This is a genomic window from Variovorax sp. 22077 (genome assembly GCF_052044195.1).
GTDB lineage: Bacteria > Pseudomonadota > Gammaproteobacteria > Burkholderiales > Burkholderiaceae_C > Variovorax > Variovorax atrisoli.
Map to the genome: position 1 here is coordinate 1 of NZ_JBQEQC010000014.1, position 54,746 is coordinate 54,746.

The 54,746-nt window shown below is 67.9% G+C and carries 53 protein-coding genes (1 of these 53 running past the window's edge); 18 read left to right on the forward strand and 35 right to left on the reverse strand.

All coding sequences use genetic code 11. From position 1 onward, the window contains the following. The 3 genes from ACTJLF_RS20300 to ACTJLF_RS20310 all read left to right on the forward strand — a co-directional run. Window positions 1-302 (forward strand): hypothetical protein (locus ACTJLF_RS20300; RefSeq protein ID WP_440883800.1); only part of this gene is annotated, 302 nt, incomplete at its 5' end. 443 nt (window positions 303-745) lie between these two features. After that, a complete protein-coding gene (locus tag ACTJLF_RS20305) occupies window positions 746-4,255 on the forward strand; it encodes a DUF4020 domain-containing protein (RefSeq protein ID WP_440883801.1) in 3,510 nt (1,169 codons plus the stop codon). A gap of 240 nt (window positions 4,256-4,495) precedes the next feature. Further along, window positions 4,496-5,206, forward strand: a complete 711-nt coding sequence (locus ACTJLF_RS20310) for a phytanoyl-CoA dioxygenase family protein (RefSeq protein WP_440883802.1) — start codon at window positions 4,496-4,498, stop codon at window positions 5,204-5,206. A 64-nt stretch (window positions 5,207-5,270) separates the two neighbouring features. Here the strand turns inward: ACTJLF_RS20310 and ACTJLF_RS20315 are convergent, their stop codons facing one another. The 5 genes from ACTJLF_RS20315 to ACTJLF_RS20335 are packed head-to-tail and all read right to left on the reverse strand — an operon-like array spanning window position 5,271 to window position 9,484. Further along, window positions 5,271-6,224, reverse strand: a complete 954-nt coding sequence (locus ACTJLF_RS20315; RefSeq protein WP_440883803.1) for a 2-hydroxyacid dehydrogenase — start codon at window positions 6,222-6,224, stop codon at window positions 5,271-5,273. 2 nt (window positions 6,225-6,226) lie between these two features. Further along, the gene (locus ACTJLF_RS20320) at window positions 6,227-6,715 is read right to left on the reverse strand and encodes a type II 3-dehydroquinate dehydratase (protein ID WP_019656923.1); all 489 of its coding nucleotides are present in this window, start codon (window positions 6,713-6,715) and stop codon (window positions 6,227-6,229) included. Window positions 6,716-6,726: 11 nt separating this feature from the next. Next, window positions 6,727-7,341 (reverse strand): glutathione S-transferase, encoded by a 615-nt coding sequence (locus tag ACTJLF_RS20325; RefSeq protein ID WP_440883804.1) that lies wholly within the window; start codon window positions 7,339-7,341, stop codon window positions 6,727-6,729. A gap of 5 nt (window positions 7,342-7,346) precedes the next feature. After that, complete coding sequence (locus ACTJLF_RS20330) at window positions 7,347-8,357, reverse strand: NAD(P)H-quinone oxidoreductase (RefSeq protein WP_440883805.1); 1,011 nt, start codon at window positions 8,355-8,357, stop codon at window positions 7,347-7,349. Next, the gene (locus ACTJLF_RS20335; protein ID WP_019656926.1) at window positions 8,354-9,484 is read right to left on the reverse strand and encodes an ABC transporter ATP-binding protein; all 1,131 of its coding nucleotides are present in this window, start codon (window positions 9,482-9,484) and stop codon (window positions 8,354-8,356) included. Before ACTJLF_RS20335 ends, ACTJLF_RS20330 begins: the two co-directional genes overlap by 4 nt. Window positions 9,485-9,751: 267 nt before the next feature. Between ACTJLF_RS20335 and ACTJLF_RS20340 the strand changes: the two genes are divergently transcribed. After that, window positions 9,752-11,002: a flavin-containing monooxygenase gene (locus ACTJLF_RS20340; RefSeq protein WP_440883806.1), complete on the forward strand. Its 1,251-nt coding sequence runs from the start codon at window positions 9,752-9,754 to the stop codon at window positions 11,000-11,002. Window positions 11,003-11,121: 119 nt separating this feature from the next. On the opposite strand, the gene argE is transcribed toward ACTJLF_RS20340, so the two are convergent. The 4 genes from argE to ACTJLF_RS20360 form a co-directional block, all read right to left on the reverse strand. Beyond that, window positions 11,122-12,303: an acetylornithine deacetylase gene (gene argE / locus ACTJLF_RS20345; protein ID WP_440883807.1), complete on the reverse strand. Its 1,182-nt coding sequence runs from the start codon at window positions 12,301-12,303 to the stop codon at window positions 11,122-11,124. Continuing rightward, entirely contained in the window at window positions 12,300-13,310 is a 1,011-nt protein-coding gene (locus ACTJLF_RS20350) for a LysR substrate-binding domain-containing protein (protein WP_440883808.1), read from the reverse strand. The genes argE and ACTJLF_RS20350 overlap by 4 nt, the downstream gene beginning before the upstream one ends. 67 nt (window positions 13,311-13,377) lie before the next feature. Then, the gene (locus ACTJLF_RS20355) at window positions 13,378-14,052 is read right to left on the reverse strand and encodes a DUF1028 domain-containing protein (protein WP_354412676.1); all 675 of its coding nucleotides are present in this window, start codon (window positions 14,050-14,052) and stop codon (window positions 13,378-13,380) included. Between the two features lie 5 nt (window positions 14,053-14,057). Further along, window positions 14,058-14,471 (reverse strand): RidA family protein, encoded by a 414-nt coding sequence (locus tag ACTJLF_RS20360; RefSeq protein WP_019656931.1) that lies wholly within the window; start codon window positions 14,469-14,471, stop codon window positions 14,058-14,060. Between the two features lie 306 nt (window positions 14,472-14,777). Here ACTJLF_RS20360 and ACTJLF_RS20365 point away from each other — a divergent pair, with 306 nt between their 5' ends. The 4 genes from ACTJLF_RS20365 to ACTJLF_RS20380 all read left to right on the forward strand — a co-directional run bounded on the left by ACTJLF_RS20365 (window position 14,778) and on the right by ACTJLF_RS20380 (window position 18,641). After that, window positions 14,778-15,806: an ABC transporter substrate-binding protein gene (locus tag ACTJLF_RS20365; protein WP_019656932.1), complete on the forward strand. Its 1,029-nt coding sequence runs from the start codon at window positions 14,778-14,780 to the stop codon at window positions 15,804-15,806. A 109-nt stretch (window positions 15,807-15,915) separates the two neighbouring features. Further along, a complete protein-coding gene (locus ACTJLF_RS20370) occupies window positions 15,916-16,764 on the forward strand; it encodes an ABC transporter permease (RefSeq protein WP_184606314.1) in 849 nt (282 codons plus the stop codon). 4 nt (window positions 16,765-16,768) lie between these two features. Next, entirely contained in the window at window positions 16,769-17,587 is an 819-nt protein-coding gene (locus ACTJLF_RS20375) for an ABC transporter permease (protein ID WP_440883809.1), read from the forward strand. Between the two features lie 238 nt (window positions 17,588-17,825). Continuing rightward, window positions 17,826-18,641 carry a class I SAM-dependent methyltransferase gene (locus ACTJLF_RS20380; protein WP_440883810.1) on the forward strand — a complete coding sequence of 272 codons (816 nt, stop codon included), beginning with the start codon at window positions 17,826-17,828 and terminating at the stop codon, window positions 18,639-18,641. 54 nt (window positions 18,642-18,695) lie between these two features. On the opposite strand, the gene map is transcribed toward ACTJLF_RS20380, so the two are convergent. After that, entirely contained in the window at window positions 18,696-19,442 is a 747-nt protein-coding gene (gene map / locus ACTJLF_RS20385) for a type I methionyl aminopeptidase (protein ID WP_019656936.1), read from the reverse strand. A 208-nt stretch (window positions 19,443-19,650) separates the two neighbouring features. Here map and ACTJLF_RS20390 point away from each other — a divergent pair, with 208 nt between their 5' ends. The 4 genes from ACTJLF_RS20390 to ACTJLF_RS20405 all read left to right on the forward strand — a co-directional run bounded on the left by ACTJLF_RS20390 (window position 19,651) and on the right by ACTJLF_RS20405 (window position 21,782). Beyond that, window positions 19,651-20,277: a DUF938 domain-containing protein gene (locus ACTJLF_RS20390; RefSeq protein ID WP_440883811.1), complete on the forward strand. Its 627-nt coding sequence runs from the start codon at window positions 19,651-19,653 to the stop codon at window positions 20,275-20,277. 84 nt (window positions 20,278-20,361) lie between these two features. Beyond that, a complete protein-coding gene (locus ACTJLF_RS20395) occupies window positions 20,362-20,562 on the forward strand; it encodes a hypothetical protein (protein ID WP_440883812.1) in 201 nt (66 codons plus the stop codon). Between the two features lie 216 nt (window positions 20,563-20,778). Continuing rightward, complete coding sequence (locus ACTJLF_RS20400) at window positions 20,779-21,066, forward strand: HU family DNA-binding protein (protein ID WP_019656939.1); 288 nt, start codon at window positions 20,779-20,781, stop codon at window positions 21,064-21,066. 173 nt (window positions 21,067-21,239) lie between these two features. Next, window positions 21,240-21,782 (forward strand): C40 family peptidase, encoded by a 543-nt coding sequence (locus ACTJLF_RS20405; RefSeq protein ID WP_132754848.1) that lies wholly within the window; start codon window positions 21,240-21,242, stop codon window positions 21,780-21,782. Between the two features lie 16 nt (window positions 21,783-21,798). Here ACTJLF_RS20405 and ACTJLF_RS20410 read toward each other — a convergent pair whose 3' ends face one another. The 13 genes from ACTJLF_RS20410 to ACTJLF_RS20470 all read right to left on the reverse strand — a co-directional run bounded on the left by ACTJLF_RS20410 (window position 21,799) and on the right by ACTJLF_RS20470 (window position 36,467). Continuing rightward, complete coding sequence (locus ACTJLF_RS20410; RefSeq protein WP_440883813.1) at window positions 21,799-22,491, reverse strand: DUF2894 domain-containing protein; 693 nt, start codon at window positions 22,489-22,491, stop codon at window positions 21,799-21,801. Further along, complete coding sequence (locus ACTJLF_RS20415) at window positions 22,484-23,155, reverse strand: OmpA family protein (protein ID WP_184606398.1); 672 nt, start codon at window positions 23,153-23,155, stop codon at window positions 22,484-22,486. The genes ACTJLF_RS20410 and ACTJLF_RS20415 overlap by 8 nt, the downstream gene beginning before the upstream one ends. After that, a complete protein-coding gene (locus tag ACTJLF_RS20420) occupies window positions 23,155-25,524 on the reverse strand; it encodes a DUF802 domain-containing protein (RefSeq protein WP_440883814.1) in 2,370 nt (789 codons plus the stop codon). Before ACTJLF_RS20420 ends, ACTJLF_RS20415 begins: the two co-directional genes overlap by 1 nt. After that, entirely contained in the window at window positions 25,521-26,237 is a 717-nt protein-coding gene (locus ACTJLF_RS20425) for a DUF3348 domain-containing protein (protein ID WP_019656944.1), read from the reverse strand. The genes ACTJLF_RS20420 and ACTJLF_RS20425 overlap by 4 nt, the downstream gene beginning before the upstream one ends. A gap of 147 nt (window positions 26,238-26,384) precedes the next feature. After that, window positions 26,385-27,665 (reverse strand): FAD-dependent oxidoreductase, encoded by a 1,281-nt coding sequence (locus ACTJLF_RS20430; RefSeq protein WP_440883815.1) that lies wholly within the window; start codon window positions 27,663-27,665, stop codon window positions 26,385-26,387. Window positions 27,666-27,753: 88 nt separating this feature from the next. After that, complete coding sequence (locus ACTJLF_RS20435; protein WP_440883816.1) at window positions 27,754-29,169, reverse strand: DUF5666 domain-containing protein; 1,416 nt, start codon at window positions 29,167-29,169, stop codon at window positions 27,754-27,756. Then, window positions 29,166-29,990, reverse strand: coding sequence for a DUF6502 family protein (locus ACTJLF_RS20440; RefSeq protein ID WP_019656947.1), 825 nt, complete (start codon window positions 29,988-29,990; stop codon window positions 29,166-29,168). The genes ACTJLF_RS20435 and ACTJLF_RS20440 overlap by 4 nt, the downstream gene beginning before the upstream one ends. A 156-nt stretch (window positions 29,991-30,146) precedes the next feature. After that, window positions 30,147-30,680, reverse strand: coding sequence for a GspH/FimT family pseudopilin (locus tag ACTJLF_RS20445; protein WP_440883817.1), 534 nt, complete (start codon window positions 30,678-30,680; stop codon window positions 30,147-30,149). A gap of 2 nt (window positions 30,681-30,682) precedes the next feature. Further along, on the reverse strand, window positions 30,683-33,763 hold the full coding sequence (locus ACTJLF_RS20450) for a pilus assembly protein (RefSeq protein ID WP_440883818.1): 3,081 nt from the start codon (window positions 33,761-33,763) through the stop codon (window positions 30,683-30,685). 43 nt (window positions 33,764-33,806) lie between these two features. Further along, window positions 33,807-34,379 carry a hypothetical protein gene (locus tag ACTJLF_RS20455; RefSeq protein WP_145761934.1) on the reverse strand — a complete coding sequence of 191 codons (573 nt, stop codon included), beginning with the start codon at window positions 34,377-34,379 and terminating at the stop codon, window positions 33,807-33,809. Continuing rightward, window positions 34,376-35,512: a PilW family protein gene (locus ACTJLF_RS20460; RefSeq protein WP_184606323.1), complete on the reverse strand. Its 1,137-nt coding sequence runs from the start codon at window positions 35,510-35,512 to the stop codon at window positions 34,376-34,378. The genes ACTJLF_RS20455 and ACTJLF_RS20460 overlap by 4 nt, the downstream gene beginning before the upstream one ends. Beyond that, on the reverse strand, window positions 35,509-36,066 hold the full coding sequence (gene pilV, locus ACTJLF_RS20465) for a type IV pilus modification protein PilV (RefSeq protein ID WP_354327939.1): 558 nt from the start codon (window positions 36,064-36,066) through the stop codon (window positions 35,509-35,511). Before pilV ends, ACTJLF_RS20460 begins: the two co-directional genes overlap by 4 nt. Beyond that, window positions 36,060-36,467, reverse strand: coding sequence for a type IV pilin protein (locus ACTJLF_RS20470; protein ID WP_354327938.1), 408 nt, complete (start codon window positions 36,465-36,467; stop codon window positions 36,060-36,062). Before ACTJLF_RS20470 ends, pilV begins: the two co-directional genes overlap by 7 nt. Before the next feature lie 217 nt (window positions 36,468-36,684). Between ACTJLF_RS20470 and ACTJLF_RS20475 the strand changes: the two genes are divergently transcribed. The 5 genes from ACTJLF_RS20475 to ACTJLF_RS20495 all read left to right on the forward strand — a co-directional run bounded on the left by ACTJLF_RS20475 (window position 36,685) and on the right by ACTJLF_RS20495 (window position 41,131). Then, window positions 36,685-38,760, forward strand: a complete 2,076-nt coding sequence (locus ACTJLF_RS20475) for a carbon starvation CstA family protein (protein ID WP_354422492.1) — start codon at window positions 36,685-36,687, stop codon at window positions 38,758-38,760. Window positions 38,761-38,764: 4 nt separating this feature from the next. Continuing rightward, a complete protein-coding gene (locus ACTJLF_RS20480) occupies window positions 38,765-38,971 on the forward strand; it encodes a YbdD/YjiX family protein (protein WP_019656955.1) in 207 nt (68 codons plus the stop codon). A gap of 125 nt (window positions 38,972-39,096) precedes the next feature. Next, a complete protein-coding gene (locus ACTJLF_RS20485) occupies window positions 39,097-39,900 on the forward strand; it encodes a class I SAM-dependent methyltransferase (protein ID WP_132801006.1) in 804 nt (267 codons plus the stop codon). Between the two features lie 150 nt (window positions 39,901-40,050). Beyond that, complete coding sequence (locus tag ACTJLF_RS20490) at window positions 40,051-40,449, forward strand: hypothetical protein (protein ID WP_019656957.1); 399 nt, start codon at window positions 40,051-40,053, stop codon at window positions 40,447-40,449. A gap of 97 nt (window positions 40,450-40,546) precedes the next feature. Next, window positions 40,547-41,131: a lipocalin family protein gene (locus ACTJLF_RS20495; RefSeq protein ID WP_051127647.1), complete on the forward strand. Its 585-nt coding sequence runs from the start codon at window positions 40,547-40,549 to the stop codon at window positions 41,129-41,131. Window positions 41,132-41,146: 15 nt separating this feature from the next. On the opposite strand, the gene metC is transcribed toward ACTJLF_RS20495, so the two are convergent. From metC to ACTJLF_RS20515, 4 genes are all read right to left on the reverse strand, one after another. Next, on the reverse strand, window positions 41,147-42,349 hold the full coding sequence (metC, locus tag ACTJLF_RS20500; protein ID WP_440883819.1) for a cystathionine beta-lyase: 1,203 nt from the start codon (window positions 42,347-42,349) through the stop codon (window positions 41,147-41,149). Window positions 42,350-42,396: 47 nt separating this feature from the next. Next, window positions 42,397-43,416, reverse strand: a complete 1,020-nt coding sequence (locus ACTJLF_RS20505) for a Bug family tripartite tricarboxylate transporter substrate binding protein (RefSeq protein WP_019656960.1) — start codon at window positions 43,414-43,416, stop codon at window positions 42,397-42,399. Window positions 43,417-43,481: 65 nt separating this feature from the next. Beyond that, complete coding sequence (locus ACTJLF_RS20510) at window positions 43,482-45,059, reverse strand: rhodanese-like domain-containing protein (protein ID WP_440883820.1); 1,578 nt, start codon at window positions 45,057-45,059, stop codon at window positions 43,482-43,484. An 87-nt stretch (window positions 45,060-45,146) separates the two neighbouring features. Further along, window positions 45,147-45,740: a cysteine dioxygenase family protein gene (locus ACTJLF_RS20515; RefSeq protein WP_132754869.1), complete on the reverse strand. Its 594-nt coding sequence runs from the start codon at window positions 45,738-45,740 to the stop codon at window positions 45,147-45,149. Window positions 45,741-45,848: 108 nt separating this feature from the next. Here ACTJLF_RS20515 and ACTJLF_RS20520 point away from each other — a divergent pair, with 108 nt between their 5' ends. Continuing rightward, on the forward strand, window positions 45,849-46,727 hold the full coding sequence (locus ACTJLF_RS20520; RefSeq protein ID WP_019656963.1) for a LysR substrate-binding domain-containing protein: 879 nt from the start codon (window positions 45,849-45,851) through the stop codon (window positions 46,725-46,727). Here the strand turns inward: ACTJLF_RS20520 and ACTJLF_RS20525 are convergent. The 8 genes from ACTJLF_RS20525 to ACTJLF_RS20560 form a co-directional block, all read right to left on the reverse strand. Then, a complete protein-coding gene (locus ACTJLF_RS20525; protein ID WP_440883821.1) occupies window positions 46,724-48,283 on the reverse strand; it encodes a diguanylate cyclase domain-containing protein in 1,560 nt (519 codons plus the stop codon). The two genes, ACTJLF_RS20520 and ACTJLF_RS20525, sit on opposite strands and share 4 nt — an antisense overlap. A 149-nt stretch (window positions 48,284-48,432) precedes the next feature. Then, window positions 48,433-49,275 carry a GNAT family N-acetyltransferase gene (locus tag ACTJLF_RS20530; protein WP_440883822.1) on the reverse strand — a complete coding sequence of 281 codons (843 nt, stop codon included), beginning with the start codon at window positions 49,273-49,275 and terminating at the stop codon, window positions 48,433-48,435. Window positions 49,276-49,289: 14 nt separating this feature from the next. Beyond that, a complete protein-coding gene (locus ACTJLF_RS20535) occupies window positions 49,290-50,387 on the reverse strand; it encodes a hypothetical protein (protein WP_440883823.1) in 1,098 nt (365 codons plus the stop codon). After that, the gene (locus ACTJLF_RS20540) at window positions 50,387-51,334 is read right to left on the reverse strand and encodes a methyltransferase (RefSeq protein WP_132801025.1); all 948 of its coding nucleotides are present in this window, start codon (window positions 51,332-51,334) and stop codon (window positions 50,387-50,389) included. The genes ACTJLF_RS20535 and ACTJLF_RS20540 overlap by 1 nt, the downstream gene beginning before the upstream one ends. Next, window positions 51,331-52,245, reverse strand: coding sequence for an iron-containing redox enzyme family protein (locus ACTJLF_RS20545; RefSeq protein ID WP_440883824.1), 915 nt, complete (start codon window positions 52,243-52,245; stop codon window positions 51,331-51,333). Before ACTJLF_RS20545 ends, ACTJLF_RS20540 begins: the two co-directional genes overlap by 4 nt. Window positions 52,246-52,362: 117 nt before the next feature. After that, a complete protein-coding gene (locus ACTJLF_RS20550; RefSeq protein WP_440883825.1) occupies window positions 52,363-53,193 on the reverse strand; it encodes an urease accessory protein UreD in 831 nt (276 codons plus the stop codon). A 122-nt stretch (window positions 53,194-53,315) separates the two neighbouring features. Beyond that, entirely contained in the window at window positions 53,316-53,843 is a 528-nt protein-coding gene (locus ACTJLF_RS20555) for a nucleoside deaminase (RefSeq protein ID WP_126183267.1), read from the reverse strand. Continuing rightward, on the reverse strand, window positions 53,840-54,746 hold the 3' portion of the coding sequence (locus ACTJLF_RS20560) for an ABC transporter substrate-binding protein (RefSeq protein WP_126183268.1). It continues 134 nt past the right edge of the window; only the last 907 of its 1,041 coding nucleotides appear in the window; its start codon lies off the right edge, out of view — the gene reads right to left on this strand; its stop codon occupies window positions 53,840-53,842. The genes ACTJLF_RS20555 and ACTJLF_RS20560 overlap by 4 nt, the downstream gene beginning before the upstream one ends.

Below are 54,746 nucleotides of genomic sequence, written 5' to 3' on the forward strand. Positions count from 1 at the left end.
AACCTACGTCAGCGGAGACCGGCCGCTTCGCAAGCAGCGCGACCATGATGTCTAAACGAATTATGGCCGGCGCAGCAAAGCCGGCATCTGCGGACGCAACGACCACCACAACACGGGACCCGGCAGGTCTTCTGGAGAACAAGCTGGAACAGTTGAACTCGCTGCTCTGGTGCTTCTACGGCGCCGGCGACGGATGGTTCCAGGATGCGGGGGAGGCGCATCGGGAGAATCTGCTTTGGATTGCTTCGGATTTGGCGCGGGAGGCTGTGGCGCTTTATCAGGAGATTAGTCCGGCTGGGTGACCGGGCTTGGGGCGCCGAGTCTCTGAAGATGGCTTGGCGCTCGATGTGATTCTTCGTTTTCTTTGCACGCTTCCGCTTTGCAGCGGTTGCTGTCGTTGGGTCCGGAGCTTGCGACACCTAGATTGAAGCAGCTATTCGACACTACTTCGGGTAGTAGGTTGGCGCACTACTGACCTCAAGGATGCAGTAGAAATAAGCCGCCCCTCCAAGGGCGTCTCCCTCTTTGTTCGCCTGAATCGGTAGGTTTGGCTGTCGCGACGGGCACAGAGGCACTACTATTTTGACGCCCATCCTCTATCGGGGTGAATTCTCATCTGGTTCGACAGCCCCTTGCCGAAGGTGAAAAAAGATGCGGCGAAAGATCCCAAGTGACCTGATTCAGTAAGCTTCGGACCCGGATATCGACGTACACCAATAAAGTTTAAAACGAGGAGAGTGAGCGGATGGCCAAGCTGGGAAGTATCGACTTTGATGAACGCATCCTCGATGCGCTACGCGACAACAATCTGGTTATTTTTGCTGGAGCAGGTGTGTCAATGGGCCCACCATCAAATTTGGCAAGCTTCTGGCGGCTTGCAGAGCAAATTGCTGAAGGAACCGGACTCGAAGTCGAACAACCTCTTGATAGGTTTCTTGGTCGGCTTCAGCACAAACAGGTGCATGTTCATATGCGTGCGGCAGATCGTCTTTCGCCTCCAGGCAGTGCACCGAATGCCCTTCATCGAAATCTTCTACGCCTCTTTGGAACGGGTGAAAAAGTCAGGCTTGTCACTACCAACTTCGATCAGCACTTCACGACGGCCTATGTCGAGCAATTCGGCAAGCAGCCAACCATCTATAGCGCTCCAGCACTCCCGCTTGGACATTCATTTGCGGGAATTGTGCATGTGCACGGAGCATTGAGCCGACCCGAGGAGATGGTCCTCACTGACGCTGATTTTGGTCGTGGATATTTGACTGAGGGCTGGGCCCGGAGGTTTCTCGTAGATGTCTTTCGCCGATTCACGGTCCTCTTCGTGGGTTACAGCCACGACGACGTTGTCATGACGTATCTAGCACGCTCGCTGCCCGTGGATGCTCTCGCTGGGAGATTTGCGCTAACTGAAAATGGCGAGAAATGGGACCTGCTCGGAATTACGCCTGTCCTATTTAAAAAAGGCCATGGAGAATTGGCGTATTCGGATCTGTACGACGGGCTCGATCGCCTCGCCAACCGCGCTGTTCGTGGTGCGCTTGACTGGCAGGCTCGTCTGGTGGAGATAGCTGGGCGAAATCCCCCCGTTGATGACGAAACAGTTGGGGAGGTCGAACAGGCTCTTCGCGAGGTTCACTTATTGCGCCTCTTTTTGCAGGTCTGCAAATCTACGGATTGGCTCAGATGGTTAGGGGCTCGCAAGTACCTTGCGTCGCTCTTTCGCCCTGGAGAACTGGACGAATGCGGAGAACTCCTTGCTACTTGGCTCGCGCAGAATTTTGCTAATGGGCACCCAGAAGTAGTGTTCGAGGTTTTCTCTGCCAACGGCCAAGCTCTTCACCCAAGTTTGTGGTGGAGCTTGATGCGAGAGATTGGTCTGAGCAAGGAGACGACGCTGGAGCTACCCTTGCTGCGGCGCTGGACAGGCATTCTTCTGGCGTGCGCTCCTAGTCGCCTGGATCCACATGCAATGTCTTGGCTGGCGGGCCGGTGTGCAGCAACCGGCGATGCACAGCTTGCGTTGCGAGTTTTCATCTCCATGAGCAGGCACCGTCTGCTTCTAAAGTCTCGCTTCTCTTGGAGTCAAGAAGACGACGGTACCCAAAATAATGCTCTATCGGCGGAGCATGTGTTTGACAGCAATCACTGGAGCCTCAATGAGGTCTGGATCAAGTACATAAAGCCTCATCTTGCTCAAGTGACCTCCCAACTTCTGGCTGAAGTGTCACGTCAATTTCTCGTGATCAGAGCGGATTTGCTGGCGTGGGATGCCGCTTCCGATACGTGGGATCCGGTAAGCTTTCGCCGATCAGCGATAGAGCCGCATGAACAAGACAGGTTTCCCGAGCCTGTCGATGTCTTGATTGACGCCGCGCGTGACGCCATCGAGTTCCTAGCGACCGATGATCCAGATGCGGCGAGCAACTGGATCGAGACCTTTTTAATGTATGACGTGCCTGTCTTGCGCCGCCTAGCGATTCATGCCATCTCCATACACCCTGGGATGTCCGCCGAGATGCGGCTGGAATGGCTTGTAGATCGCATTGGCCTATACGGTTTGAACGAGCACCATGAGGTCTATCAGCTTGTAGGGAAAAACTACGCTCTTGCAGTCGACGCAACGCGCAAGAAGGTTGTCGATGCCGTGATGTCACATCAGAGTTCAGCTCTCGGAGAGCAGTCCAGTGCCATCCGTACGGAACGAGCGCACTTTGACTGGCTGTCATGGCTTAGCAGAGCGAAGGCGGATTGTTCTTTGGCGCGGATCGAGTTGGACAAGATTCGAGCGGTTCATGTTGAGTGGAGGGCTTCGGATCATCCAGACCTCACACATTGGTCCGGCCCCGCTGGATGGGTGGGGCCGCAAAGCCCTTGGTCAATCGACGAACTTCTCGCCTCTCCGGCTGCGGACCAGCTTGATGCACTGTTGACCTTTGAAGGGGAGACTTTTCTTGGCCCTGATCGGCCAGGGCTGATTGAAGCCGTTCGCGAAGCGACAAAAACCAACGGAGCTTGGGGATTGGCTCTAGCAGCTGCTCTTGAATCTCGCTCCCTCTGTAGTTCTGACCTATGGCCCGCCATCATGCGAGGCTGGTCCGAGGCTGATCTGGATGTTGAGACTTGGCGCGAACTCTTGTCTATCGTGTCAAAGATGAAGCTTTACGCTTTTCACATACACGACAGTGCTAACCTGCTTTTCGCAATTGTGAAGAACCAAGGAAAACCGTTCGCGACGGAAATCCTTAGAGAAGCCGATGCCGTTGCACTTGAAACATGGAGATCACTCGGCGATACAGATGCGGATGAAGTGATCGATGACTGGCTTCAAATCGCCATTAATCGTCCTGCGGGCGTCCTCGCAGAATTTTGGATAAATGCTCTATCGCTTCTATTAAGCGGTGCCGTTGGTGCAGAACGAGTACTGCCCGATTCATATCGGGCCAGGTTCAATATGATGATTGAAGACAGAACCGTAAATGGTGGTCTTGCTCGGTCGGTGCTTGCAGGGCAAACGGGATTTCTGTTCGGGGTGGACGAAGAGTGGGTTCAGGAGCACCTGTTTCCCTTGTTCTCGGATGAGGATTCGGCACGCTTCCGACAGGCGTGGGACGGTTTTCTAGTATGGGGGCGTATGTATCCGGATCTCGCGGAGGCATTGTTGCCGGCCTGTTTGACCGCCATGGAGCGGCTTCACAAAGATCTCGCTCCCCGACGCCAAAATTTCATAAAACTTCTTGCGACTCTTTCAGTTTTTCATGCCCCAGATCCAACGAAGGATCTGATACCGACTCTTTTCAAGTATGGCGACGGCTCGGATCATGTCGCTTTTTCTTCTTACGTTGGCTATCTGCTCAAGCATCTGGCCGTAGAGGCAAAGCAGCAGTTGTGGAAAGGCTGGCTTAGGCAGTACTGGTCTCAGCGCAGTGAAGCAGTTCCTGCGCCGCTCAGCAATGATGAGAGGGCGCAGATGCTTGACTGGCTTCTTGACCTTGATGAGGCGTATCCAGCCGGTGTGAAGTTGGCGACTGTCGGACCCCCTGTGAATCTCGAGCACAGTAGTCTGCTCTTCCAACTAAGGGAAACTGACCTACCTGTTCGGTTCTCTAGCGAGACCGCAAGTCTGCTTGTGTTCTTGTCTAGCTGCGAACTTGGCTATCAAACTGCATATCTGAAAGAAATTGCCACTCGGCTGGTTGGATTGACGGACGATCAAAAAAGATCACTGGCCGAAGCCCTGGTTCGTGCTGGAGCGGTGTGAGTAAAGGAAATCATCTCCTGCCTAAAGAGGGGATGACCGCAAATAGCTGATTCGGGCGATAGCAGTCGTTCCGCACTCTTCATTAAAGGCTGCAAGCAGTCTGAAGCCGACATGCGGAAAAGCGGGCCCGGTGACTGCTGCTTGACCGCAAATGCAGGCCTCGTCACTGTGCGCGGCAGCGCAGTACGCTTGACTCTGCGGCGTCACGTCCACTCTCCGCCTGCTGCTGCAGAAATAGCTATGAACCAATCTCAGAAAAGTTTTTTCATTGACAGCGGACACCAGCGACTGGAAGGCTTCCATTCAAAGAAGGCGGTTGCCGGCATCAGGGGAAAGTTGCTCGATGAGTTCAAGCGGCTGAGCTCACAGCGAGGAGGACAAGGTTCGGCGAGCTCTCTGCAAAAGCTCCCTGTCTTTCAACAGATCGGAAAGCTGTCCGCGCTTGTCAAGGTTCCGGGCTTGCATGAAACGCTGGCCAATGCCGAACTGATCGACTACATCGCTCGTCTAGGTGGCCGTGCCCCATCCAGCATTCAAGAGACACAACTACTCCTGTCCCCGCCCAACCAAGGCGCCTCGACACTCGAAAACCTGAGCTGGCACGTCGACATCTCCGCAAACCCCAAAGGCCCGTTACCCGGAATCCAGGCCTTCTTCCTCATCGACGACGTAGCCCCAGGAGGCGGCGCAACGCTGGCACTGGCCGGCTCGCATCGCGTCAACACGCAGGGCATGCCCACGTCCTCACAACTGCGCGAAGTACTGAAGACCCCCGGCGACCTGAGGGGCAACCTGCATCGGCTAGGCATCGAGATCATCGAAATGTCCGGCCGCGCAGGCGACGTGTTCCTGATGGACTTGCGCGTGCTGCACACGCCATCGGTCAACTCGACGAAGAACGTGCGGATGATGGCCACGACGCGCTTTTTCTTCGACGGGCCTTCGCGCTAGGCCCTTCCGCATCACGACGTTGAACAGGGCACGCCCGCTCTGGCGGCCCTCTCAACCCAAACCCTCAATACCCCCGCCCCGGATCAACCACATCCGTCGGCTCCTCCCCCTCCGCCACACGCTGGATATTCGCCGCAATCTGCCGCGCAGACGAAGAGGGAATCGCAACCGAAGCCAGATGCGGCGTGATCAGCACCTGAGGCATTCCCCACAGCGGATCACCGGCCGGCAGCGGCTCCCGCTCGAACACATCCAGCGTCGCGCTGCCGATATGCCCGCTCTGCAGCAGCGCAGTCAGCGCAGCCTGATCGACCAGCGCCCCGCGGGCCACGTTCACGAAGGCGGCGCCGGGTCGCAGGCGCTCCAGCCGTGCGTGGTCGAAAAGGCCTTTGGTCTGCGGCGTGAGCGGCAGCATCAGCACGACGATGTCGGCCTGGCCGAGCACGGTGTCCAGCGTCTCGATGCCACAGAAGCATTCCACGCCTTCGATCAGCCGCTGGCTGCGCGACCAGCCCAGCGTTCTGAAGCCCTGGCGCTGCACTTCGGTTGCGGCCATGGCGCCGAGGTGGCCCAGGCCGAGCACTGCCACCGTGATTTCCTCTGGCGAGCGCGGGTGGCGGTAGGCCCATTCGCCGCGCCGTTGGGCCTGCTCGAAGTGGGGAATGTCGCGCGCATGGCGCAGCACGGCGAACAGCACGTAGCCGGCCATCATGCGAGACATGTTCGGATCGGTGATGCGCGTGATGGGGATGCCTGCCGGCAGGTCGCTGCGCGAGACCAGGGCGTCGACGCCGGCGCCCAGGTTGACGATGAGCCGCAGGTTCGGCATCTGCTGGAAGAAGCCCTCTGGCGGCTTCCACACCATGGCGTAGTGCACGTCCTCGGGCCGCTCGAGGGCGCTGGAGTGGACCACCTGCAGGTCGGGCAGTTGCGCCTGCAGTGCCTTCTGCCAGGCGCCGAAGTCGTCGAAGTCGCTGTAGAAGACCAGGGTGCCGAGGCGCTGCTGCTGCTGTGCCATCTTCAGGCGCTCTTCTGCTGCTGTTCGCTGGCACTGCGAACCAGCCGTGCCACGGCCTCGATCGCGAACTCGTAGCCGTCGCCGCCCAGGCCTGCGATCACGCCATGGGCCGCCTTGGAGATGAAGGAGTGGTGGCGGAAGGGCTCGCGCTTCCAGATGTTGCTCATGTGGGCCTCGATGATCTTGCCGGGGAAGGCCAGCAGTGCGTCGAGTATGGCGATCGATGTGTAGGTGAGGCCGGCCGCGTTGATGACGATGCCGTCGGCCACGCCGCGTGCCTCCTGGATCCAGTCGATCAGCTGGCCTTCGTGGTTGCTTTGCAGAAAGCGCAGGTCCACGCCCAGCGAGGCGGCCTTCTGCTCGCAGCGCGACTGCAGCACCGGAAAGCTGTCGCTGCCGTAGGTCTTGTTGGCATCCAGGCCATAGAGGTTGGCGTTGGGCCCGTTGAGAAACCAGACCGTGAGGGGAGGAAGCGTGGTGGTGTTGCTCATCGTGGGTGCTCTCAGGCTTCGTGGGGAAGGGTGGCCTGCATGGCGGGCAGTTGCGCGAACCCGGCATACCAGCGCGTTGCGGCGGGATGGCTGGCGCGCCAGTCCAGTTCTGGAAAGCGGAAGTCGAGGTAGCCCAGGCCGCAGCCGATGGCGACTTCGCCAATGGTGGGGCCAGCCGTTGCCAGCTCCGGCGCGATGGCCTCGATGGCGCCCAGGCAGGCCGTGACCTTGGTCAGCAGCGCCTGGCGCCAGACGGGCCACTGCATTTCAGTGGGCCGCGCCGTGAGTTCGTAGCGCGCAAGCAAAGCGGCGTCGAGCAGGCCGTCGCCCATCGACTGGCGCGTGAGCGCCTTCCAGCGCGCGGGGCCGGCCGGTGGAAAGATGCCGGCGCTGCCCAGGCTGTCGATGTATTCGCAGATCACGCGGCTGTCGTAGAGCGACTCGCCGTCGTCCAGGATCAGCGTGGGCACTTTCGCCAGCGGGTTGTGCGCCGCGATGCGGTTGTCGCGGCGCACCGGATGAGCGGCGCTGTCGAGCCACTCGATGCGTTCGGCCTGGCCGCTCAGGTGGGCGCAGACCATGACCTTGCGCACGAAGGGCGAGGTGGGGGCGTACAGCAGTCGCATGATGCTCAAGGCTCCAGGACGAGTTTGCCGAACACCTGGCCGCTCTCCAGCAGCGCATGGGCCTGTGCGGCCTGGGCCAGCGGCAGCCGCGCGTGCAGGCGCGGCGCGATGCGTCCGCTGGCGAGCAGCGGCAGCACGTGGCGCGAGATGGCCTGCGCCATGCGCGCCTTCTCGGCATGCGTCTGCGGGCGCATGGTGGACGAATGCAGGCTCAGCTGTCGCTGCATCAGCGTGAGCAGTTCGACCGTGACGGCGGAGCCCTGCATGAAAGACAGGCTCACGTGCCGGCCGCCGAAGGCCATGGCCTGCAGGTTGCGGCGCACATAGTCGCCGCCGACGATGTCCAGCACCACGTCCACGCCGCGCCCGCCGGTGAAGTCGAGGCAGGCCTGCACGAAGTCGGTGGCGGGCCAGCAGATTGCGAGGTCTGCGCCCATGGCTTTCAGATCGGCAAAGCGGGCCTCGTCGCTTGCGGTCGCGATGACGGTGCAGCCGGCCGCATGCGCCATCTGCACCGCGAGCGAGCCGATGCCGCCCGTGGCGCCGTGGATCAGCACGGTCTCGCCCATGGCCAGCCGGCCCAGCTCGAAGAGGTTGTGCCAGACGGTGAACAGTCCTTCCGGCAGGGCCGCGGCCTCTGCGTCGGACAGGCGGGCCGGCACTGCGAACGAATGGTCCACCGCGGCCACGCACCAGGGCGCATAACCGCCGCCGGGCACGAGCGCCATGCGCCGCGTGCCGCGCAGCGCAGGGTCGACGCCCGGTCCGCAGGCGACGACCTCGCCGCAGACTTCGAGCCCCAGCACGTCGGTGACGCCGGGCGCGGGCTTGGCGATGCCTTGTCGCTGCATGATGTCGGGTCGGTTGATGCCGCCGGCCAGCACGCGCAGCAGTACCTCGCCGGGGCGGGGTTGCGGCACGGGCCGCTCGGCCAGCACGAGCACGCTGGCATCGCCCGGTTCGCGGGCCACGATGGCCTGCATGGTGGAGGGCAGCGCTTCGGTCATGGCGTTCATGGCTGGGGGCTGAAGACGCTCACGCCTTCAGGTGCGAGCGCCAGTCCCGCCACCGAGCCGACCGGCCACTGGCGCATGGCCGTGAGGCCCGGGCTGCGCACGGTGACGATCTGGCGTGCCGTCATCGGCAGGTCGACGTCGACGAAGGTGTTGATGTGGTCGCCCTGGAACACGTGGTTGACCACTGTGCCGCTGAGCACCGAGGCCGGGTGCAGGTTTTCCAGCCGCAGGTGCTCGGGCCGCACGTAGACGTCGAGCCGCTCGCCTTCATGCGAGGCGTGCACGAGCCGGTCCTGCGACAGGCTGATGAGGCCCGAGCCCAGGCGCAGCTGCACGTCGCCCGCGCCCTTGCCGTGGTAGTAGGCCGGCAGGATGTTCACGTCGCCCAGGAAGGACGCGACGAAGGGGTCCTGCGGGCTCTGGTAGAGCTCGGCCGGCGGCGCGATCTGGCGGATCACGCCCGCCGACATCACCGCGATGCGGTCGGACATGGCCAGCGCCTCGCCCTGGTCGTGCGTGACGAACACGGTGGTCAGGCCCAGGCGGCGCTGGATCTCGCGGATCTCCACCTGCATGGAGCCGCGCAGGCTCTTGTCGAGGGCCGAGAAGGGTTCGTCGAGCAGCAGCACCTTGGGCTGGATGACGAGCGCGCGCGCCAGTGCCACGCGTTGCTGCTGGCCGCCCGAGAGTTCGCGCGGCTTGCGGTGGCCGAGGCCGTCGAGCTTGACCATGGCCATGGCATCGCGAATGCGCCTGGCCGCTTCGTCCGTGGGCACGCCCTGCATGCGCAGGCCGTAGCCGATGTTGCGCTCCACCGTCATGTGCGGGAACAGCGCGTAGTTCTGGAACACGAGGCCGATCTTGCGCAGGTGCGGCGGGTCGCTGGTGACGGGGCGGCCGTCGATGAAGACCTCGCCGCTGTCGGCCTCGGCGAAGCCTGCGATCAGGTTCAGCAGCGTGGTCTTGCCGCAGCCCGAAGGCCCCAGCAGTGTGAGGAACTCGCCGCGCCGGATCTTCAGCGAGACCTCGCGCAGCACGGTCTGGTCGTGGTACTTCTTGACCACGCCTTCGATGCTGACGGCCACATCGGCCGCATTGGGGCCGAGCTCGGGAGGGACAGGATTCATGGCCGAAACGATAAGTCAATCGGCTGCCATCGGGCATTTGCAGATATTGAGCCGGCCCCTCGGAAAAAACGAAACAGGCGCTTTCTCCAGCGTTGCGCAACGTCTTGCGGGCGTGGCGGCCGCGCTTCGCTTTTTCCTAAGCCTTGCGTCTGAAAAACATGATTTTCAAACGCCATGCCCTTCATCAGACTCGGCCCCCAATCGGTGTGTGGCAGCGCCGGCCTGCCTGGCCGAAACAGCCCCGTCGATCATCCTGAGGAACATCAAATGTCTGTGGAGAAAATCAATACCCTGGTGGTCGGTGCAGGCCAGGCCGGTATCGCGATGAGCGAGCATCTGGCGGCCATGGGTGTCTCGCACCTCGTGCTGGAACGCAATCGCATCGCGGAGCGCTGGCGTTCGGAGCGCTGGGATTCGCTGGTCGCCAACGGCCCGGCCTGGCACGACCGCTTTCCGGGGCTGAAGTTCGAGGGCATCTCGCCCGAGGCCTTTCCGCCCAAGGAACGCATGGCGCAGTACTTCGAGGACTACGCAGCCATGCTGAAGGCCCCCGTTCGCACCGGTGTGGAGGTGCAGCGCGTCGAGCGCCATGTCGGCCGACCGGGCTTCAAGGTGAGCACTTCGCAAGGCGTGATCGAGGCGATGAACGTGGTCGCGGCCACCGGCCCGTTCCAGATCCCGGCCTATCCCGCCATCGTGCCGGCCGATGCGCCGGTCGCGCAGCTGCATTCATCGGCCTACAAGAACCCGGGCCAGCTGGCCGACGGCGCGGTGCTGGTGGTCGGGGCGGGCGCTTCGGGCTCGCAGATCGCCGAAGAGCTGCGCCAGGCCGGCCGCAAGGTGTACCTGTCGGTGGGCGAGCATTACCGTCCGCCGCGCTCATACCGCGGCCGCGACTATTGCTGGTGGCTTGGCGCGCTCGGCCTGTGGGACGAAGTCCGCATCAAGCCGAAGAAGAAGCACGTGGCCTTTGCCGTGAGCGGCTATGAGGGCGGTCGCACGGTGGACTTCCGGCGCCTGGCGCATGCGGGCATCGAACTGGTGGGCCTGACCGAGTCCTACGAGGGCGGCGTGATGCGCTTCGCCGAAGGCCTGGCCCGCAACGTGGCCGAGGGTGACCAGGCCTACTTCGACGTGCTGCGCGAAGCCGATGCGTACATCGAGCAGAACGGCCTGCCGTTCCCGCCCGAGCCCGAGGCCTGGGAGCTTCTGCCCGACCCCGCATGCCTGACCGAGCCCACGCTGAGCCTGAACCTGCGCGAGGCCGGCATCACGACCGTGTTGTGGGCCACGGGCTTCAAGTTCGACTACAGCTGGCTGCAGGTCAATGCCTTCCACGAGAACGGCGAGCCGTACCACAAGCGCGGCATCTCGGCCGAAAGCGGCATCTACTTCCTGGGGCTGCCGAACCTGGTGAACCGTGCCTCGTCGTTCATCTACGGCGTGTGGCACGACGCCAAGTACATCGCCGACCACATCCTTTTGCAGCGGGGCTACATGTCCTACGAAAAGAGCTGATCGCGCACGGTGCGTGATTGAGAAGGCCGCCGGATCCTGCGATCCGGCGGCCTTCGTCATTCGATGCGCGCCGTGGGCCGCGGCATCGTGCGACCCGGCTGATCTATCGATCTATCCGATCAGCGGCAGAGGAAGTCGACGAGCCCGGCCAGCATGCGGTCGCAGGCCTGCAGCTGCGACAGCTCCACGTATTCGTCGGCCTTGTGCGCCACGGTGATGCTGCCGGGGCCGCACACCAGCACGGGCGTCTGCTGCCAGCTCTGCTGGAACAGGCCGCCCTCGCTGCCGTAGTCGACCTTGGTGGTGGGCGTGCCCTCGGGCAGCAGCCCGCGCAGCAGGCCGACGGCCGGCGCGTCTTCCGGTGTCGACAGGCTGGGGTAGCTGTTCTGCAGCGTGACCTCGGGCAGCGGTGCGTCGGCGTGCTGGGCCTCGCGCTTCACGCGCGCGGCCAGGTTCTGCAGGATGCGTTCGAGGATCCGCGCCGGCTCGTCCTGCGAGACGTTGCGGATCTCGAAGTTCAGCGTGCATTCGCTGGGCACGATGTTGAGTGCGCGGCCGCCCTGGATGGTGCCGACGTGCACGGTGGAGTAGGGCACGCCGTAGCCTTCTTCGCGCGGGCCGCTTTCGGCCAGCTCGCGCTGCACTTCGCGCGCCGAGGCCACGAGGTCGCTGGCCATGTGGATGGCATTGACGAACTGCGGCGCGAGGCCCGAATGACCGGCCTCGCCGCAGCAGACCGCGCGGTAGGCGGCCTTGCCCTTGTGGCCGGTGCCGATGCGCATCAGCGTGGGCTCGCCGACGATGCACAGGTACGGCGCCGGCAGATGGCCTTCGAGCCGGCGCAGCAGATGGCGCACGCCGACGCAGCCGATCTCCTCGTCGAAAGACAGCGCCAGCTGCAGCGGCCTTTTCAGCGGCCGTCCGGCGGCAGCCACCATGGCGGTGACTGCGCAGGCGACGAAGCCCTTCATGTCGGCCGCACCGCGTCCGTAGATGCGGCCGTCCTTGTGGGTGGCCTCGAAAGGCGGCGATGTCCAGGGCTGCCCTTCAACGGGCACCACGTCGGTGTGGCCGGAGAGCAGCACGCCGGGCACGCCCTCGGGGCCGACCGAGGCGAACAGGTTGGTGCGGCGCGGGTCCTCGGGGTCCGGCGCGCGCGTGGAGGCGATGCCGGCGGCCGAGAGGATGTCTTGCACCGCGGCGATGAGCCCGTGGTTGGGTTGCAGCGAGACGGAGGGAAAGGCGATCAGCGTCTCCAGCAGGGAGACGCTGGAGACGCTGGTGGAGCGTTCAGTGGTCATGGTTTTTGCGAAGGCGGCGCGTTTCGCGAGACTGGCGTTTCTTGCGTCTCGGGCGCCACGGGATGGGGATCGAAGAAGCTCGCCGCGCTCATGCCCGGGATGTACTGGTCGGAGATGTAGGCGCGGCAGCGGTCCATGAAGGCCTGGGTCAGTCGCGACTGCTTCATCGGCTTGTAGGTGGCCAGCCCCAGGAGCATGGGGCGGTGCTTGCCGGCCAGGCGCACGCGCACCATGCGCTTGCCGTCCAGCGACAGGTTGGACTTGGGCCGAACGTTGAAGAGCGCATAGCCGATGCCGTTGGCGGCCATGGAGCGCACCACCTCTTCCGAACGCGAACGCGCCACGATGTTGGGTGTCAGCCCGACGCTGGCGAACAGCGAGGTGAAGTAGTCGCGGCTCATGGGCAAATCGAGCAGCACGAAGGGCTGCGGGGCGAGCTCCTCGAAGGTGACGGCCTTCTGCTGCGCCAGCGGATGCAGTTCGCTCACCAGCACGTAGGGCGGCAGCGTGGCCAGGCTCTCGAACTCGATGTCGTCGTCCAGGCGCAGGTCATACGTCAGGGCCACGTCGATCTCGAGCGACCGCAGCTTGTTCATGAGCACTTCCTGGTCGCCCTCCACCATCTGCATCTCGACCCGCTCGAAGGCGCGCGCGAAGCGGAAGATCACCTCGGGCGCGATCATGGCCGTCAGCGACTGGAAGCTGCCCACGCGCAGCGGGCCCTGCATCACGTCGCCGGAGTCGGAAGCGATCTCGTAGAGGCGCGAGGAGCGTTCGAGCACGTCCTGGCACTGGTTCAGCACCAGCGTGCCGATGGCGGTGAGCCCCAGTCCCTTGGAGGGATGGCGCACGAACAGCTGGACGTTGAGTTCGCTCTCGATGTGCGCGATGGCCGCGGAGATCGAAGGGGAGGAGATGTGGATCTGCGCGGAGGCCGCGGCGATGCTGCCGTACTTGGCCGTCGCGACGAAGTACTCCATCTGGCGCAGGGAGACGCGGTTGAGCATATCGGAACAGGAAGGCGCGCCACGCGCGGCGCGGAAGCGACCGCGCCAGTGTAGCGACACCCCTGCGTCAGGGATTGCCCGGCACACCGAAGCTGGGTGCCGCGCGCGGGTCGATCGCCCGCGTGACGTAGGCCTCCTGCTGCGGCGCATAGACCTGCCAGGTGGCGTACAGCGCCTGCACCGGGTCGGCTTCCACCCAGTCCAGCCGCAGGTCGACCACGGGCCAGTTCTGCGTGCCGTAGACCAGCAATCCCGCTGAATGCACGGGGCCTTCCTCGCCGCCGGCCGCCTGGCCGGCGAGCATGGCCTGCATCAGGCGCTCGGCGAGCGCGCCCTCGGCCTTCTCGAAGGCCGCCAGCATGGCCGCCGGCACCTCGCGGTTGCGCAGCATGTTGCCGGCGCAGGCCGCGTGCGTGCCCACCACGCTCGCCAGGGTACCCAGCGCGTTGGCCCCGGTGAACACCACAGGCGGGTTGTGCGCGTCGATGGCCATGAGCTGGCGGTAGTCGATGAAGGGGCGCTGCTGCTGCAGCTGCGCCACGGCCTGCGCGGGCGTGTTGCCGGCGGCCATCAGGTCGAGCAGCATCGGTCCCAGGTCGGGGTCGGTGATGTTCTGGCTGGCGGCGGCGCCCACGCCACGACGGCCGCGCACGCAGCGCGACGCCACGGCGGGCGACGAGGAGGCCACGGCCGCGCCGAACTGGCCGGTGGCGGGACAGCGCGCAACGATGGAGAAGGTCATGGCGTTCAGTCGGGGATGACGGCGGTGGCGTCGATCTCCACCAGCCATTCGGGGCGGGCCAGGGCCGAGACCACGATGCCGGTGGACACCGGGAACACGCCCTTGAGCCAGCGGCCGACCACGAGGTAGACGGCCTCGCGGTAGCGCGGGTCGATGATGTAGATGGTGATCTTGCAGATGTCCTGCAGTTCGCCGCCGGCTTCCTCCAGCAGCATGGCGATGTTGGACATGGCCTGTTCGGCCTGCCCGGCGACGTCGCCGATGCATACGCTCTCGGAGGTTTCCAGGTTCTGGCCGATCTGCCCGCGCAGGAACACGGTGCGGCCGCGGGCGACGACGGCCTGGCAGAGGTCGTTGTCCAGCTTCTGTTCCGGGTAGGTGACCTTGGTGTTGAAAGGACGGATGCGGGTGTGCTTCATGGTCGCTGCAGGGGAGGCTGGGGGCATGAGACGCCGATGGCGCCGGGACCGGCATGGTCGTCGGCGCCGGCCGTTGGCGCCATTTGTTTTTTCCGTGCGACCGTTTAGGAATTTCCGAGCGGCGCGCGCGCCGGGGCCCTCGGAAAATTTGAGCCACCTGTACGTAAAAGGCGATTAGGCCGCGACGTAAGCCATTCCTATGATCCGGCCCCGTGATGCAGGTGCTGCACGTGCCGAAGGTTTTGCAGGGCGCCCCGCAATCGCAGTACCGGCAGATGTTCAACTTTTACGATCGAGGTTCAATCAATGATTCGCAAGCTTCTGACTTTGTGCGCGCTCTCCGTCACGCTGGGCGGCACCACCGCCTGGGCACAGGACAACGCGCTCGTGGTGAGCACCTGGGGCGGCAGCTTCCGTGACCTCATCGACGACAACATCGGCAAGGAATTCACCCGCCAGACCGGCGTGCCCGTGAAGTACGTGACCGGCGGCACCATCGATCGCCTGAACAAGGCCAAGCTGGCTTCCAAGCCCGAGAGCGACATCACCTTCACGACCTCGCACGTGGGTTGGCTGTATGTGAACAGCAACCTGTTCGAGCAGATCGACACGGCCAAGATCCCGAACTACGCCAACCTGGTGGACCGGGCCAAGATCAGCCCGTACCACATCGGCAGCTGGGCGTACGTCTACTCCATCGGCTACCGCCCCGACCTGGTGCCCGCCAGCATCAAGCTCGAAAGCTGGAACGACCTGTGGAACCCGGCGCTCAAGGGCAAGCTCAGCGCGCCCGACTTCGACCCCAGCCACATCATCGCGGTGTCGGCCATGCTCTCGGGCGGCGACGCTGCCACCTGGGAGAAGGGCCAGGAAAAGCTCAAGGCGCTCAAGCCCAACTTCAAGGCCTTCTACACCAACGACGCCAACGCCCAGCAGCTGATCGCCACCGGCGAGACGCCCGTGGAGGTGATCCTGTCGATGAACGCGTACCACATGGCCAGCCAGGGCGTGCCGATCAAGGTCGTGATGCCCAAGGAAGGCGCCGTGCTCGGCGTGGACACGATGGCCATCATGAAGGGCACGACCAAGGCCGACCTGGCCTACAAGTTCCTGAACATCGCGCTGTCGGCCGACGTGCAGTCGAAGATCGTCGCCTCCAAGAAGGCCAGCCCGGTGGTCACCAACGCGAAGGTCTCGGCCGAGGACGCCAAGCTGCCCGGCGTGTTCACCACCAAGGAGCAGTGGGACACCCAGGCCATCGTGATCGACAACAAGCTGCGCGCCGAGAAGACCGCCGAATGGCGCAAGTGGTTCACCGAGAACATCATGAACTGATCCCGCGCTGGAGCATGCAAGCCGGGGAGAACGGCGCGGCCCTCGCCGCGCCGGTCTCCCCGCGACGATCGAGCATCTGAAGAAGTTGTTGTTGTTGGGAAGGGCAGGAATGCGTTCCGATCTACGGGCCTGGCTGGTGTCCCCGGCCGTCATTGTTGCGGCGGGCATCGCCGTGTCGCTGCTGGCCGTGCTGCAGTTCAGCTTCCGCGCCTTCGTGCCCGGCTCGCTGGACGTGGGCGGCCTCACGCTGGAGAACTTCAGCGGACTGACCAAGTCGATCTATCTCGCCGCTTTCGCCAACACCCTGCTGCTGAGCGTGGAGACGACGGTGTTCTCGCTGCTCGTCGCCTATCCGCTGGCCTATGCGCTGGTGCGCGTGCGCAACCGTGCGCTCAAGTCGTTCATCCTCGTGGTGTCGATCACGCCGCTGTTCCTGGGCGAGATCGTGCGCACCTACTCGTGGATCGCGGTGCTGGGCAGCAACGGCTTCATCAACGGCGTGCTGCGCCATCTCGGCCTCATCGAATGGCCGCTGGAGCTCATGTTCACCCACCTGGGCGTGCTCGTGGCGCTGGTGCACGTGACCATTCCGGTGGTGGTGCTGATGCTGGCCACCGCCATCTCCCACATCGACCGCGACTACGAGAAGGCCGCGCAAAGCCTGGGCGCGGGTCCGGTCAAGACCTTCCTCACGGTCACGCTGCCGCTGTCCATGCCCGGCATCCTGGCCAGCATCACCACGGCCTTCGCCTGGACCTTCAGCGCCTTCGCCACGCCGCAGATGATCGGCGGCGGCCGCGTGCCGACGGTGTCCACGCTGGTCTACCAGCTCGGCTTCTCGTCGATGAATTTCCCGCTGGCCGCGAGCCTGAGCGTGGTCGGCCTGCTGCTGACCGCTGCCGCGCTGCTCGCCCTGGGCCAGTTGACCAGGCGGCTGAAGGCCATTGGAGGCCACTGACACCATGAAGATCAAGAGCGCCCTGCCGCTTCCGCTGCGCATCGCGGGCCCCCTGCTGATCGCCATCCTGCTGGGCTTCGTGCTGCTGCCGGTGGTGGTGGTCACCATCGCCGCGTTCAACGAGAAGGCCATCCTCACCTTCCCGCCCGAGTCGTACTCGCTCCAATGGTTCGCGCGGGTGTTCAGCTACCCCGACTTCCAGCATGGCTTCAAGGCCAGCCTGGTCATCACCGGCTGGTCGTCGTTTCTGGCGCTGGTGATCGGCACCTGCCTGGCCATCGCAGCGAAGCGGATGGAATTCAAGGGCAAGCAGACCCTGCTGACCATCCTGCATTCGCCGCTGGTGGTGCCGCACTTCACGCTGGGGCTGGGCCTGCTGATCCTGGTGTCGCAGGCCTCGGTGCAGCGCGGCTGGGGCATCGCCATCCTGTGCCATGTGATGCTGGTGCTGCCCTTCGTGATGCGCAGCGTCTACGTGTCGATGGAGAACCTGGACGAGCGCCTGGAGCAGGCCGCAGCCAGCCTGGGCGCCTCGCCGCTCAAGGTGCTGCTGACCGTGACTGTGCCGCTGCTGGCGCCAGGGCTTTTCGGCGGCTGGCTGTTCGCGGCCATCATGTCGTTCAGCGAGTTCACGGCGTCGCTGTTCGTGACCACGCAGGACACGCAGACCCTGCCCGTGGCCATGTACAACTACGTTCGCGAGTTCGCCGACCCGACGCTGGCGGCGCTGTCGGTGGTCTACATCGCGGTCACGGCCACCGTGCTGGCCCTGGCCAACTACTTCCTCGGCCTGGGCAAGATCCTGAACATCGAGGATCGATGAAGGTCCTTGCGCACGCGGCTGGGCGCCGCCGCGAGCGCTCCAGGTCGCGGCGTTGACGGGGCCTGCGAACAGGGCCACCATCGCACAGCGTCGCCAATGCCCGATACGGTGGCGCGCCTGTCGAGGCCGCTTGGCTCGTACACGAGCTGGGTAACTCGAACAGGGCACCCAAGGGCGCTCCAGTGCGCTCCAGGGCATCCTGGGTACCAGGCAGGTCCAGATTTCAAGGAGCCATCCCATGACCGAAAGCGACAAGCTCTTCGCAGGCTCGATCCCACGGCTCTACGACACGCTCATGGTCCCCTTGATCTTCGAGGCCTACGCTGCCGACACGGCCGAGCTGGTCGCAGCCTTTTCCCCCAGCGCGGTGCTCGAGACGGCCGCAGGCAGCGGCGTGGTCACGCGGGCCCTGGCGCCAAGGCTGGGCATGGGTACGCGCTACGTGGTGACCGACCTCAACCAGCCCATGCTCGACTACGCCGCCACCCGCCAGGGCGGCAGCAACATCGACATCGAATGGCGGCAGGCCGACGCGCTCAGGCTGCCGTTCGAAGACGCCTCGTTCGACGTCGTCTTCTGCCAGTTCGGCGCGATGTTCTTCCCCGACCGCACCGCCGGCTATGCCGAGGCGCGCCGCGTGCTGAGGCCGGGCGGGCGTTTCGTGTTCACCGTGTGGGACCGCATCGAGGACAACGCCTTTGCGGACGAAGTCACCAGCGCCGTCGCGGAGATCTTTCCGCAAGACCCTCCGCGCTTTCTGGCGCGCACGCCGCACGGCTACCACGACGTGGCGCTGATCCGCAGCGATGTGGGCCGCGCGGGCTTCACGAGCATCGAGATCGAGACGCGCGAGAAGACAAGCCGCTCACCCTCGGCGCGCGACGTTGCCACCGCCTATTGCCAGGGAACGCCGCTGCGCAACGAGATCGAGGCGCGCGATGCCGGGGCGCTGCAGGCGGCGACGGACCGGGCGGCGCAGGTCATCGCCAGCCGCCACGGCGAAGGCCCGGTGGCCGGCAAGATCCAGGCGCATGTGATCGTGGCGTCGGGGTAGCCGGGCAGGGCAGGAGGCGAGGGCGCTGTCTTCGGCGCCCGATCGGCCCTTCGATCAAAGCGTCGTGACGACGATGGGCGCGCCCTTGGTGATGATCATCGTGTGCTCGTACTGCGCAGACAGGTTGCCTTTCACGCCCGCAAGCGTCCAGCCGTCGGAAGCCTCGGTGACGATGCGGCTCTTGGTCGACAGGAAGGGCTCGATGGTGATGACCATGCCCTCGTGCAGCGTGCGCGTGTCCGAGGGATCGAAGTAGCCCGGAATGTGCTCGGGCTCCTCGTGCAGCGCGCGGCCGACGCCGTGGCTCGCGAGGTTCTCGATGACCTTGAAGCCGTAGGCCTTGGCCGTGCGCTCGATGGCGGCGCCGATGCGGTTGATCGGCTGCCCGGCCCTGGCGGTCTTCATCGCTTCGGCCAGCGCGGTGCGGGTGGCGTGGCACAGGCGGGTCTTCTGCGGGTTGGTGGGCGGCACCACCGTGGTACCGCCGGTGTCGGCGAAGTAACCGCCGAGCTCGGCCGACACATCGACGTTCAGCACGTCGCCGGCGCGGATGACGCGGTCACCGGGAATGCCGTGCGCGGCCTCTTCGTTGATGCTGATGCAGGTCGCGCCCGGAAAGTTGTAGGTGAGCTTCGGCGCCGACCGCGCACCGTGCTCCTCCAGCAGCCGCTGGCCGATCAGGTCGAGCTCGCGCGTGGTCATGCCGGGCTCCGCTGCATCGAGCATGCGCTGCAGCGTCAGCGAGACGATGCGGCCGATGCGCTGGAGGGCTACCACGTCGTCCTGGGTTTCGATGGTCATGTCTGTCGGTCCTTGAGAAAGAGGGGGCGCGGGGCGACGGATGGCCCGCCGGGCAGGCGCCCTTCAATGCAATGGAACGGCGCGGATGGAGTGCATTGTCATATGCACATCGAATTTCCGGGCATCTTTACCGGCCATTCGAATATTCTTGCTGGGCCGCAGCCGCTCCCACTCATCCCTCGTCACCCTTCATTCAGGTGTCGCACCCATGCCCGACCTTCCCCACAGCCCCGCCGCCGAACGCAACAAGCAGCCCATCCTCGACGCGTTGACCGGCATCCTCGGCGAAGAGGGCGCGATGCTGGAGATCGCCTCCGGCACCGGCCAGCATGCCGTCTGGTTCGCCACCGCGCTGGGCCGATGGACATTGCAGCCCACCGATGGGGATGAGCGCGCCTTGCCCGGCATTGCCACGCGCGTTGCCCGGGCCGCACTGCCCAACCTTCGGCCGCCGATCCTGCTCGACGTCACGGCGCCTCAATGGCCTTCGCAAGGCTCATCTTTCCCGCAAGGGCAGGACAAGTTCGACGCGATCTACTGCGCCAACATGATCCACATCGCACCCTGGGCCGCGTGTGTCGGGCTGATGCAGGGCGCGGCGCGGCATCTGCGCTCCGGCGGTGTGCTCGTCACCTACGGCCCCTATTTCGAGGACGACGTGCCGACGGCGCCGAGCAATCTGGCCTTCGACGAAGACCTGCGCGGGCGCAATCCTGCGTGGGGGATACGGCGGCTGGAGGATGTGGCGGCGGAGGCGCAGCGGGCGGGGCTTGTGTTGCGGGAGAGGCATGGGATGCCGGCGAACAATCTGTTGTTGGTCTTTGGCTTGACTTGAACGCTCCACTGACAGGTCCTGGAAGTCGGGTAGCTTGCCGATCAGCGCGCGGGGCCTCGAATTCTTTTCATCGCCACAGGCGCATTGCTGTTCGGCCTCGTCTCCAATTTCGTCTTGACCGCGATTGGCCATTGGTACGAGATGAACATGGCGCGCAGCGAGTACGACCTCTCCGATTCCTTCATGATCGCCTTGCTGGTCCAGGCCCTTTGTGTTGTTGCCGGTGGAGTGACAGGCAACTGGCTGTATCGGCGCTCGCGCATCAAGAAGGGTGTCGAGCGCTGAAGGGCAATGGGCCTGTTGCACGCGGCGGGCAATGCCTTCGCGTTGCTCGCCCCGATGCCCGATTTCTGCGCACCCCCGTGCATCGATCACGATGTTTCACTTTTGAAACGCATCGGCGCTCCACCGCTTGCCGCGAGCGCGATTACATTCAAGCCCGGTGCGCATTCGCGCCACCGTTTTTTTCACCATCGATTCAAGCAAGAAAGAACATCCGTTTTGAACAAGACCGACCTCATCGCCGCCGTCGCCACGGACACCAACCTCAGCAAGGCCGATGCCGCTCGCGCGCTCGATTCCGTCATCGACAACCTGTCGCGCGCCCTGGCAAAGGGCGACACGGTGCAACTGATCGGCTTCGGCACCTTCGCCGTGGCTGCCCGTCCCGAGCGTGAAGGGCGCAATCCCTCGACCGGCGAGAAGATGACCATCAAGGCCAGCAAGGCGCCGAAGTTCACCGCCGGCAAGGCGCTGAAGGACGCGGTCAACGCGCCCGCTGCCGAGTAAGCAGCCAGGAAAATAGACCCCAAAGAACGCGCAAGGGGCATGCACAGGCCCCTTGCCCGCAACCCCTCCGTGGCGTCCGCGCCGCAGTGCAGGCCGCGGAGGGCGGCCATCTTCAGGAAACCGTCGCATTCCGCGCTAGAGTTCGTGCAGGTTCACGAGCCCAGCCATCCGACATGTACGACGCGCCTGTGCCGACACCCTCATCCCCCACCACCTCGCAGCAGTGGCTGCTTCGGCTTCTTTCGATAGCAGCCTGCCTCCTGTTCATCGGCTGTGCCAGCGGCCCGCCCGGGCCCCGGCAAGGCGGCAGCCCCGGCGCCGTGATCGGCGGCACGAGCCTGCTGACGCCCGAGCAGTCGAACAGCGTCGCGATCCACGCCCTGGGCCTCGTCGGCACGCCGTACCGCTACGGCGGCAACACGCCCGACGGCGGCTTCGACTGCAGCGGGCTCATCGGCTACGTGTATCTCAACAGCGTCGGCGAGGCTCCGCCGCGCACGGTGGCGCGCATGGCGGGCTTCGGCGCCCCGGTGCCGATGTCGGAGCTTCGCACCGGCGACCTCGTCCTGTTCGGCGCCTCCACGCCTTCGCATGCGGGCATCTACGTGGGCAATGGCCGCTTCGTGCATGCGCCTTCGACGGGCGGCGTTGTGCGGCTCGACCGGCTCGATGGCGTGTACTGGTCGCGCCAGGTGGTGCAGGCGCGGCGGCCATAGACGCAAGCGCGTCGGCTCAGCCCGGCCTGCTTCTGCCGCTCTTCTTCGCGGGTGAGCCTGCGGCACCTGCAGGTGCTGCCGCACCGGCATTTCCCCCCGCATTCAACTGTTCGACCCACGACAGCGCATCGACATACGCCATGAACCGGTTGAGGTACTCCGGCGAGATGTCGCGCATCAGCGTGAGCGAGCGGTGCACGAGGTGGTGCGAGTTGAGCGGGCCGGCGTTCTCGGGCACCTTCGACAGCGATTGCGTCAGGCGCCGGTCGGCACTGAGCCGGGACCACGTGCTCTGGAAGTAGCGGATCGACTTGAGCTCGGGCGGGGGCGCTGCGGGTGAGGCTGCAGCCGCGGCGCCGGCCTTTGCGGGAGTCGGTGCGATCGGGGCATTGCCCGGCACCGGCGCATGTTGCGCGATGTGCTCGACGAGTTCCGCAAGAGCACTCTGTTCCACGGTCGCCTTTTGCTCTTGCGGTTCCGGGCTTTCGGATTGCGCCTTGGTCAGATCCTCCTCGTAGGCCGCAAGAAGCGCCGCCACCTTGTCGTCCAGCATCTGCCGTGCCTCGCCGCCGTGCGCGGCGGCCCGCCTGGCCATCGCCTCGATGAAGCGGAAGCGCACGGGGTCGAAGCGCTGCTCGCCGCGCGCGAGGGCGGCGGCGACCAGCGCGCCGACGTCGCGTGCGGCTTCGCTGCCTTCGGTTTCAGTCACGGGGCTTGGCGTTGGCGTTGGCGTTGCTGGTGCCGCCGTTCGACGGGCGCGGCGTGGGCGCCATCTCCACGCGGCGGTTCTTCGAGCGGCCATCGGCATCGGCGTTCGACGCAACCGGCTGCTCGGAGCCGAATGCCGCCGCGAAGATCGACGACGACGGAACGCCCGATTCGATCAGCGCGCGCGTCACGGTGAGCGCGCGCTGTGCCGAGAGCTCCCAGTTGTCGGCGAACTGGCGGGCGTTGTCGCGCATCTGCCGGTCGTCGGTGAAGCCGCTCACCATCAGGATCTCGTCGCGCGACTTGAGATAGGCGGTCAGCGGCGCGGCGAGACTCCTGAGCAGCTGGCGGCCTTCGGGCTGCAGCTCTGCGGAGTTGAAGGCGAACAGCACGTTGCCGCTGATGCCGATGCGACCGTTGGTCAGCGTCACGCGGCCGGCGGCCAGCGGTGCAGCCAATGCCTGTTCGAGCGTCTGCAATCGCTTGGCCTCGGCCTGCCGTTGCTTGACTTCGGTTTCCAGCTTCGACGCGAGTTCGAGCTGCATGCCGATCGCGCAAACGAGGATGAGCACGAAGGCGCCGAGCAGGCCGGCCATGAGGTCGCCGAAGACCGCCCACACGGGCACGCCCGGTTCGTCGAAGCCGGCCTCGATGTCGTCGCGGATCATGCTTCGCTGTCCGCGGGCGCTTGCTGCGGCAGCTGGCGTTGCCGGTCGGCGATCTGCTGCATGTCTTCGACGATCTGCTTCTGCGACATGATGCTCAGGTCGATCACCTCGCGCGCCTGCGCGACGTAGTAGGCCAGCTGCTCGTCGCTGCGCGCGATGGACTTGCCCAGCGCGCCTTCGATGCGCTGCAGGTGGGCCGCGAGCTTGTCGTTCGACTGGCTGAAGAGCTGCACCGCGAGGCTGAAGGCCTCGCCCAGGCTGGCCACTTCGACGGCGCTGCCGGTGATCTGAGCGGCGACCGAGGCCATCTTCTCGGACTCGGCATCGGCCCGCTCGGTGAAGCGGCTGCCCACGCGCTCCAGCATCTCGGCCGACGCCGACACCAGCGTGTCGATGGCGGTGCGCTGCTCGGTGGAGGCGTGGTTCACCGCATCGAGCAGGGTGGAGAGCGTCTCGAGGATGCGGCTGCGCTCCTCCAGCATCGCGTTGTCGCGCGCCATGCCGTCGGCCAGCTTCTGGCGCAGCTCGGTCACCACCTCGGCGGCGGCGCGCGGCGCTTCGGCCGCCGCCTGCAGCAGCTGGGCGATCTCGGCGACGGTGCTCCTGGCATGCGCCTCCGTTTGCGCGGACATGTCGCGCGCGGTCTGCGCCATGGTGTCGATGAGCTGCTTCTGCTGGCTCGCGCTGTGCTCGCCGGCCTGCTGCCATTCCTGGCGCAGCGCGGCGGCCATGTCGGTGAGCGACTGCGTCCAGGCCGAGAGGCGCTGCTCGTCGCGCGAGGTCATCTGCGACACGATCTCGGCCGCGGCGCGCGGTGCCTCGGATGCGGCCTGCAGCAGCTTCTCGATCTCGGCGATGGTGTTCTTCGCGTGCGCCTCGGTCTGGGCCAGCATCTCGCGTGCGGTCTGCGCCATGGTGTCGAGCAGCTGTTGCTGCTGGCTCGCGTTGTGCGCGCCGGCCTGCTGCCATTCCTGCTGCAGCGAGGCGGCCATGGCGGTGATCGACTGCGTCCAGGCGGCAAGGCGCTGTTCGTCGCGCGATGCCAGCTCGGTCTGCAGCGAGGCGTGCGACTTGTCGATGGACTGGAGCAGCGATGCGGAGTGCTGTTCGAAGGCCGCTGCAGCGGTCGACAGGGCCTGGTGCGCGTCACCCGAGAGCTTCTCGCTCACGCGCTGGTGCTGTGCGAGCGCGCTGCTCCAGCTGTCGGACACATTGCCCACGGCGCTTTCGAGGCGGGCGGAGACGCTCTCCACCAGCGCGGCGGAGCGCTGCTCGAAGGTCTGCGCGAAGTTGTCGTGGGAGCCGCGCATGTCGCCGGCCAGGGCTTCGCTGGTGCGCTGGTGTTCCGCGAGCGCGCTTTTCCAGGTGTCCGCCACGCGGGTGGTACTGGCCTCGAAGCGGCTGGAGAGGCCGTCGAGCTGCTGCTGGACCGTCTTCGAGATGGTGTCGTGCAGCGCGACGGTCTCGCGCGCGATGCCGGCCATGGTGGCTTCGACCACGGGCTGGATCGCCGCGCCCGCGACGCGCGCGCTTTCGGTGAGGCTGTGCTTGAGCGACTGGTCGACCGAAGCGGCAAGGTTGCCGTAGACGGCCTCGGCCTTGCTGTGGAAGCTGTCCTGCCCGGCCACGAGACGCTCGTTCAGCGCCTGACTCTGGCGTTCCATCGCCAGCATCATGGCCTGCAGTTGGCCGACCAGCTCGGGCATGGCATGGGCCTGCTGCTGCAGCAGCCTGAACGATTCTTCGCGCTGGTGGGTCTGCGAGAAGGGGCGCAGCACGGTGGCGATCCTGGTGTCGAGCAGTTGCGCCGCCTGCAGCCTCTCGCGGCGGCTCAGCGCCGAGGCCAGGCCCAGCATGGCCGATGCGGCCACGCCCGCCACCGAGGTGCCGAAGGCCAGGCCCAGGCCCTTGACGGGGGCCGATAGCGAATCGCGGATGGTCTGCAGATCGGTCGAGCTTTCGAGCGCGATGCCGGTGCCGCGTAGCGTGACCACCATGCCGATGAAGGTGCCCAGCATGCCCAGCAGCACCAGGAAGCCGGCGAGGTAGGGCGTCAGCGCCGGGCCCGGCAGGCCCACGCGCTCACCCTCGATGCGCAGGCGCACCGGGTTGCGCAGCGAAGGGTGAAGGCCGTCGAGCCACGCGCCGAGGTTCTGGGGCGGCGCGGAGAGGCTGGACACGGCCTGCGTCAGCGTGCCGGTGGCCTGCTGGAAGCGGTGCAGCTCCAGCGCGCCGAGGATGTAGAAGGCACCGACGATCAGGGTGACGGCCAGCGCCAGCGAGTTGGTGCCGATGTAGCCGGCGCCCACCCAGCCGACGACGGCCAGGCCGGCGGCAAACACAGCGTATTGAAGGAATCGGGTCATGGGGTCCTGGTGGCCTGGGTGCGAAGGGCATCGAGCAGCCCTTCGACCGGTTGAAATCGAAAATCAAGTTCGGCGAGCAGCACGTCCTGCGCGTCCTTGCGGAAGGTGTCGAGCCATGCGTCGGAGGGCGGGGCGGCAGGCTGCGCCTCGTCTTCCTCGCTCGCCGCCTCGGCGGCGGCCGCCTTGCGCAGCCGCTCGAAATGCCGCTCCAGCAGCCCCGGAACGGCCGACAGCAGGCTGTGCTCGCGTGCTTCCAGCACCTGCGCCATCACCACGTCGACCGAGGCCAGCCGCGCCATCGCGGGCGACCTGGCGGCCATGGCTGAGCGCAGCCTGCTGCGCAGCGAGCCCACGCCGGCTTCCATGGCCTGCTGCCGGGCGAGGTAGCGGCGGCGGTAGGGGGCGAAGTCGGAGGCTGCGTCCTTGCCGGCGCCGAAGGTGTTGTCTTCGACGATGGCATTGGCCAGCGCGGTGCGCACGCGGCTGCATTCGTTTTCTTCGGTGTTGCGGGGAGCCCGGATGCCTGCCTGCGCCATCGCGGGCGCGCCGTCGAGCGCGGCCGACAGCGAGATCGCGTCGGTCCAGCCGAACCATTGGCTCAGCCGGTCGGCGGTGGGATTTGCGGGTTCGCGGACATCAGCCTCGGCCAGTCGGGAAAGCAAGCGAATGAGCGCCGAGCCGTTGAAACTTGTGCGCCTGAAAACTTGCCCCATAACCTCCTGGACGCGTCTGACGGCGCCTGACCGAAAAACCCGGCAGTCTACAACAGCACCCTCAGTCCGAGGCTCTCCCGGCGCCTGCGCGGGGCGCTGGCTGTGTAACGAAATGCCTGTTTTCCATCGCCGAGACCGCTGCCGGAATCAACGCCTGGCGTCCGGCGACCGGACGTGCTCCGGCCGCACCCCCAGCCCCACGGCCCGGGCCGGCAGCCTGCGCAGCAGTGGCCAGCGCGCCAAGAGCCTCAGGGGCAAGGGCAGCGGCGCCTGGCGGTCCGGCGGCTCGCGGTCGAGCACCGCCATGAGCACGTTGTCCTGGATGAAGCGCTGCACGGCCTGGGTGACCTGCACGGGCCACTCACGGCGGCGCTGCAGCTGGGGCAGCAGGGCGTCGATCTCCTTGTCGCTCGCGTCGCCGGCCAGCGCGGCCCACAGCAGGTTGGCGGCGGCCACCGCGTCCTGCACCGCGAGGTTGATGCCGACGCCGCCCACCGGCGACATCGCATGTGCGGCATCGCCGATGCACAGCAGCCCGCGGCAGGACCAGCTCTCGAGCCGGTCGACCGTCACTTCGAGCAGCTTGACCGAGTCCCAGTCGGGCAGCGCCGCGGGCAACCTGTCGACAAGGAAGGGCGCGATGCGGCCGATCTCCCGGTGGAAGGCGCCGATGCCCCGTGCCTTGAGCGCATCGTGGCCGCCCTTGGGTATGACGAAGGCGCACTGCCAGTAGTCGCCGCGGTTCAGCGTCACCAGGATGCGGCCCCCCGCGATGTGGCCACCGGTGGACGCCGGGTCTTCCTCGCACCGCGGAATTGCCATCCAGAGCACGTCGATGGGTGCGCCGTAGCTGATGTGCGGCAGCGCCGCCGCGTCGCGCAGCGCCGAGTGCCGTCCGTCGGCGGCCACCACCAGCGAGGCGTGCAGCTCGACCTCGCGCGGCTGGCCGGCGCGGCGGTCGCGCCGCACTTTCACGCCGTTGACGCGGCCCTTTTCCTGCAGCAGGCCGATGGCCTCGGCATCGGTCCAGAGCTCGAAGCCCGGATAGCGCCGCGCCTCGTCGTACATGAAGTCCAGGAACTCCCACTGCGGCATCAGCACCAGGAACCTGCTGTGCGAGGGCAGGTGGGTGAAGTCGGCCACCGGCACGGTGCGGCCCTCGTAGCTGGCGCGCAGCTCGTCGACGCGGTCGTGGGGGCGCTGCAGGAAGGCGTCGAGCAGGCCCAGCTCGTGCAGCACCTCCAGCGTGGACGGGTGCACCGTGTCGCCGCGGAAGTCGCGCAGGAAGTCGAGATGCTTCTCCAGCACGACCACCGGCACGCCGGCACGGGCGAGCAGCAGGCCCAGCACCATGCCGGCAGGGCCGCCGCCTGCGATGCAGCAGCGCGGCGTCGGGGATTCGCTCGCTTGGGCGGTAGGCGTTTCCATGGCTCCGATCGATCGATCCGGTCGCGCCGCGAACGACGTGGCCTGTGTTGCACGGCACCGCCCGATGCGGGGGCTGGGCCCCCGGGGCTCAGGGTTGCGCGAAGGTGACGCTCTGGGCGATGAGCACGCCGTCGACCACGCGGTCTCCGACGACTGTCACGCGCTTGCCGTTGCCCAGGTCCGTGGCGGTGCCGTTGACGAACATGGTAGCGGAGCCGCCGGCATTCACGCGCTGGCCGCGCACGATGAAGTCGGAAGCCGACTGGTAATTGCCTATGGCGCCGATCACCGTGAAGGAAGCCGGCCCGCCCGTGCCCGGCACGTAGCGCACGCGCAGCTTCTTCGCCACCAGTACCTGGCCAGAGAGGAAACCGTCGACCTCGACCTTGACGCTGTTGCCGATGGAGCCGGCCTGGCCGCCGGGTATCTGTGCATTGCGCGCGTCGACTCTGTTGCCGAGCACGCGGAAGTCGCCGAGCGATGCGAAGTCGGTCACGACGCCCGCGAGCTGCAGTGCGATGCCGTCGGCGGTGGGAATGGCGTACCAGCCCTGAACCCTGGTGGCGGTGAAGCGGCCAGCCACCGGCGCCGCGGTGCCGCGCACGCGGACGATGGCGCCGTCGGCCAGGCTGGCGGCGTCGACGCCGGGGCCGAAGGTCGCGCCGCCGAAGTCGACCGTGAGCAGGCCTAGGGTGAATTGCCGGCCGACGCGGTCGAGGTTCTGAACGGTGCCGGTCACCAGCGGTTCGGTGGAGGCAGGCGTGACCTGCACGCGCGTGGCGCGCAGCGTGCCCGGTGCGGCGGGCAGGCCCCAGACCTGGATCACCGCGCCGTCGCGCAGGTCGGCGGGGCCGTTGGCGTCGCCCCAGACGGTGGCGGTGTCGGTGGTCACGCGGCTGCCCATCACGGTGAAGCTGCCGCTCGGCAGGTCGATGGCGGAGACGGCGCCGCGCAGCTCGGCGGCCGAGACCACCTGCGCGGCCACGCCGCTGGTGAAGTTGGCATCGACCTTGCCGGCCACGCGCGCACTCATGCCGATCTGCAGCTCGGTCGTGTCTTCGAGGCTGAAGGTGGCGCTGTCGGTGTTGTAGCGCAGCCCGTTGAGGATGATGCTGCCCAGGCCGTCCGCCGCGCCGATGCCGGCCGCGTCCGCAGTCACGCCGGTGCCGCCGGAACCCACGCCGGAGCCGTCGCCGTTCGTGTTGCCGGCGGTGGTGGTGCCGTCGCTGCCGCCGGTTCCCGCACCGGTGCCGTTTCCGGTGCTTCCTGAGCCGTCGGCCCCGCCGGTGCCGCCGCCGCTGTTGTCGGCGCCGCCGCTCGCCCCCGTGCCGGTGGAGGTGCCGGAGATGCCGGCCACGCCGGCGCCCGATGTGCCGCCGCCGCCACCGCCACCGCAGGAAAGAAGCATGGCGATGCCGCCGGCGAGCAGGAGGCTGCGCAGCAGCCCGCGCAGAGGTGCGCGCGTGGGCCGGAGGGAGTGCACCGTGGTGAGGATCGTGTTCATCGTGAGGGCGGCCCGCTCTTCTTCGGCGCGGCTTCGTCGTCTTCGTAGTAGGTATAGATGCCGACGCGGATGCGGGCCTTGCTGTCGGCGGGGGCGCGCTCGACGGCCTCGGTCATCTCGCGGGCCAGTTCGTGGTGCAGCCCGGTCCAGCGCTCGCGTGCGAGGCGCTGGATTTTTTCGCAGTCTTCCAGCGTGAGGCCGCGCGCGTACACCGAGCGCTCCAGCATGCGGGGCGTTTCGCCCAGCGTGTTGGAGACGGCGGCCAGCAGGTGGTCGCGGCCGTTGTCGCCCAGGAATGCGAGCATCGACTGCAGGTCTTCGACCGGCACGAAACCGTCGGCCATGAGCTCGGCGGTGCCGTTGTCCTCGGCCACCATGTTCAGGCGCACCAGTTCATCCAGGATGGTGCGATGGTGGATGTTGCCGCGGCTGGCCAGCCGGGCCACGCGCTCGAAGGAGGGGGCCTCGTCCTCGGTGGAGACGGGGATGCGGCGAAGGTCCTCGTTCTCGACCGTCATCTGCAGCCAGAGCGTGAAGGTCTTGGCGGCGGCCGACAGCTCGGTGTGCGGCAGCGGGTCGGCGGTGGCGCGGACCTTGGCGGTGACCGCCTTGCGGTTCAGGCCGGTGGTGACCGAGATCTGGCTGAGGTTGGGCCGCTTCACGCCCTGCTGGCGCCAGGAGCGCTGGGCCTCCTCGATGAGCAGGTCGCGCAGGAGTTCTTCCAGGTGCGGGTGCTTGACGCCCATGGCGAGCGCCAGCCGGACCACCGGACGGAGGATGCGAGCGCAGGCGGCGAGGGCCCAATCCAGCCGTTGTTCCATGGGTGCGGTCGTTGCTCCTGGTTCTTTGCGTCCGAGACAAGAAGGGAGAAGGGGCCCGGGCTTCCAGCCGTGCCGGAGCGGATTCCAGCCCCCTTCGCAGCGGGGTATTGTCGTTCGTCCGCGAAGGCCGCCCTGGCCGTGTGTCCGCGGGGCAGGCTAGGTAGCGGTGCAGGTGCCGTCGTTCGACCTCGTGACGTTGGTGCGCCCGGTGGCGCTGATGTTCACGGCGCGCGACTGGTTGGCGCTCGGTGCGCTGCGGCAGATGGTGATCCGGCTCTGGCTGGCGCCCACGCCGGTGGCCTGGAACACGATGGCGCTCGCGCCGCCCGCCTCGCGCAGCAGGTAGCCGGAGGCCGCCGCGCTTTCCACGCGCAGCACCTGCGTGCCGCTCAGCACGATCCAGCCGGCTTCCCACTGGCCGTTGGTGCTGCAGCTGGTGCCGTCGGCCGAGGCGCAGAGGGTGACCGGCGCGTTGCGCTTGATGGCCTCGCTGCGCGCGAGCTGGCTGCCCGCCACCAGCGAGGTGGCATAGCTGCTCAGTCGCATGGAAAGCCGGATGCCGTCGAACGAGGGCACGGCGATGGCGACGAGCACCACCAGCACGGCCACCGTGACCATCAGCTCCACCAGCGTGAAGCCGGGGGTGTGGGCAGTGCGGGGCCGGTAGCGCATGTTGCCGGTGCTGCGCATGCTCACTTCTGGATGAACCAGTAGACCCGGCCCTTGGGCTGCTTGAACGCGGCCTTGGGTGCGGTGCCCTTGGGGCTCAGGAACGAGTCGGGGTTGGCGCCGATCACCACGTCGCGCATGCTGCCGTCGTCGAGCTGGACGCGGCCCACCACCGGCGAGGGCGCGAGGCCGCCGCCCACCACGTTCTGGAAGCGGCCGCCGGGGCCCTGGGGTGCGGCGTTGACGTACGACACGTTGTAGACGCGCGCGGTGCCGAGGTCGGCGCGGCACATCTGCGCATTCGGGTTGCTGGGCGTGTGGGTGTTGAAGGTGGTGACGCCGTAGGCGGTGACCGAGCTGGTCACCACCTGTTCGCCGGCTGCGAGGGCGAGGTACCAGCCCTTCTTCGTCGCGAGGTCGGACGAGGTCGGCGTGGAGGTGGCGGTGATGGGCTGCAGCGAGGCCTGGCACAGCAGGCCGTTGCCGGTGCCGCAGTTGCTGGTCTCGCTGCTCAGCCAGGTGCTGTCGGTAGGCTTGTCGACCAGCATGTAGAAGCGGTTGGCCACGCCCAGCGCGACGTTGTAGTAGCGCAGCGGCTTCTCGCGGTCGCCCGAGCCCAGCAGGATCACGAAGGCGCCGTTGTCCTCCACCACGTCGGGCGCGAACATGAACTTGCGGTTGGGCGTGCAGGTGGTCACCGTGTCGCAGCCCAGCGAGGCGACCTGCGTCATGGTCCAGGCCGAGGGTACCCCGCTGCCGAGGGCGATGCGATAGACGTTGCCGCCCAGGTCCGCTGCGTAGGCGATGCGCGCGATGCCGAGCGAATCGGTGACCACGCTGACTTCGCCCACTACCGGCCGAGCGGTGGGGAACATCTGCAGCCGCGCGCCGGTGTCGGCGTCGAGCACGTAGATGCCGCTGCCCTTCGCTGCCGTGCCGCAGGCCTGGGCTGCGCTGTTGGTGTCGACGTCTTCGCACTTGTCGTAGCCGCCGCCGAAGATCAGCAGCGGGCTGTTGCCGCCGCCGTAGCCGTTGGCGCGCATGACCTTGGGGGCAGACCAGGTCTGGCCGAAGCCCTCGAAGCCGCTGTCGCAGCCGACGTCGTCGCCCTGGTTGGGGCAGCCCTTGCGCCATTTCAGCGTGGGCGAGGCGGCGGAGGAGACGTCGAAGGCGTAGATCAGCCGGCCGCCGCGGCGCATGCTCGCGTAGAGCCAGGCGGTGCTGCCCTGGCGATAGGCCGAGACCGGCCCGTCCATGCCGTAGGGCTTGGGCTCCACCGCACCCGAGGTGACCGGCAGCAGGGGGAAGCTGATGCGCGTGCTGTTGTCGTACAGCCGCTTGATGCTGCCGTAGAACTCCGGCGGCATGAACGACCAGAGCTCGTCGCCCGCCGCGGCCGAGCCGATGGCCGCGGTGCGGTTGCCGTTGACTGCGCGCAGCACGCCGTCGTTGCCGCCGTAGAACACCACCACCTGGGGCGCGGCGTCGGTGCCGTAGTTGATGGCCACCGGCCGCGAGTGCACCACGTCGCCGTGCACCGAAGGGCGCATCGAGGTGGAGGTGACGGGGTTGCCCTGCGCGTCGGGCCGCTCGTCGCCCTTGTCGTCGAGGCCGCGCGCCCAGTTGATGATCAAAGTGCGGTCGGTGTCGGCGGTGACGCCCAGCGCAGCCTTGGTGATGGCGGCGTTGCCGTCGGCGAAGGCGGTGAGTGCCGTGCAGCTGCCCGGCGTGCAGGTCTTCATGTTCCGGTTGGCGACGGCCATGCGGCGCAGCATGTAGCCCTGCGCACCTTTCTCCACCACGTTGCCGTCGGGGCTGTCGGCGGCTTCCTTGCCGATGCAGTCTCCCGAGGGCCGGAAGCTCCAGTACAGGTCGGTGTCGCTCGGCGCGGGCGTCCAGAAGCTGCGGGCGCAGGGAGCGACGAAGCCGGTCTGGTTGTTCACCGCGTTGGCGCCCACCGAGTCCTGCAGGATCAGCTGGTTGCTGCTGTCGAGCCCTAGCTTGTATTGCTTGAGGTTGCCGTTCCAGCGCGCAAAGGCATCCTGGTCGGGGCGGAACATGCCCACGAACACCTGGTTCAGGTAGGTGCCCTGGGTGTTCACGCTCACCGGCAGGCTCACAGAGGAGAACACGCTGTTGACCGACTGGATCTTGCTGAAGATGTCGTCCAGCGCCGCGCCGAGCGCGCTGCCCAGGTCGGGCTTGGAGGAGATGTCGTAGTACTCGCCCTTGCTCTGCGTGGCCATGCTCTTGAGCAGCGAGGTCCAGCCCGGGCCCTGGCCGCCGGTCGCCTTGGCGGCCTCGATGGTGTAGACCTTCACGCCCATGCTCGTCTGCAGGAAGCGCGACCACTCGTCGGCTGTGTTGTCCTGCGAGCCGCTGGGGCTCAGGGCGATCTGCGTCGCGTCGCCGCCCGCAGCGCGCAGGGCGGCGTTGGAGGTCTGGCTGTCGCTGGTGTTGTCCTGCGCCGCGCCGTTGCTGATGTAGATGACGAAGGTGCCGGTGCAGTTCTCGGTGCTGGGGCCGACGTAGGTGGTGGCGGAGAAGCTGCCGAGCGCGTTGCGCGGCAGCGCGTAGATGGCCTTGGAGGCCGCCGTGCCGCTCGTGTTGCCGCTGTAGTCGGCCTTGACCTTGCCGTTGCCGGCGATGGGCGCGCCATTGGCCAGGTATCGGTAGACCTCTGCCATGGTCTTGCCGGCCTTGCCGCCGTTGGACTTGTCCGCCAGTTTGTCCAGGCTGCGGATGAGCGCGCCGTACTTGACCTTGGTGCCGTCGTCCATCGTGCGCACCGCGGCGCGCACGTAGCCGCCGTCGGAGTTGGAGTTGCCCTGGCCGGTCTCGGTGAACATCATCAGGCCGACCTTGAACCTGTTGGACTTCAGGCTTTCGAACGCCGACGCCAGCGCGGTCATCTCGGCGGTGAAGGGCTGGTTCCAGTTGGCCGTGTTGTCCAGCACGAAGAGCACGTTCGGCGTCTGCGCAGCGCTTGGGTTGTAGCCTACGAAGAGGTCGATGTCCTCGGCGTGGGCCGGGCCCGCCGGCATTGCCGTCGACGCAGCGAGCGCGGCGGCTGTCCACAGCGAAGCGAGAAGTTTCCGGGTCATGGTGCGGGCCTGTTCGTCGTCGGGTTGTCGTGGGAGGGCATGCCTAGGAAGCGCAGAACGCTTCGAACTGCGCCTTGTTGAGCAGGGCACGCACGCCCTGGCGCACGGAGGTGGTGGCGCCGCTGGTGTTGCGGGCATCGGTGACCGTGGTGCTGATGTCCCACACGGAGTTGTATTGGTCGGGCAGCGTCGAGAGGCCCGAGCCGCTGCTCGACGCGCCGCCCGTGACGCCGCCCGGGCCAGTGCTGCCGCCGCTGCCGGTGTCCAGCGCCTTGGTGGCGCGCACGCACACCGGCGGCGCGACGTTCACGACGTAGTCGGTGACGCCGTCGTTGTCGATGTCGACCATGCTCACCGTCCGCTGCGGCGGCGCCAGCGTCGGGCTGCCGTCGCTGCCGGGCACGAGCAGGCTGGTGGCGGCTTCCTCGATCGCGCGGTTGGCGGCAGCCACCGCCTCGTTGCGCGTCTGCAGGTTGCCCACCGCCTTGAGGTTGGCGTTGCTCAGGTTGAAGGCGGCCGTGACCACGAGGGTGATCAGCAGCAGCATGATCATCCCGATGAGCAGGGCGGCGCCGCGCTGGCCGGCACCGCGGGCGAGCGGCGCGCGTGTGTTCATGGCGTCTCCCTTCGGCCGGTGACGTTGCTCAGGCGCACGGAGGTGGAGAACGCGTGCCGCTTGTAGTGGTCGTTGAACGGCCCCAGCGTGGCACCGCCGAGCTGGTAGGTGCGTGTGTCGGTGTGGCCCGGCGATGCCTCGGAACTGCGTGCCAGAACGAAGAGCTTGACGGCCACCACGTTGACGAGCTGGTCGGCGGTACAGGCGGGGCTCGTGGTGCAGTGCACGAAGTTGCCGTCGGGGCTGCCGTCGCCGCGGTTGGCCGGCGTGGACTTGTTCGCCGGGTCGGCCCAGGCGATGGCCGTGGTGTAGTCGACGGCGGCGCCGGTCTTGCTCAACGTGTCGAGGCCGAGTTCGACGCGGAAGCCCTCGACGCCTTCGATCAGCGGCGTGGGCGGCTGCTGCGCCAGCGTGCCGCCCACGAAGTCGAAGCGCGAGCGCGCCAGCGTGGGAATGCCGTCGCCCACGGCGTCGGCGTAGTCGCGCACGTAGTAGATGTCGGCCACCAGCTTGCGCTTGGGCGAGGGCGTGGTGCAGTCCTTGCGGAGCATGTTGCCGAAGCCGGCGGTCGACAGGTCGAAGGCCGACGGCTTCTGCGTGCCGCACAGCGACGACTGGAAATACATGGCGCCGGTCGTGTCGGCGTCGCAGTTGGGTGTGCCGGGCAGGCAGGTCTCGGCGTGGCGCACCACGATGATGTCGGTGCCGGCCTTCTTGTTCTTCAGCAGGTCTGTGCAGCTCGCGGGCACGCTGTCGTAGGTCTGCACCGGGATGTCCAGCAGCTGGCGCTTGTAGTCGTCGGTCCAGTTCGCGGCGGAGTAGGGCAGGCACGGGTCGGGCAGCGCGCCGGTGGGCACGTGCGTGGGAGCGCCCGTGACGGTAAGGTCGTCGAACTCGGGCATGTAGTTCTCCCAGAAGCCGGCGTGGGAGATCTCGTTCTCGAGCACGAACGTGCTGAGGCGCCCGGTCTCGATCTGGCGGTTGACCCGCTCCAGCTCGCGCTGGGAGTTGCTCACGTTGAGAAAGAGCGCGAGCAGCGCGGCCACCACGATGAGCGTGATGGTGATGGCCACCATCAGCTCGATCAGCGTCAGGCCGCGCTGGCCGTGCCGCGGAGCGCGTGGGCGGTTCATGAGAGCGACCCGATGCGCACCAGCGTGGTCACGGTGCGGCGGCACTTGTCGCCCGTGCAGGTGGTGCCGCTGTCGTACTGGCCCTTGCCGCAGGCCACGCCGGAAGGCGGCGCCGAGATCGGCCCCAACCCCTGCCATGCGACGGTGACCAGGTACTCGTTGTTGCCCATGTCCTCCACGCAGCCGCGCCCGCCGATCACGGTGCCGAGCTTGCTGCCGCCGGAGATCTCGGCCGCGCCCTGCAGTGCGTTGCACCATTCCTTGGCGTCCACCTGTTGCCGGGTCGCAGTGGCGGTGGGACAGGCGGCGTCGGCGCCCAGCGGCGCGCTGGTGACGTAGCTGGCCGCCGTGCGGCGGTTGGTCGCGATGCGGCTGGCCATGTCGTTCAGCAGGATCAGCGCCTGCGAGCGCTGGTACGACTCCATCTCGGAGGCCTGCATGCGCGCCTGAAGCCCCACGAGTCCGAACAGGCCGATGGCCAGAACGAGCAGCGTGACCAGCACCTCGATCAGCGTGGTGCCGCGCTGGCGGCGGATGGGGCGGCGCTTCACCATTTGCCCGCCGGCGATTTCACGCCTTCGCTGGTGAGGCTGAGATCGCCGTCGCCTTGTTGCGCGCCGATCGCCCTGAAAGTCAGGGTGTAGCCCGGTACGCCGGTGGTGGAGAGCGTGATGTCGTAGCTGTAGTTCGCCGAAACCTCCGGCGGCAGGCTGTAGCCGCTCGCGGTGAGCGCCGCCTTGTCGGCATAGCCGCGGTTGGCAATGAGGAACTGCTGCTGCCGGTTGGCGATGTCCATCATCTGCGCCTGGGCCGCCGAGCGCTTGGAGCGGATGACGTACTGCTGGTAGCTCGGCAGCGCGATGGCCGCCAGGATGGCCACGATCGCCACCGTGACCATGACCTCGATCAATGTGAAGCCGCTGCTGCGTCTGCGTGCCTGCGGATGCTGGTTCATCGTGGCTCGAAAGGAATGTTTCACATTGTTAATTATGTGAATTTATCACATTTAAGCAAGATACAAGGGTCAAGAGGCTTCGCTGTGCGGTGTCTGCCACGGCCGAATCCAGGGTTTTCCATTACGCAAAGCCACGCGCCCGCCCCGCGCGGTCCGACGGATGCGCCGGCGCCCCCGCCCGGCAAAACTCCCGGGTTCAATCCAAGGAGACATCCGCATGCACAGCATCCGACGCCATCTGGTGTGGCTGGTCGTGGCCGTGGTCGGCGCGTTCGCGCTGGGCACCGTGGCCCTGACCCGCGGCGAAAGCGTCAACGCCCTCTGGGTGGTGGCCGCCGCGATCTGCACCTATCTCATCGCCTACCGCTACTACAGCCTCTTCATCGCCGACAAGGTCCTGGGCCTGGACGGCAACCGCAAGACGCCGGCGCACCGCCACAACGACGGCCTGGACTACGTGCCGACCGACAAGAACGTGCTGTTCGGCCACCACTTCGCGGCCATCGCGGGCGCGGGCCCGCTGGTGGGGCCGGTGCTGGCGGCGCAGATGGGCTACCTGCCCGGCCTGCTGTGGGTGCTGGCCGGCGTGGTGTTCGCCGGCGCGGTGCAGGACTTCATCGTGCTGTTCATCTCCACGCGGCGCGACGGCCGCTCGCTGGGCGACCTCGTCAAGCAGGAGATGGGGCCGGTGCCCGGCATGATCGCGCTGTTCGGCACCTTCATGATCATGATCATCATCCTCGCGGTGCTGGCGCTGATCGTGGTGAAGGCACTGGCCGAATCGCCGTGGGGCACCTTCACGGTGGCCGCGACCATTCCCGTGGCGCTCTTCATGGGCGTGTACCTGCGCTACATCCGCCCGGGGCGCATCGGCGAGGTGTCGCTGATCGGCTTCGTGCTGCTGATGCTCGCCATCTTCGGCGGCCAGGCCGTGAGCCAGAACCCCGAGTGGGCGCCGCTCTTCACCTTCGACGGCAAGGCGCTCACCTGGATGCTGGTGGGCTACGGCTTCGTCGCCGCCAGCCTGCCCGTGTGGCTGCTGCTCGCGCCGCGCGACTACCTTTCGACCTTCCTGAAGATCGGCACCATCATCGCGCTGGCCATCGGCATCGTGTTCGTGATGCCCACGCTGCAGATGCCCGCCGTCACGCAGTTCGCGCAGGGCAACGGCCCGGTGTGGTCGGGCAGCCTGTTCCCGTTCCTGTTCATCACCATCGCCTGCGGCGCCGTCTCCGGCTTCCACGCGCTCATCTCCTCGGGCACCACGCCCAAGATGCTCGACAACGAGCGCCACGCGCGCTTCATCGGCTACGGCGGCATGCTGGCGGAGTCCTTCGTCGCGGTGATGGCGCTGGTGGCGGCCTCGTGCATCGAGCCCGGCATCTACTTCGCGATGAACAGCCCCGGCGCGCTGGTCGGCACCACCGCGCAGCAGGTGGCGGCCACCGTGTCGGGCTGGGGCTTCGTGATCACGCCCGAGATGCTGGTGCAGACCGCCAGGGACGTGGGCGAGACCACCATCCTCGGGCGCACCGGCGGCGCGCCGACGCTGGCCGTGGGCATGGCCCACATCCTTCACCAGGCGATCGGCGGGCAGGCCATGATGGCCTTCTGGTACCACTTCGCGATCCTGTTCGAGGCGCTCTTCATCCTCACGGCGGTCGATGCCGGCACCCGCGCGGGCCGCTTCATGCTGCAGGACCTGCTGGGCAGCTTCGTGCCCGCGCTCAAGCGCACCGACTCGCTGCCGGCCAACCTCGTCGCCACCGCGCTGTGCGTGGCGGCCTGGGGCTACTTCCTGTACCAGGGCGTGGTCGATCCGCTGGGCGGCATCAATACGCTGTGGCCGCTCTTCGGCATCTCCAACCAGATGCTGGCCGCGGTGGCGCTGATGCTGGGCGTGGTGGTGCTGTTCCGCATGAAGCGCGAGCGCTATGCGTGGGTGGCCATCGCGCCGGCCGCATGGCTGCTGGCGTGCACGCTCACGGCGGGCTGGCAGAAGATCTTCTCGTCCGACCCGAAGATCGGCTTCCTCTCGCACGCAGCCAAGTACACCGAAGGCATCGCCAACGGCGTGCTGGTGGCGCCGGCCAAGACGCCCGAAGCGATGTCGCGCATCGTCTTCAACGACCGCCTCGACGCCGCGCTGTGCGCGCTCTTCATCTTCGTGGTGCTGAGCGTGCTGGTCTACAGCATCAAGGCCTGCATCGCGGCGCGCGCGGCCAACCGCCCGACGACGCAGGAAACGCCGTTCGAACCCATGGGCGCCGCCGCCGCGACGCCCGCCCACTGAAGCCATGGGCCTCGCATTGCCGGAAGCCGGGCGCTACTTCGCGCGCTCGCTCAAGCAGTCGCTGCGGCTCATGGTCGGGCTGCCCGACTACGACGCCTACCTGACCCACATGGCGGCCACCCACCCCGAGCGGCCGCCGATGAGCTACGAGGCCTTCTTCCGCGAGCGGCTGGAGGCGCGCTACGGGGCCGGCAAGGGGCGCTGCTGCTGAGCCGAACGCGGGATTGCGTTACAGCTCTTTCCGATCGAAGCCCCGTCCAGCGGGATGGACGGGGCCGATCCCCGGGCCTAGAGTCCCCTCCATGTCCACGGCCCCTGGCTGGCATGGAGGGCGATATGTCGCAGGATCCCTTTGCAGACTTCAAGAACCGGCAGCGCGAGATGTGGTCGACCTTCGCGCCGACCGCCATGTTCACCACGCCGGTGGCCGGGCATCTCGTCCGGTTCGCGCAGATCGCCGAGGGCGAGTCGGTGCTGGACGTGGGCACCGGCACCGGCGTCGTGGCCGTCACCGCGGCCCGCCGCGGCGCACGCGTCACGGGCCTCGACCTCACGCCTGAACTGATCGAGGCCGCGCGCGAGAACGCCGGCATCTCCGGGCACGGCGACATCGCCTGGACCGAGGGCGATGCCGAGAACCTCCCGTACGCCGATGCCTCCTTCGACGTGGTGCTCAGCCAGTTCGGCCACATGTTCGCGCCGCGGCCCGAAGTCGCCGTGGCCGAGATGCGCCGCGTGCTCAAGCCCGGCGGGCGGATCGCCTTCGCCACCTGGCCGCCCGAGCACTTCGTGGGCCGCATGTTCGCCTTCATCGGGCGCAACTCGCCGCCACCTCCGGCCGGCGCGTCGCCGCCACCGCAATGGGGCAACCCCGGCATCGTCACGGAGCGCCTGGGGCCGCACTTCGAGGCGCCGTTCTTCGACCGCGGCACCATGCACTTCCCGGCCCTGAGCATCGGCCACTTCCGCCTGTTCCTGGAGCGCTCGGTCGGCCCGATGCGCAAGCTCGTGGAGGGCCTCGCCGCCGATCCGACGAAGCTCGCTGCGCTGCGGGCCGAATTCGATGCGCTTGCCGAGCCCTACTACGTCGACAACGTGGTGCACCAGAGCTACCTGCTGACGCGCGCGCGGGCACGCTGACCGCCCGCAGTGAAGCCGGCTCAGCCTGCGCCTGAGGCCGGCTGCGCCAATTCCAGCTTTTCCGATCGGCCCGGCAGCGCGACGATGCCTCCACGACAACAACATTCGTGGAGCGCATCGATGCCATCCGAACAACTCGACCTCGGCCGGATGACCGGCCTCTCGCTTCGCCTGCGTGTGGTGCTCTCGGGCGTGCTGATGCTGGCGGCCGCGATCAGCGCGGCGCGTCCTTCGGGCGCGGACATCGACCTGCAGGCCGAGCAGCGCTTCCAGCTCGCGCTCGAGGCCCAGGCCGCGCGCGACTACCGCGCCATGCTCCAGCACCTGCGCGACGCCGCCACCGACGGCCACGCCGAGGCACAGGAGATGCTGGGCATGGTGCTGATGACCGGGCCCGCGCTCTACGGCAGTGCCGTGAAGGCCGACCGCTGCGAGGCCGGCGAGTGGATGCGCCGCGCGGCAGTGCAGGGCAGCGAGACGGCGAAGGTGCAGCTGACCTTCCTGAACCGCCTGCGCAGCTCGCCCGACGGCCGGCGCGCCTGCGGCTGAAGGGCCGGGCGCCCGATCGCGGGCAAAGGCGCCGTCTGACGTCGGCCTGCCGGGGAGGCCGCTAGGCTGGGGCTCTACCATCGGAGGCACGAGCAAGATGAAGAGACACCCGAAATATCCACTGGCCGGCCCGGCTCTTGTCATCGCGGCAGGCGTGGCGACGATGCTCCTCGTCGCCGGGTGCGCGGTGTCGCCGCCCACCATTCCCACGGCGAAGCAGGTCGACCTGCAGCGCTTCATGGGCGACTGGTACGTGATCGGCAACATCCCGACACGGCCCGAGCGCGATGCCTTCAATGCGGTGGAGTCGTACACGCTGCAGCCCGACGGCCGCATCGACACGCGCTTCCGCTACCGCGAAGGCGGCTTCGACGGCCCGCTGAAGACGATGAACCCTGTCGGCCGCGTGGTGCCCGGCACCGGCAACGCGGTGTGGGGCATGCAGTTCGTGTGGCCGGTGAAGGCGGAGTACGTGATCGTCGACGTCGACAAGGACTACGGTTTGACGATCATCGGCCGCAGCAAGCGCGACTACGCCTGGATCATGGCGCGCACGCCGAGCATTCCCGAGCCGGCCTACGAGGCGGCGGTCGCGCGCCTCAAGGGGCTTGGCTACTCGGTGGAGAACCTGCGCCGCGTGCCGCAGCGCTGGCCCGAGGAACAGGCAGGCGCGTCGAAGTAGCCGCTACGTTCCGGCTCAGGCCGGGGCCATCGCCTCGAAGCCGCGCGCCAGGTCCGCCATGAGGTCCTGCGGCGATTCCAGGCCGATGTGCAACCGCACCACCGCGCCACGCCGGCTCCAGTCCGTGACGCTGCGTGCGGCGCGCATGTTGGTCCAGGCGACGAGGCTCTCGTAGCCGCCCCACGACGAGCCGCGTCCGAAGAGGCCGAGGGCGTCGACGAAGCGCTCCACGGCCGGGTTCGCGGTGCCGGGCTTCAGCTCGATGGAGATCAGTCCGTTCGTGCCGCTGCAGTCGCGCTTCCAGATCTCGTGGCCTGGATGCTGTGGCAGCGCTGGGCAGAACACGGTCTCGACCTCTGGGCGCTGCTGGAGCCATCGCGCCACTTCCAGCGCATGCCTCTCGTGCACCTGCAGCCGCGCCGACAGCGTGCGCATGCCGCGCAGCACCAGCCATGCGTCGTCGGGGCTCACGGTCATGCCGAAGGCGTCGCAGCGCTCGTTGAGCGGGCGCCACGCGGCCTCGGTGGTGGCGACGGTGCCCATCATCACGTCGGAGTGGCCCGAGAGGTACTTGGTCGCGGCCATCGTCGAGATGTCGGCGCCCAGCGCGAGCGGGCGGTACTGGACGCCCGAGCCCCAGGTGTTGTCGGCCGCGAGCAGGGCGCCGCGCGCGTGCGCCAGCTCGGCGAGCCTGGGCAGGTCGCACATCTCGTAGACCAGCGAGCCGGGGCATTCGGCATACACGAGGCGCGTGCTCGGCTCGAACAGTTCCTCGATGCCGCTGCCGTCCGCGGGGAAGAAGCTGCTGCGGATGCCGTAGGGCTCCAGGAAGGAATGCACGAGGTTGCGCGTGGGCTCGTACACGCTGTCGGACATCAGCACGTGGTCACCCGGCTTCAGGTACGACAGCAGCACCATGCCGATGGCCGCGAGGCCGGTCGGGAAGAGCCGCGTGCGCCAGGCGCCCTCGAGCTCGCTCACCGCGTCCTCCAGCGCGAAGGTGGTGGGCGTGCCGCGCGCGCCGTAGCTGAAGACGCGCTCCTCGTCGCGGCGCGTGCGTGCGTCGCGCATGGCGCCCACGCTGTCGAAGAGCACGGTGCTGGCGCGCACCAGCGGCGTGTTGACGGGAACGCCGCCGGCATGGGACGGGGCCTTGCCGGTGCGGGTGAGCCGGGTGTCCAGCGTCAGGCCGGATGAAGCGTGGTGCGAGTCGGGCATCGTGTTCTGGCGGGGAAGGGAAAGCAGGGGCCGCTATGTTGCTTCAATCAGTCGGCGCGCGCACCCGAAAGCTTGACGATGCGCGACCAGCGCTCGATGTCCTGCTTCAGCTGCGCCGCGAAGGCCTCGGGCGTGCTCGCCACCACCTCGCTGCCGCCGTCGGTGACCAGCTTGCTCACCTCGGGCAGGCGCAGCGTGCGCACGATGGCTTCGTTGAGGAAGGCCACGCGCTCGGGCGGGGTGCCGGCCGGCGCGAAGAAGCCGTACCAGTCCTCGAAGCGCGCGCCGTTGTAGCCCAGTTCTTCCAGCGTGGGTACCTTCGCGAACACGCCGATGCGCCGCGGGCTGGTCACGGCCAGCACGCGCAGCTTGCCGTTCTGCACGAAGCCGGCCACCGAGGCGGTGGATGTGACCATCAGGTCGACCTGCCCGCCGATCAGGTCGGTCAGCGCCGGGCCGGCGCCCTTGTAGGGCACGTGCGTCATCTCCACGCCGTTGTCCTTGGCGAGCACCACGCCCACCAGGTGCGAGAGCGTGCCGTTGCCCGGCGTCGCGTAGGTCACCTTGCCGGGGCTGGCCTTGGCCTTGGCGGCGAGGTCGGCGAAGCTCTTGATGGGCGAGTTGGCCTCCACCACCAGCGCGAGCGGCGCGGCGTTGATCTGCGTGATGGGCACGAAGTTCTTGACCGGGTCGAAGCCCGGCGAGCCATACAGCGTGGGGTTCACCGCCATGATCGACACCTGCGAGGTGAGCACGGTGTAGCCGTCGGGCTTGGCGTCGGCCACTGCCTTGGCGCCGATGTTGCCGCCCGCCCCGCCGCGGTTGTCGACCAGCGCGGCCTGTCCCATGATCTCCGGCAGCTTGGTGGTGACCAGGCGCGCCGTCGCGTCGTTGCCGCCGCCCGGCGGGAAGGGCGAGATGAACTTCACCGGCTGCGACGGAAAGCCGTTGCGCGGCGCCATCGGGTCGGCGGTGGCTGGCTGCAGCGCGAGCGCCGAGAGCCAGGCGGCTGCGACGGCAAGTCGGGCGATGTGGGCGATGTGCGGGATGCGGCTGGCGAACGGCATGACGGAACTCCTGGGGCTGGGAACTGACAAGGACGAACGAAAGGCGGGGGCGGAAGAAGGACGGCTCAGGCGTGGGGCGCCGGCAGCCGGAAGGCGGCGCGCTCCTGCGCGTCGAGCTGCGCGACGAGGCCGGTCTCCCAGGCGAGGTAGCGGCGTGCGGCCTCCTTGTTGCCGTCGTGCCGGTCGTGCACGAAGAACAGGTAGTCGATGCAGTCCGCATCTGCGGGCAGCTCGGGCGTGGCGTCCACCGGCAGGCCGGCGGCGCTCCAGGCGGCCATGCCACCGGCAAGCAGCAGCGGGGCGGGCGAGATGCCCGCGAGTTCGGAGGCGGCGGCCCATGCGGCGAGCGCGGCTTCGTCGGCCACCAGCACGATCTGGCGTGTCTCGCCTTGCAGGTCGGCGGCGAGGCGAGGCCGGATCGACCAGCGCGCCTGCGCGATGTGGCCGGCGCGAAACTGCATGCTGCCGCGCAGGTCGACCACCGCCACGTCGTTGCGCTCGATGCGCGCGGCGAGCGTCTTCGCACCGATGGCGCCGAGCGCGGGTGCGGCAGGCGCTTCGGCCGGCGCAAGGGCGAGCCCGCTCTCCAGCCCGCCTTCGAGCACGCTTGCGTCGTGCCCCATCTGCCGCAGCCAGCTCGCGACGGTGGGTGCGCGCACGCCGTCGCTGTCGAACAGCACCAGCCGCGCACCGCGCACGCCGAAATACTGGTCGCCGGCCTGCATCAGCTGGCCACCCGGCGTGTGCTGCGCGCCGGGCAGGGTGCCGGCCGCGAATTCCTCCGGCGTGCGCACGTCGCAGAGGAACAGGCTTCGGCTCGCGTCGTCGGCCCACTGGCGCACGGTCTGCGCGTTCACGGTGGGCACGTCGAAGCGCGCGGCCAGCGCCTTCGCGGCGGGGCGCAGGTCGGTGTTGCCGCTGTCGTCGGCATAGCGCTGTGTGCCGCCGTGCTCCAGCGTGTGGTCGTTGAGGTACCAGCCCTGCGTGCCGTTCTCCAGCGCATACACCGGGTTGGGCAGGCCGAGGTTGATGAGCGTCTGCGCGCCGATGATGCTGCGCGTGCGGCCCGCGCAGTTGATGACGATGGGCGTGGTGTTGTCGGGCACCAGCCGGCGCACGCGGTAGGCCAGCTCGCCGTTGGGGCAGCAGGTGGCGCCGGGGATGTTCATCTTGCGGAACTCGCTGGCGGGGCGGCCGTCGAGCACCACCACCTTGTCCTTGCGCGCCAGCATGCCGGCCAGCTGGTCGGCGCTGACGCGGGGCGTGTGATAGGCCTCCTCGGCCAGCTCGCCGAAGGTCTTCGAAGGCAGGTTCACGCCCGCGAAGAGCACGTAGCCCGCGGCCTTCCATGCGCGGGCGCCGCCCTGCAGCACGTGCACGTCGGTGTAGCCCAGTGCGGCGAGCCGTGCCGAGGCGCGCTCGGCGACCTCGCTGCCGTCGCCTTCGTCGTAGACCACCGTGCGCACGCCGCGGCGCGGCACGAGGCGCGGCGCGTCGATCTCCAGCCGGCTGAAGGGCAGGGGAATGCCGTAGAACAGATGCGCCTCGCCGTACTGGCCGTGCTCGCGCACGTCGAGCAGCGCGATCTCGCCGCCGTCGTGCAGCCAGGATTTGAGGGTCTTCGGGTCGATGAAGAGAGTCATGAGAGCGAGTCGTTGGGACGAACGAATTCCTGCGAGGCCGCCAGTGCGGCCCGCATGAAGAACGGGAACGGGTGAAAGGAAGAGCGGCTAGCGGCGCGTCTGCACGCCGATGCCCATGGTCTGGTACGTGCCCGCTTCCAGGTCGTAGGCGGTGCGGCTGTTCAGCGTCTCCAGCGCCCGGCCGTACATGTGCAGGTGGCGGATGACCTGTTCGCCCTGGATCTCCACCGAGTGGATGTCCTCCGGCATCAGCGCGATGCCCTTGCCCGGCGCGACGACGACCAGCTCCGTCTGCTTCAGCCTGCCCACGCCCGGCACGCTGCCGTCGTCGCTGCGCTCGTACACGCGGTTGTGCTCGGTGCCTTCCACCGCAGCGATGCAGGCCCAGGTCGTGTGGTTGTGCGGAACGATCTTCTTGCCCGGGCGCATCACGTTCAGGTAGAGCGCGTAGCTCTGGTCCGGGTCTTCGGCGATCAGGTAGCGGGCCTGGTGCTCGCCGGCCTCGGGCGGCGGGAAGTCGGCGGCGCCCCAGTACTCGGTGCGCGCGGCCAGGCCCTGCAGCGCATCGAGCACCACGCCGAGCTTCTCGCGGGTGGGCTCGCCGCCGCCGATGGCCTTCTTCATGGTGGCGATGGACGCCTCGACGGCCTGGCTGCGTTGCTCGGACGGGGTGCTGCTCATTCGGTCTTTCTCCAGTGGGGTTGCCTGTTCGATGTGCGTCCACTGTAGTGACGCAGGCATGACGCAACAATCCAGCTCGCGCAGGAAACACTTCAATAAAATTAATACATGCCCACGCTCGATCTCGAACTGCTGCGCTCCTTCGCGGCCGTCGTCAGCCATCACAGCTTCGCGGCGGCGGCAGTGCACCTGGGGCGCACGCAGTCGGCGATCACGCAGCAGATGCAGCGGCTCGAAGAGCAGATCGGCCACCCGCTCTTCGCCAAGCAGGGCCGGCAGAAGCGGCTGACGGAGCACGGCGAGAGGCTGCTTACCTACGCGCACCACATGCTGGCGCTGAACGACGAGGCGCTGCGCAGCCTGCGGCAGGGCCAGCTCGAAGGCAACCTGCGCATCGGCGCGCCGCACGACGTGGCCGAGACCATGCTGCCGCTGCTGCTGGCAGAGGTGGCGCGCACCTCGCCGCTGCTGCAGCTCGACATCCACATCGGCCGCAGCCCCTACCTGATGACCTCGCTCAAGAGCGGCGAGGTCGACATGATCATCTCCAACCGCGCCGACGCGCAGTCGCAGTTCGAAGGCGTGGTGCTGCGCAACTCGCCCACCGTGTGGCTGTGCGCGGCGAGCTACGTGCACGATCCGACGAAGCCGGTGCCGCTCATCATGGCCGACGGACCCAGCATCTTCCGCCGCATCGGCCACGAGGCGCTCGACACGGCCGGCGTGGCCTGGACGCCGCGCTACACCTCGTCGAGCCTGATCGGCATCAAGGCCGCGCTGCGCGCGGGGCTGGGCGTGACGGCGCGCGGCGTGGAGCAGCTCGATGCAGGCCTGCGCGTGCTGGGCGCGGGCGACGGCATGCCGCGGCTGCCCGACCTGGCCTACTACCTCTACGTGCGCAGCCACGTGGTGAATCCGGTCACGCGGCAGGTGTTCGAGACGCTCAAGAAGCAGCTGCGGCTGCCGCGCACGGACATGCCGGCCTAGGGCCTGGACGCCGCGCCCGACATCTCGGGCATCGCATTCGCCGCGGACATCGCGTGAGTGCCGCGCCCGCCCTGCTTGGCCCGGTACATGGCCTTGTCGGCAGCTGCGAGCAGGTCGCGCGGCGTCTCGCTGCCGTCGCCCAGGGCGATGCCGATCGACACGCCGATCGCCGTGCGAGCCCGGTCCAGCGGCAGCGGCTCGGCGATCGCGTCGATGCACCGCTGCGCCAGCACCTGCGCGCCCTCGTTGGCGGGCTCGTTGAGGCCGGTGGCCAGCAGCACGAACTCGTCGCCGCCGATGCGCGCCACCGTGTCCGTCTGCCGCACCAGCGCCTGCAGCCGGCGCGCGATTTCCTGCAGGGCCTTGTCGCCGGCCTCGTGGCCGAAGGTGTCGTTGAGGCCCTTGAATCCGTCGAGGTCGAGGTACAGCACCGCCACCTTGTGCCCCTGCCGGCCGGCGTGGGCCAGCGCCTGCTGCAGCCGGTCGTCGAGCAGCTTGCGGTTGGGCAGGCCGGTGAGCGTGTCGTGATGGGCGATGCGCTGCAGCGCCTCCTGGTTGTCGAGCAGCTTGGCCAGCAGGCGGTTGAAGGCCTGGGTGAGATGGCCGATCTCGTCGTCGCGCACCACCTTCAGCGGTGCGAGCGGGAGTTCGCCACGGGTCATGCGGTCGGCTTCGTCGGCGGCGCGGAACAGCGGCCGCAGCAGCCAGGCCATGACCAAGCCGAGCACGATGAGCACCGCCGACACCGCGGGCCCGCGCTGCTGCAGGATGAAGGACTGCATCCGCCCCACCGGCGCCAGCGCCTCCGCGACGGGCAGCCGCGCCACCACGAACCAGCCGCTCGTCGGCACCGAGGCGATGGCCGAGATTTCGTCGATGCCCTTGGCATTGCGCGTGGTTCCGCTGCCGCGATAGCCCGCCATGGCGCGGTCGTGCAGCAGGTTCACGCCTTCGCGCGGCGTCGGCGTGAGCGACATCGAGACATCCGTGGAGGCGACGAAGAGCCGGTCGCGCGGCGAGATCACGAGAATGCCGCCGCTCTGGCCCACGCGGCCGTCCTGCAGGTGGTCGAGCAGGCCGTCGGCCGTGAGGTCGGCCGTGCCCAGCAGCACCGCGGCCACCTGGCCCGCGCTGTTGCGCACGGGCACAGCCATGGGCAGCGCAGAGTGCCCGGAGGGCGTCGCATGAGGGCGGCCGATCGCGCGCTGGCCGGCGCGCGCGGCGGCGAATTCCGGACCGTCCGCGGCCGGCTGTGCGGCGTCGTCGAGCCGCTTGCCGCGGGTGTCGGCCACGCTCAGGCCCAGGGGGAAGAGGCCGCCGAGCGCGCCCCGCTCGGCGAGCCAGGCCCGCAGCTGGCCGGGCTGCGCGAGGAGCCCGGCAGGCATGGCGCCCGCCAGCCGTTCGAGGAAAGCCAGCCGCTCGTCCAGGTAGTTGTCGACGTCGCGGGCCACGTAGGCGGCCAGTGCCGTCTGCTGCGCAGCCACCGACTGCGTGAGGTCCTCGCGCAGGAACCGGCTGAGCTGGATGTAGCTGGCGGCGGTTCCGACGAACGCCATCGCCAGACCCATGACGAGCAGACGGAAAACCAGGCTTGTTGCGGATTTTCTGAGGGTCACTCTGGCGTCGGGTCTGGAGGCGGTAGGTGCGGGACTTTATCCGATGCCTTCCCAAGGCCCTTCTTCGGGCCTTCGCCCGCCGCCCGGCTTCAGCCCGCGACCCCGAAGAAATGCTGCCGGTAGCGCGGCGAAACGTCGTCCACCCGCAGCATCAGCGGCAGGTCGGCCGTGTTGAAGGCCAGGTCCAGCGCGGGCGGCCCGAGCAGCCGCGCGCCGCAGCGCAGGTAGCCCTTGATGAGCGGCGGTGCGGCCGGCGGCGGGGTGTCGCTGTCCGCATCGCTGTCAGCCTCGGCGTCCAGCGGCAGCGCGATGCGCGGCTCCACGCGCCAGCGCTCTTCCACCAGGTGCGTGCGGCACAGCCGCTGCCACAGCCGCGCGGCGGTCGCGCCGTGGTCGTCCAGGCCGATGCTGGCGCAGCCGATCATGGTGTCGAGCGCGTGGTCGACCATGTACTGGCCCAGTGCGGTCCACAGCGCCATGATGACGCTGCCCGAGCGCCAGTCGGCGTCCACGCAGGAGCGGCCCAGTTCCAGCGCATTGCCGCGCAGCGGAGCGATCGGGGAGAGGTCGAACTCGGTGTCGGTGTAGAAGCCGCCCGCGCGCCGCGCCGCGCCCGGCGTGAGCACGCGGTAGGTGCCGATGAGCGGGCCGGGTCCGTTCACCGGATCGACCGCGCGTACCAGCAGGTGGTCGCAGTAGCCGTCGAAGCGGTCCACGTCCAGGCCGGGCGGCGTGCCCGCCGGGGGCCTGAGGTGCGCGCCCATCTCCAGCGCGAACACGCGAAAGCGCAGTCGCTGCGCGTCGCGCACGTCTTCCTCGCAATCGGCCCAGCGGGTCTCCAGCGCGGGCATGGCACCGGAAGAGGTGCCGGAAGACGCACCGCGAGCGGCGAACGAACGGTCGGTCAGGGCTTGCGAGGAGGAGATGTCCATGTGCGTGGAGCCACTCAGTTGGAAGGTGGATAGCGGCTGACCAGGCGGTTCTGCCGCCGGTTGAGCCGCGCGAGTTTGAGCAGGCCGATGGGCCGCACGCCGGCCTTGCGCTGCGCCGCGCCGATGGCGAACAGCAGCCGCTGCTTGGCGAACACCATGCGCAGGCCCTGGACCAGGCCGATGTCCGGGTCCCATGCCTCGATCGCTTCGGAGCCCGCGCCGTTGACTTCCATGATCGTGAAGCCGCGCCCGGCGGCGAGTTCGCGCAGGCTCTCGTAGCGCACGTCGAAGCGCCCGAAGCGGAAGTCGGGCATGTCGCGCGCGACGGCGTCGATGGCGCGCACCAGCTCCGGCGTGACGAGCGATGCGCCATTGCGGTAGAGGCCGCCCACGCGCGTGGAGCCGATGGTCGCCAGCCGCACCTGCTGGCCGGCCGCCGGCACGCTGTCGGGCGGCACGCTGCATCGGTGGCGCGGCGAGCGCGCGATGCGGCGTGCCCGCACGTCGGCCGCCACGAGCTCGGCCACGGTGCTGCGGCCGTCGCCCGTCACGCGCGGAAAGTAGCGCAGCGCCAGGCCGACGATGCGGCCTTCGTCGGTGGCGGGATCGCGTGCGTAGAAGATGCCCGCCTCGCCTTCCTGCGGCAGGTAGCGCTGCAGCACGACCGTCTCGCCCTGCGGAAAGACGGCGAGGTAGTCACGCAGCGCCGCCATGTCGGCCAGCAGCCGCACGCCGTAGCCGCACAGGCCGAGGTCGGGCTTGGCGACCAGCGGAAAGGCAAGGCCCTCCGCGGCGATAGCCTGCTGCAGCGATGCCTCGGTCGCCGTGCCGTCGTTGAACACCGCGCAGTAGTCGGCCGTGACCGAGCGCGCCAGCGGCCCCATGCCCCGGAAGTATTCGAGCTTGCCTTCGCCCGCCATGCCGCCCGAGGTGATGTGCGGGTTGGCTGCGCAGGGCACGGTGGCGCCGCCGTGGCGCAGCGACAGCCACAGCCACTGCACCACCAGCGGCACGCAGATGAGCCACTTGGGCATGCGCTCCAGCAGGCTGCATTCGCGCACCACGGCCAGCCGCGAAGCGTCGGCACCGCCGAGCTCCAGTTCCGCCGCCATCACACGGCCTCCGGCCTGCGCGTGGCGACGAGGCCCACGGCGGCGATGCGGTCGATGTGCGCGTACACCGGCCGTTCGAGCTCTTCGCCGAAAACGTCGGGGTCGATCTCGGCATACGACCATTCGAAGCCCGGCCCCGCCAGCAGCGGGCGCATCTCGGCGAGGAAGGGGTCTTCGCCGTCGACCATCGCCACGCCGGTGTAGAGCAGCAGCCGCCCACCCGGCGCGAGCCGCCTGAGCGACTCCGCCGCGATGCGCACGCTCAGCGCTCGCCCGAGCCGTGCGCCGCCGTGGCGGTAGGCGCGCTGCGCGGCGTCGTCGAGGTAGGGCGGGTTCGACACGATCAGGTCGAAGTCGCCCTCGACGGCGGAGAGCGCATCGCCCTGTGCGAGCGTGACCTCGACGCCCGCCACCTGCGCATTGACGGCCGTGTACTGCAATGCGAGCGGGTTGATGTCGTTCATCACGAGCGTCGCGGGCGTGTCGGCGGCGGCCAGCGCACGCGCCACCGCGATGCCGCCCGCGCCGCTGCCGCAGCCCACGTCGAGCACGCGCAGGGGCGTGGATTGGGCCGCATGCCGATCCAATGCGTGCCGGATGAAGCGCGCGAAGCGGCTGGTGTCGGGGCCGAAGAACACGGCCTTCTCTTCGACCGTGGGGTAGGCCGAGTGCAGGAACAGGTCGTCCCCGAGGCTGGCGATGCGCACCGTGCTGCGCAGCAGCGACCCGGTGCGCTGAACGACGCCTGCATGCTCCATCGCGGCCAGCAGCTGCGGCGGCACTGCGCGCGGCTCGAAGGGGAGGTTCCAGCCGAAGATGTCGCGCAGCGTGGTGCCCGGCTCGCGCCCGCGCCGCGCGAGCACGCGCTGGTGGGTGAGCGGCGTCACGGTGGTGAAGCGATAGCCCGTGGCCGCCACCTGGCGCAGCACGCCGGCCGCGTCCATCATGCGGCCAGCTCCTCGGCCTCGCGCAGTTCGGCGGTGTAGCGCTCGAAGCAGCGCTCCCCGCAGGACAGCCGCATCAGCGCGCCTTCGGCGATGAACTGCCCGCAGGCCGGATCGGCCTCGACCAGCGGCCGGATCACCTCGCGCAGCCATGCGCGCGAGTGCGACACGTCGAGCGCCGCATGCAGGTCGAAGTAGGCGCGCGCGCGGCCGCTCAGGCCCAGGCGGCGCATGCCGGCGGCCACCTGCTTCACGCGCCCCGGGGCAGTGAGCTCGATGACGCCGAGCGCGCCGATCGAGTGATAGGCATAGCGCCGCGTGGTCGCCAGCGCGACCATGGTGTTGGCGAGGGCGAGCGACTCCCATACGGTGGTGTCGATGGCCGGATGCAGGTCGAGCTCGCGCACCATCTGCTCCAGCATCTGGCCGTGCATGACGCTCTGCTTGCCGTGGCCCATCTCGTCCCAGAAATTGCGCGCGCATTCCAGCTTGGGCTGCGGCGGCAGCTTGACCTGGGTGCAGGCCAGCAGGTCCTCGAAGCCTGCCTCGCCCGCGGCCTCCTGCGTGAGGAACCAGCGCATCTGCGGCAGGGTCGCCTCGCTGGCGAGCCAGTCGAAGAGCCGATGGTGCTGGCCGGGCCCGGTCTGCTCCAGCGACTCGAACCACGTGACGAAGTGGGCCGCGTTGCCCGTGGAAGCCGACGCCGCCGCCTGCACCGTGGTGCGCAGCGCTTCGACGAACTCGCCTTCCAGCAGCCGGCAGGCCTGCTCTTCGGCGAGCTCGTCCTTCCACCAGGGCGAAGGGATGCCGGGCCTCAGCCGCGCGGCGTTGAACCTCGCCAGGCGGCGGTGCAGCTGTGCGCCGGCACGTGTGCTGGTGTCTGCGCTGGCGTCCGGGGTGTCGTCAGTGGACATGGCCGATCCTCGTCATCCGCTGGGCAAAGGGGCAGAGTGCGCCTTTGCGCGGCGGCTGTCCGTCAGACGGGGCCTACAGATTCCACCCTGGTGCAGGGTGCGCGCAGGGAAACGGCTTCAGGTCGACCAGATGCGCGGCGTGGCCGCCGGCAGCCGCCAGAGCTCCGCGCGCCATGCCAGCCATACCTGGCGCAGCAGCTGCATCGCGGGCTCGACCACGGGCGCCAGCACGCGCAGCACCACCACTTCGGCATGCGGACTGGTGGCGCCGGCGCTCTCGGCCAGGGGGCTGGCCTCCAGCAGCGAGCGCGCATGCGCGAGCAGCGCGTCACGCCGGGCGCGTGCCACCGGCGAGCCCGCGACGAAGAACAGCGACGCCATGCAGCGGTGGCCGCCCAGGCCGATGGGGCTCTGCAGCAGCCGGTGGTCGGCCGCGTCGATGCGTCCGCGTTCCAGCCAGACGCCGGGCACCTCGATGTGCTGCAGGTAGGTGCCGCGCTCGAAAGGCTGGCCGGCGTTGGGCAGGCCCAGCGCGGTCACGTCCCAGCCGATCAGCTCGGCGCCGGGCTCTACCTCGATGCTGAGCCGGTTCTCGGCCCGGCAGCCGCTGTAGCAGATGGCTTCGAGCGGCAGCCATTCGAGCCGCGCGCCGGCCGCGAGGCGGATGCGCGTGCGCTGCAGCGCGAGGTCGCCTTCGGAACGGTAGAAGCGCGATGCGCCGGGCGTGGTGATGAGGCCGTGGCTGCCATCGGCCCCTTCGATCTCGATGTCGAGCGTGTCGCCACCCACCAGCCCGCCCGGCGGATGCACCAGCACGTTGTGGCAGACCGCATCGCCCTCCGGATACAGGCTCTGCAGGATGCGCAGCGGCCCGTCATGGCGGAAGCGGGCGACGGTGCGTTCGGATTCGTGCTGATAGGAGAGATGGAGACGGGCGTGCCAGGACATCCGGCGAGTCTAGTCGGGGTGTTTTCGTGGAACACCGCGGAACCGGCTCTGCCGGGCCGCAGGTGTTGCCCCCGGAAGGGGGTGGCGAATCGACACGAAGTGCGCGAAGCCTGGGGGAGAGCCTATTTCCAGGCGCCATCGTGCGCGGCGCTGGCCTCGTCGATGAGCGCCGGCCCGATGCATTCGATCGGATGCGGCGATGCGCGGAACACGTCGCGGCACGACAGCTCGGCGTCGCGCTGGTCCTGCCGCTCGCCGCGGAACACGCGCAGCCGCTCGGCGTCGATGCCGAACACCACGCGGCCGATGTTCGACCAGAAGATCGCGCCCGCGCACATCACGCAGGGCTCGCCCGACGCATAGAGCGTGGCGCCCGCCAGCTCCTCGCGCGAGAGCCCGCGCCCGGCCAGCGCGCGCAGCGCGTTGACCTCGGCATGGGCGGTGCAGTCGCCGGTCTCGGCATTGCTGTTGGCGGCCTCGGAGAGCACTTCGCCGGCGGCCGAGACGATGACGCAGCCGAAGGGGCGGTTGCCCCTGCGCCGTGCCGCGTGCGACCACACGATGGCCTTGCGCAGGTAGCGCCCGTCGCGCTCGTCGAGCGCGGTCTCCGGCGGATAGGAGGTCCTGTTGTTGTCGATTTGGTCGTTCATGCCTTGGAGGACTTGGGAAGAGTGCGTTCGCTGCGCGATGGAAGCATGGAGGTGTTGAAGATGGCGTCGGACGCAGGCTTGACCTTCAGGCCGAAGACATCGGCCACCTCGTCGACCTGCTGCTCCAGCGTGAGCTTCCTGATGTCGCCGAGGCCATGGCCCTGCGTGTCTGCCGCGCCCACGTACTGAGCGGTGATGCCCCAGCGCTCGATCTCGATTTTCTCATCGAGGATGGGCTCGCGCTGCCGCATGGCCGCGATGCTCGGCGCCGGGTTGGCGAAGGTCTCGACGATGGCGCGGTTGCTCGCGCGCAGGAAGGCGGCCACCACCTTCGGGTTCTGCGCGATGAGGTTGCTGCCCGCGAGGATGGCGTTGCCGTACAGGTTCACGCCGGCGTCGGCGTACTTGAGCACCGACAGCTCCTCGGGCTTCATGCGCGCGAAGAGCGAGACGGCCGAGTCGTGGAAGTAGGTGGCGGCATCGACGTCGCCGCGCACCATGACGTTGTCGCGCGCGCTGAAGTCGGTGGTCTGCCACTGGAAGGCGTCGGGGCGCATGCCCTGCTTGCGCGCCACCAGCGGCCAGGCGCGGCGCGTCGATTCGACGGCCGCGGCCGCGACTTTCTTGCCTGCGAGGCTCTTGAAGTCGGCGGTCACGCCGCGGTCCTTGCGGCCGATGATCGCGAACGGTGCGCGGTTGTAGTACTGGTAGACCGCCTGCACCACCGGCGTGCCGGGGTTCTGCGCGTTGAACTCGATCAGCGAGCTGATGTCGCCCAGCCCCAGCTGGTAGACGCCGCTCGCGATGCGCGTGATGGAGGCCACCGAGCCGGCGCCGGTGTCGATGGTCACGTCCAGGCCTTCGTCCCTGTAGTAGCCCTTGGCCAGCGCGAGGAAGAAGGGA

What these genes read in the sequence shown, in the direction of transcription:
- ACTJLF_RS20305 (WP_440883801.1), top strand. Translation starts at nt 746, where the DNA reads ATGGCCAAGCTGGGAAGTATCGACTTTGATGAACGCATCCTCGATGCG.
- ACTJLF_RS20310 (WP_440883802.1), top strand. Translation starts at nt 4,496, where the DNA reads ATGAACCAATCTCAGAAAAGTTTTTTCATTGACAGCGGACACCAGCGA.
- ACTJLF_RS20315 (WP_440883803.1), bottom strand. Translation starts at nt 6,224, where the DNA reads ATGGCACAGCAGCAGCAGCGCCTCGGCACCCTGGTCTTCTACAGCGAC.
- ACTJLF_RS20320 (WP_019656923.1), bottom strand. Translation starts at nt 6,715, where the DNA reads ATGAGCAACACCACCACGCTTCCTCCCCTCACGGTCTGGTTTCTCAAC.
- ACTJLF_RS20325 (WP_440883804.1), bottom strand. Translation starts at nt 7,341, where the DNA reads ATGCGACTGCTGTACGCCCCCACCTCGCCCTTCGTGCGCAAGGTCATG.
- ACTJLF_RS20330 (WP_440883805.1), bottom strand. Translation starts at nt 8,357, where the DNA reads ATGAACGCCATGACCGAAGCGCTGCCCTCCACCATGCAGGCCATCGTG.
- ACTJLF_RS20335 (WP_019656926.1), bottom strand. Translation starts at nt 9,484, where the DNA reads ATGAATCCTGTCCCTCCCGAGCTCGGCCCCAATGCGGCCGATGTGGCC.
- ACTJLF_RS20340 (WP_440883806.1), top strand. Translation starts at nt 9,752, where the DNA reads ATGTCTGTGGAGAAAATCAATACCCTGGTGGTCGGTGCAGGCCAGGCC.
- argE (WP_440883807.1), bottom strand. Translation starts at nt 12,303, where the DNA reads ATGACCACTGAACGCTCCACCAGCGTCTCCAGCGTCTCCCTGCTGGAG.
- ACTJLF_RS20350 (WP_440883808.1), bottom strand. Translation starts at nt 13,310, where the DNA reads ATGCTCAACCGCGTCTCCCTGCGCCAGATGGAGTACTTCGTCGCGACG.
- ACTJLF_RS20355 (WP_354412676.1), bottom strand. Translation starts at nt 14,052, where the DNA reads ATGACCTTCTCCATCGTTGCGCGCTGTCCCGCCACCGGCCAGTTCGGC.
- ACTJLF_RS20360 (WP_019656931.1), bottom strand. Translation starts at nt 14,471, where the DNA reads ATGAAGCACACCCGCATCCGTCCTTTCAACACCAAGGTCACCTACCCG.
- ACTJLF_RS20365 (WP_019656932.1), top strand. Translation starts at nt 14,778, where the DNA reads ATGATTCGCAAGCTTCTGACTTTGTGCGCGCTCTCCGTCACGCTGGGC.
- ACTJLF_RS20370 (WP_184606314.1), top strand. Translation starts at nt 15,916, where the DNA reads ATGCGTTCCGATCTACGGGCCTGGCTGGTGTCCCCGGCCGTCATTGTT.
- ACTJLF_RS20375 (WP_440883809.1), top strand. Translation starts at nt 16,769, where the DNA reads ATGAAGATCAAGAGCGCCCTGCCGCTTCCGCTGCGCATCGCGGGCCCC.
- ACTJLF_RS20380 (WP_440883810.1), top strand. Translation starts at nt 17,826, where the DNA reads ATGACCGAAAGCGACAAGCTCTTCGCAGGCTCGATCCCACGGCTCTAC.
- map (WP_019656936.1), bottom strand. Translation starts at nt 19,442, where the DNA reads ATGACCATCGAAACCCAGGACGACGTGGTAGCCCTCCAGCGCATCGGC.
- ACTJLF_RS20390 (WP_440883811.1), top strand. Translation starts at nt 19,651, where the DNA reads ATGCCCGACCTTCCCCACAGCCCCGCCGCCGAACGCAACAAGCAGCCC.
- ACTJLF_RS20405 (WP_132754848.1), top strand. Translation starts at nt 21,240, where the DNA reads ATGTACGACGCGCCTGTGCCGACACCCTCATCCCCCACCACCTCGCAG.
- ACTJLF_RS20420 (WP_440883814.1), bottom strand. Translation starts at nt 25,524, where the DNA reads ATGACCCGATTCCTTCAATACGCTGTGTTTGCCGCCGGCCTGGCCGTC.
- ACTJLF_RS20425 (WP_019656944.1), bottom strand. Translation starts at nt 26,237, where the DNA reads ATGGGGCAAGTTTTCAGGCGCACAAGTTTCAACGGCTCGGCGCTCATT.
- ACTJLF_RS20430 (WP_440883815.1), bottom strand. Translation starts at nt 27,665, where the DNA reads ATGGAAACGCCTACCGCCCAAGCGAGCGAATCCCCGACGCCGCGCTGC.
- ACTJLF_RS20435 (WP_440883816.1), bottom strand. Translation starts at nt 29,169, where the DNA reads ATGAACACGATCCTCACCACGGTGCACTCCCTCCGGCCCACGCGCGCA.
- ACTJLF_RS20440 (WP_019656947.1), bottom strand. Translation starts at nt 29,990, where the DNA reads ATGGAACAACGGCTGGATTGGGCCCTCGCCGCCTGCGCTCGCATCCTC.
- ACTJLF_RS20445 (WP_440883817.1), bottom strand. Translation starts at nt 30,680, where the DNA reads ATGCGCAGCACCGGCAACATGCGCTACCGGCCCCGCACTGCCCACACC.
- ACTJLF_RS20450 (WP_440883818.1), bottom strand. Translation starts at nt 33,763, where the DNA reads ATGACCCGGAAACTTCTCGCTTCGCTGTGGACAGCCGCCGCGCTCGCT.
- ACTJLF_RS20455 (WP_145761934.1), bottom strand. Translation starts at nt 34,379, where the DNA reads ATGAACACACGCGCGCCGCTCGCCCGCGGTGCCGGCCAGCGCGGCGCC.
- ACTJLF_RS20460 (WP_184606323.1), bottom strand. Translation starts at nt 35,512, where the DNA reads ATGAACCGCCCACGCGCTCCGCGGCACGGCCAGCGCGGCCTGACGCTG.
- pilV (WP_354327939.1), bottom strand. Translation starts at nt 36,066, where the DNA reads ATGGTGAAGCGCCGCCCCATCCGCCGCCAGCGCGGCACCACGCTGATC.
- ACTJLF_RS20470 (WP_354327938.1), bottom strand. Translation starts at nt 36,467, where the DNA reads ATGAACCAGCATCCGCAGGCACGCAGACGCAGCAGCGGCTTCACATTG.
- ACTJLF_RS20475 (WP_354422492.1), top strand. Translation starts at nt 36,685, where the DNA reads ATGCACAGCATCCGACGCCATCTGGTGTGGCTGGTCGTGGCCGTGGTC.
- ACTJLF_RS20480 (WP_019656955.1), top strand. Translation starts at nt 38,765, where the DNA reads ATGGGCCTCGCATTGCCGGAAGCCGGGCGCTACTTCGCGCGCTCGCTC.
- ACTJLF_RS20485 (WP_132801006.1), top strand. Translation starts at nt 39,097, where the DNA reads ATGTCGCAGGATCCCTTTGCAGACTTCAAGAACCGGCAGCGCGAGATG.
- ACTJLF_RS20490 (WP_019656957.1), top strand. Translation starts at nt 40,051, where the DNA reads ATGACCGGCCTCTCGCTTCGCCTGCGTGTGGTGCTCTCGGGCGTGCTG.
- ACTJLF_RS20495 (WP_051127647.1), top strand. Translation starts at nt 40,547, where the DNA reads ATGAAGAGACACCCGAAATATCCACTGGCCGGCCCGGCTCTTGTCATC.
- metC (WP_440883819.1), bottom strand. Translation starts at nt 42,349, where the DNA reads ATGCCCGACTCGCACCACGCTTCATCCGGCCTGACGCTGGACACCCGG.
- ACTJLF_RS20505 (WP_019656960.1), bottom strand. Translation starts at nt 43,416, where the DNA reads ATGCCGTTCGCCAGCCGCATCCCGCACATCGCCCACATCGCCCGACTT.
- ACTJLF_RS20510 (WP_440883820.1), bottom strand. Translation starts at nt 45,059, where the DNA reads ATGACTCTCTTCATCGACCCGAAGACCCTCAAATCCTGGCTGCACGAC.
- ACTJLF_RS20515 (WP_132754869.1), bottom strand. Translation starts at nt 45,740, where the DNA reads ATGAGCAGCACCCCGTCCGAGCAACGCAGCCAGGCCGTCGAGGCGTCC.
- ACTJLF_RS20520 (WP_019656963.1), top strand. Translation starts at nt 45,849, where the DNA reads ATGCCCACGCTCGATCTCGAACTGCTGCGCTCCTTCGCGGCCGTCGTC.
- ACTJLF_RS20525 (WP_440883821.1), bottom strand. Translation starts at nt 48,283, where the DNA reads ATGGCGTTCGTCGGAACCGCCGCCAGCTACATCCAGCTCAGCCGGTTC.
- ACTJLF_RS20530 (WP_440883822.1), bottom strand. Translation starts at nt 49,275, where the DNA reads ATGGACATCTCCTCCTCGCAAGCCCTGACCGACCGTTCGTTCGCCGCT.
- ACTJLF_RS20535 (WP_440883823.1), bottom strand. Translation starts at nt 50,387, where the DNA reads ATGGCGGCGGAACTGGAGCTCGGCGGTGCCGACGCTTCGCGGCTGGCC.
- ACTJLF_RS20540 (WP_132801025.1), bottom strand. Translation starts at nt 51,334, where the DNA reads ATGATGGACGCGGCCGGCGTGCTGCGCCAGGTGGCGGCCACGGGCTAT.
- ACTJLF_RS20545 (WP_440883824.1), bottom strand. Translation starts at nt 52,245, where the DNA reads ATGTCCACTGACGACACCCCGGACGCCAGCGCAGACACCAGCACACGT.
- ACTJLF_RS20550 (WP_440883825.1), bottom strand. Translation starts at nt 53,193, where the DNA reads ATGTCCTGGCACGCCCGTCTCCATCTCTCCTATCAGCACGAATCCGAA.
- ACTJLF_RS20555 (WP_126183267.1), bottom strand. Translation starts at nt 53,843, where the DNA reads ATGAACGACCAAATCGACAACAACAGGACCTCCTATCCGCCGGAGACC.